This window comes from Allobosea sp. Root381 (assembly GCF_001429395.1).
GTDB lineage: Bacteria > Pseudomonadota > Alphaproteobacteria > Rhizobiales > Beijerinckiaceae > Allobosea.
Genome location: NZ_LMJT01000042.1, coordinates 1 through 57,056, shown reverse-complemented (window position 1 = coordinate 57,056; position 57,056 = coordinate 1). Strand labels below are relative to the sequence as shown.

Genomic DNA, 57,056 nt, shown 5'->3' with positions numbered 1-57,056 from the left:
AGGGCCTGTCTTGATGGTTCGAGATTGCCGGCCGGGCGACCTCTTCCCGTTCTTGATCCGGCGCTCCCCGCCGACTCAAGGGGCCGGCGCCGGCAGGGTTATCGGCCCATCCCCGTGCGCGGAACCCTACGGCTCCATAAGGCGCAACTATGGTAAATAATGCGTGAATCCGTGGCCGAGGGCCGCCGTGCGCCGGCAGCGCTTCAACCCCGCTGCTTTGTGTGCTTCTGTTCAGGCGCATGAGCGCACTTTCCGCCCCCTTTCCGCCTGGTGCCGACGATGTCGTCGCCGAGATCGAGCGGCCCTTCTCGCTGTACCAGCCGGCGCTCCAGCTCGTGCCGGTGGTGGTCGATGTGCCCCATGCCGGGCGGCGCTATCCCGCCGCCTTCGTCGGGCGCTCCAGGCTGCCCCTGCGCTCGCTGCGCCGCTCCGAGGACGCCTATGTCGACCGCCTCTTCGCGCGCTGCATAGCGCTCGGCGCGCCGCTCTTCGCAGCGGAGTTCCCGCGCGCCTATCTCGACGTCAACCGCGAGCCCTATGAGCTCGACCCGCGCATGTTCGAGGGCCGTCTGCCGCCTTTCGCGAATACCCGCTCGATGCGGGTCGCGGGCGGGCTCGGCACGATCCCGCGCATCGTCGGCGACGCGCATGAGATCTATTTCGGGCGGATTCCGGTGGAGGAGGGGCTGGCGCGAATCGATTCGCTGTACCGGCCCTATCACGCCGCGCTCCGCGATCTCGTGCAGCGCACGCAGCGCAGCTTCGGCACCTGCATCCTGGTCGATGCCCATTCGATGCCGTCGAGCGGGGTCGACCGTGACGGGCCGCCGAAGCCCGACATCATCCTGGGCGACCGCTTCGGCACCAGCGCCGCCGCCTACATCACCGACATCGCCGAGGCCGCCTTCGCCCGGCTGGGCCTCAGCGTGACTCGTAACCGCCCCTATGCCGGCGGCTTCATCACCGAGCATTACGGCGCGCCGAGCGCCGGCGTCCACACGCTGCAAATCGAGATCAATCGCGGGCTCTACATGGATGAGACGACGCTGATGCCGCATGCCGGTTTCGCGGCGCTGGAGCAGGCCATCGTATCGGCCATGGCGGATTGCTTCGCACGCTGGAGCGGCTGGCTCGACGAATTCCGGCAGGCGGCAGAATAGCCGGCGGCGCCTGCCCCGAACGGGTCTGGCCAAAAAAAAGGCCGCACACTTTCGTGGCGGCCAAGTCTAGGGAGGAAACGCCCAAGGAGGGCAACGAAGGCTTGAGGTGATCGCCCCTTCGCAAGTGCACAATAAGCCTGTGCGCTGCAAAAAAGCAAGTGGCCTGACCAGAATTTTGAACGAGTCTGCGTCGCATAGGGCATGCGTTGAGTGCATAACAAAACATGAAAGCGATGTTCGCCTTGTCTTGCGGGCGGCATCCCAGCATGAAGCAGCGGGCATGAGCGCGGCTGGCGGGAGCGCCACGCAACAGGAAACGAGGATTTGATGAGCGCGGTCGATTTCGGTGCCTTCGTTGCGCATCTCGCGACGCAGTCTGGTCAGGCGATCCTGCCGTTCTTCCGCGCGCATCACGCGCTGGAGGACAAGTCGGCCGGCGGCGTGTTCGATCCGGTGACCGAGGGCGACCGGGCCGGTGAGAGCGTGATGCGCCATCTGATCAAGCGCAGCTTTCCGGCCCATGGCGTGCTGGGCGAGGAGTTCGGCAACGAGAACATCGACGCCGAATATGTCTGGGTGCTCGATCCGATCGACGGCACCCGCGCCTTCATCTCCGGCATTCCGGTCTGGGGCACGCTGATCGGGCTGACGCGTAACGGCACGCCGGTCTACGGCATGATGCACCAGCCCTTCACCGGGGAGCGTTTTTCCGGCGACGGCCGCGAGGCGCGCTATGAGGGGCCGGGCGGCCCGCGCAAGCTGCGCACGCGCAACGTCTCGGACCTGGCGGCCTCGACGCTGATGACCACGAGCCCGGCGCTGTTCAAGGGTGAGGAGGCGCAGGCCTATACCCGCGTCGAGAGCCAGGTCCGGCTCGCCCGTTATGGCTGCGATTGCTACGCCTATTGCATGCTGGCCTCGGGCCATGTCGATCTCGTCGTCGAGAGCGGCCTCAAGCCCTACGACATCGTGGCGCTGATCCCGATCGTCGAGGGCGCCGGCGGCATCGTCACCTCATGGGACGGCGGCAGCGCCGCCGCGGGCGGTCGTATCGTCGCCGCCGCCAATCGGGAACTGCACGAGGCCGCTCTCGCCCTCCTCGCCGGCTGAGGCGCCGGAGGCTTCCGGCTCTGCCGCCTCTCCCGGAATGAAGGCGTCGAAGGCCGCCCAGAACTGGGCCCTGATCTCGTCGGTCTCCATCAGGATCTCGTGCCGCGCGCGCGGCAGCACCAGCGCCTGGCCGGTCTTGAGCCGGGCGGCGAAGCGTTCGATCGCCGGGGTGGACACCACCGGGTCGCTGCCGGCGGCGATGACCAGGGTGGGCACACGGACCTCGCGCGCCGCCTGCGGCGCGCCGAGCCGCGCCATCAGGGCGAAGGCGTTGCGGACCCAGGCGATGGTCGGGTCGCCGATGCTGAGATGGCGGGCGGCGGCGGAGAGCGCGCCGTTGCGGGCATAACGGCGCGGATCGCCGGTCAGCCGGTTGCCCTCGAAGGGCTTGGTCGCGATCGCGGTCTCGCCGCCGCCGGGGACGAAGCCGCTGCCGAGGCCGAGCCAGAACAGCAGGCTGGCCAGCCGGCTCGCGCGCCGCGGATTCTCGATGATGGTCAACTCCAGCATCGGCGCGATCGCCACCAGCCGCGAGACCGGCAGCAGGTCGTGGCGCGCCGCATCGAGGCAGAGCGCCGCGCCCATCGAATGTGCGAGGACGAAATAGGGACCGGGGAGCTTCTCGCGCATCTGCGCCATGGCGAGGGCAAGGTCGTTCTCGTAATGTCGCAGCCAGCCGACATGGCCCTTGCGCGGGCGCTGCAGGAAGCGCTGCGAGCCGCCCTGGCCGCGCCAGTCGAAGGCCAGCACATGGAAGCCGCGGCGACGTAGTTCGGCGATGGTTTCGCTGTAACGCTCGATGAATTCGGCGCGCCCCTGCATCACGACGACCGTGCCACGCACCGTCCGCACCGTCGGGCGCCAACTGGCGAAGCGAAGCTGCGCTTCGTCGCGCGTCGACGCGAACCAGACCCTGGCGTGGCCCGGAAGCGGGTAGTCGGGATGGGCGAAGAGTTCGGCGTCCGCCATTCCTCGGCTTTCGTTGGGGGGCGGGCCCGCTGCTAGCCGCCCTTGCGAATCGAGGGGCTGCCGGCCGGTCGCCTGGACCTTGTTATGCCCGTCGCATCGGCCTCTTGAAAAGCCGAAATCACCTTCCCAGATCAGTGCGGCGCAGGCCGGAACCGGCTGCGCGGAACTGAACCGGGCCCGTGCTCATGGCGAGGCGGGCTGACTGAACGTCGCTTCTTTGGAGGACATCATGCGTCATTTCGATCTTTCACCGCTCTATCGCTCGACCGTCGGCTTCGATCGCCTGTTCTCGCTGCTCGACCAGGCCGGCAGCGCCGATGCCGCCCCGACCTATCCGCCCTATAACATCGAGCGCACCGCCGAGAACGCCTACCGCATCACCATCGCGGTCGCAGGCTTCGGCGAGGCTGACCTTGCCATCGAGAGCAAGGAGAACGCGCTCACTGTTCGCGGCGACAAGCAGGTTGGCGACCACGCCGAGAAACGCGAGGTCCTGCATCAGGGCATCGCCGCGCGCGCCTTCGAGCGCCGCTTCCAGCTCGCCGACTATGTCCAGGTGACCGGCGCGAGCCTCGAGAACGGGCTGCTCCACATCGATCTCGTCCGCGAGATCCCCGAGGCCAAGAAGCCGCGCCAGATCGCGATCGGCGGCGCCAAGGCCAAGGTGCTGGAGGCCAAGGCCGCGTAATCGCGAGCGGGCTTAGTCCCAACAGAGAGGGCGCTTCCGGGAGACCGGAAGCGCCCTTTTTCATGCGCGCATCGCAAGGCGCTTGCGTCTTATTCCGGCTTGGGGATTGGGATGACGCGGACGTCGTTGCCGTTCCTGTCCTCGGCCGTCGGCTCCTTGGCGGGCCCTTCCGTCGTCGGGGCGGGCTTCGCGGCCTCGTCCTTGGCAGGGCCGGCGGCGCCGCGCGCCAGCGGCGGCTGCGGGTCGGCCGGATCGATGTTGCGGACATCCTCCGGGTTGATGACACGGGGCTTGTCGCGGTCGGAGGAGCCCGGCGCCGGCGCTGCCGGCGAGGGCGGCATCTCCGTTGCGGGCGCCGTCGCCGCGGCGGGCGGTTTCTCGGTCGGGGGCACCGGTTCGGGACGCGGCGGTGCGGCGGGCGAGGACGGGATCTCGGTTGCGGGTGCCGTTGCCGCGGCAGGCGGCTTCTCGACCGGGGCGGGTTCGGGGTGCGGCGGTGCGGCAGGCGAGGGCGGAACGGCGGTCGCCGGTGCGTTGGCCTGTCCAGGCGGCCTCAGTGCGGGCGGGCGCTCGGGCGGGAGGGGCAGGATGCGGGGCTGCGAGGGGCGCAGATTGTCCTGCGGGTCGATTCGGGCCACGCGCGGCGCATTGCGGGCCGGCCCCTGCAGTACGATCTCGTCCAGCAGCGCGCCGCTGAACGGGTCGAGAATCAGGCGCAGGCGCGCTCCGTCCTGCGTCCTGCCGTCGACGACATAGCTCGCGCCGGTGCGCAGCACGCGCTCGATGCTGGCGAGGCCGTATTCGCGCGCGGCGATGCGGCTGATCGAGCGGGGCTGCAGCGCGGGCGGGCGCGGCTCGAGATAGCGGTCACGATAGCCGTAGCCATAGCGCGGCTCGAGATAGCGCGGGGCATCCTCGTAGAGGTAGTATTGTGCCGATGCGCCGCCGACCGTGCCCGCAAGGGCGCTGGCGACGGCCAGGCCCATCATCAGGCAGCGTTTCGGCGCAGGCGAGCGGAATGCCATAGGCTGATCCCTTCCAGAAGGACTGAAATCCGGTTTCAGTCTTCTTTAGGGAATGCGGCATGCATGGGGCTGGAATCGGGAGGGAATTCAGCGTTCTCCGGCTTCGATCAAGGCGATCAGCCGGTCGACTTCCACCTCGGGCGTCGCGAAGGACATCACGAAACGGCCGACGATCTCGCCTTCCGCCAGCGCTTCGCCGGGCGGCAGGGCGCGGTCGGACCAGGCATGATAGGAGACGCCCGCCGCCTTCAGCCGCGCGTGCAGCGCAGCCGACAAGATCGGGAACACGGTATTGGCCTGGCAGGGCCAGGCGAGGCGGGCCTCGCCGCTCTTCTCGATCGCCGCGGCGAGGCGGGTCGCGAGGCCGTTGGCCCGGCGCGCGAGGTCGAGCCAGTGGCCATCGGCCAGCAGCCCCTCGAACTGCGCGCCGATGAGACGGCCCTTCGACAGGGTCTGGCCGGCGCGCTTGCGGCGCCATTTCATCTCGTCCGCCATGGCGGGGTCGAAGAAGATCACGGCCTCGGCCGCCCAGGCGCCGTTCTTGGTGCCGCCGAAGGAGAGCACGTCGATGCCCGCCTTCCAGGTCATCTCGGCCGGGCTGCAGCCCAGCGTCACCAGCGCATTGGCGAAGCGGGCTCCGTCCATATGCAGCTTGAGGCGGCGCGGCGCCGCGGCCTCCTTCAGCGCGCGGATCTCGTCAACGCTGTAGATGGTGCCGCACTCCGTCGCCTGGGTGATGGCGAGCACCTGCGGCTGGACCTGATGCAGCGCGCCTTCGCGGAATCGCGCGAGGGTCTGCGTGACGCATTCGGGCGAGAGCTTGTTGCCTGCGCCGGGCAGGCCGATCAACTTGGCGCCGTCGCTGAAGAACTCTGGCGCGCCGCATTCGTCGTCGGCGACATGGCTTTCTTCATGTGTCACCACCGCCCCCCAGGGCCGGGTGATGCTGGCGAGTGCGAGCGCGTTCGCCGCCGTCCCGCTGGTGACAAGGAAGACGGCGACCTCGTGCTCGAAGATCTCGGCGAAGCGCCGCTCGACGCCTTGCGTCCAGAGATCTGTTCCGTATGCGGAGGAGGTCCCGTCATTGGCGGCGGCGATGGCGGCCATGACCTTGGGACTGGCGCCGGCGGTGTTGTCGCTGATGAAGTTCATGCCGCAGCGATACTGGCGAGGCGCCAGCCTGCCAAGGCCATGCGGGCGGGGGCGGTCTGCGTGCTATGCCGGTCAAGTGCGGCATGCCGCCGGGGCGTGGGCAGAACAAGAACAATGCGGGCAGAGTCGGGCTTTCATGCTGTATATGTCGATCGACTCCGCGATATGGCAATAAAATGTCGTCGCGATGCAAAATCGGCTCTTGTGTCGAGATTAGAATTCTGGCAAATTCACTCAATAGGACAGCAATGCTGTCCCATTTTTCGCCGCGTTGACCGCAACCTCCGGGTCCAGGTCGCGCCATTGCAACGGAGCGGATCGATGACGTGGGGCACGGCTAAAACTGCCAAAGCCATCCGTACGCGAGCCGTCCGTAAAGCGACGGCCTAAGGCAGGCGAAGCCGGGCGAGAGCCCGGGTGCCTGCGGAGGACGCGGGCGCCGACCAGAACAGCGCAAGCAAGCCTCCAACAGACGACGGTCCGGCCCGATTGCCGCCTCGCTGCCGCCCTTCCGGGCCGGCATGGTCGGGGCCGGCAGGGGTGACGCGAGGGCCATGTGGACTCAAAGATGCCCCTGGCGGAAGCTGGGACGGCATTGGCAAGCGGGGTTTGACGATGAGCGCTACCAGCCAGTCGAGCGGTGCCGTCCTGAACGGCACGACGCCTTCCGAGCGTTTCCCTGAGGTCCGCGATCCGGCGATGCCGGTGGCCCAGGGACTCTATGACCCCGCGATGGAGAAGGATTCCTGCGGTGTCGGCTTCGTCGCCGACATGAAGAACCGCAAGAGCCACGCCATCGTCGCGCAGGGGCTGCAGATCCTGCACAACATCGATCATCGCGGTGCGGTCGGCGCCGATCCGAAGCTCGGCGATGGTTGCGGCATCCTCACCCAGATCCCGCACGAATTCTTCGTGGCGAAGTGCGCCGAGATCGGCATCGCCCTGCCCGAGCCCGGCTTCTACGCGATCGGCCAGTTCTTTATGCCGCGGAATGCCGAGAGCCGCGCGATCTGCGAGGAGATCATCGCCCAGACCGTCGAGGAGGAGGGGATGATCCTGCTCGGCTGGCGCGACGTGCCGGTCGACAATGCCGATCTCGGCCAGGCCGTCCTGGAGACCGAGCCGGTCCATCGCCAGCTCTTCATCGGCCGCCCGGAGGAGTTCGCGACCGAGGACGAGTTCGAGCGGCAGATCTACGTGCTGCGCAAGTCGGTCTCGAACAAGCTCTATCGCGGGCAGGACCGCGACATGTCCGAATATTATGCGGTGTCGGTGTCGTGCCGCACCATCGTCTACAAGGGCATGGTGCTGGTCACCCAGCTCGGCTCCTATTTCAAGGACCTGACCGACGAGCGCTACATCAGCGCGCTCGCGCTCGTGCACCAACGCTTCGCCACCAACACCTTCCCGTCCTGGCGGCTCGCCCACCCCTACCGGATGGTCGCGCATAACGGCGAGATCAACACGCTGCGCGGCAACGTCAACTGGATGGCGGCGCGGCAGGCATCGGTCGATTCCGACCTGTTCGGCGCCGACATCTCGAAGCTCTGGCCGATCTCCTATGAGGGCCAGTCGGACACCGCCTGCTTCGACAACGCGCTCGAATTCCTGGTGCAGGGCGGCTATTCGCTCGCCCATGCGATGATGATGCTGGTGCCCGAGGCCTGGAACGGCAACCCGCTGATGGGCGAGGACCGGCGCGCCTTCTACGAATACCATGCCGCGCTGATGGAGCCCTGGGACGGGCCGGCGGCGATCGCCTTCACCGACGGCAGGCAGATCGGAGCTACGCTCGACCGCAACGGCCTCAGGCCAGCCCGCTATCTCGTGACCGATGACGGGCTCGTCGTGCTCGCCTCCGAATTCGGCGTGCTGCCGATTCCGGAGGAGAAGATCGTCGAGAAGTGGCGCCTCCAGCCCGGCAAGATGCTGCTGATCGACCTCGAACAGGGCCGCATCATCGGCGACGACGAGATCAAGACGTCGCTGTGCATGGCCAACCCTTACAAGGACTGGCTGAAGCGCACCCAGATCGTGCTGGAGGAGCTGCCGCCGGTCGAGGCGCGGGCCTCGCGCACCGACGTGCCGCTGCTCGATCGCCAGCAGGCCTTCGGCTACACGCAGGAGGATGTCCGCCTGCTGATGGCGCCGATGGCCGTGACCGGGCAGGAAGCCGTCGGCTCGATGGGCACCGACACGCCGATCTCGGCGCTCTCGCTCAAGTCGAAGCTGCTCTATACCTATTTCAAGCAGAACTTCGCGCAGGTGACGAACCCGCCGATCGATCCGATCCGCGAGGAGCTGGTGATGAGCCTGCTCTCCTTCATCGGGCCGCGGCCGAACATCCTGGACCTGGAAGGCACCTCGCGCCGCAAGCGCCTCGAAGTGCGCACGCCGATCCTGACCAATGAGGATCTCGAGAAGATCCGCTGCATCGGCCATTACGAGGACCGCTTCGACACCAAGACGATCGATTTCACCTATCCGGCGCGCGACGGCGCGACCGGCATGGAAGGCGCGCTGGCGCGGCTCTGCGAGCGCGCGGAGGCTGCCGTCCATGGCGGCTACAACATCATCATCCTGTCCGACCGGCAGGTTGGTGCCGACCGCATCCCGATCCCGGCGCTGCTGGCGACGGCTGCGGTGCATCATCACCTGATCCGCAAGGGCCTGCGCACTTCGGTCGGCCTCGTCGTCGAATCCGGCGAGCCGCGCGAGATCCATCATTTCTGCTGCCTGGCGGGTTATGGCGCGGAGGCGATCAACCCCTATCTCGCCTTCGACACGCTGCTCGACCAACATGAGCAGGGCGCCTTCCCGACCGAGGTCGACGCCTATGAGGTGGTGAAGCGCTACATCAAGTCGGTCGGCAAGGGTGTGCTGAAGGTGATGTCCAAGATGGGCATCTCGACCTACCAGTCCTATTGCGGCGCGCAGATCTTCGACGCGGTGGGCCTGCGGACCGCCTTCGTCGACCGCTATTTCTTCGGCACCAAGACCGCGATCGAGGGCGTAGGCCTCGACGAGATCGCCGAGGAGAGCGTGCGACGCCACCGCGACGCCTTCGGCGATGCGCCGGTCTATCGCGACAGCCTCGATATCGGCGGCGAGTACATGTACCGCATCCGCGGCGAGGACCATGTCTGGCAGCCCGACGTCGTCGCCTCGCTGCAGCACGCCGTGCGCCTGAACGCGCAGGACCGCTACGAGGAGTTCGCCCGGCAGGTCAATGACGAGGCGCAGCGGCTGACCACGATCCGCGGCCTGTTCAAGCTGAAGAACGCCGTCGATGACGGGCGCCAGCCGGTGCCGCTGGAGAGCGTCGAGCCCGCGGCCGACATCGTCAAGCGCTTCGCCACCGGAGCGATGTCCTTCGGCTCGATCTCGCGCGAGGCGCATGAGACGCTGGCCATCGCGATGAACCAGATCGGCGCCAAGTCGAACACCGGCGAGGGCGGCGAGGAAGCGATCCGCTTCAAGCCGATGCCGGACGGCCGTTCCAAGCGCTCGGCGATCAAGCAGATCGCATCGGGCCGCTTCGGCGTGACGACCGAATATCTGGTCAATGCCGACGTGATGCAGATCAAGGTCGCTCAAGGCGCCAAGCCCGGCGAGGGTGGCCAGCTGCCCGGCCACAAGGTCGACGCCAAGATCGCCAAGACCCGGCATTCGACGCCGGGCGTCGGCCTGATCTCGCCGCCGCCGCATCACGACATCTACTCGATCGAGGATCTGGCGCAGCTGATCTTCGACCTGAAGAACGTCAATCCGGCAGCCGACGTCTCGGTCAAGCTCGTCTCCGAGATCGGCGTCGGCACGGTCGCCGCCGGCGTCGCCAAGTCGCGGGCGGACCACATCACCATCTCCGGCTTCGAGGGCGGCACGGGCGCGAGCCCGCTGACCTCGCTGAAGCATGCGGGCTCGCCCTGGGAGATCGGCCTGGCCGAGACCCAGCAGACGCTGGTGCTGAACCGGCTGCGCGGGCGCATCGCGCTGCAGGTCGATGGCGGCCTGCGCACCGGCCGCGACGTCGTCATCGGCGCGCTGCTGGGCGCCGACGAGTTCGGCTTCTCGACCGCGCCGCTGATCGCGGCCGGCTGCATCATGATGCGCAAGTGCCATCTCAACACCTGCCCGGTCGGCGTCGCGACGCAGGATCCGGTGCTGCGCAAGCGCTTCAAGGGCCTGCCCGAGCATGTCGTGAACTACTTCTTCTTCGTGGCCGAGGATGTGCGGCGGATCATGGCCGAGCTCGGCTTCACCAAGCTGGAGCAGATCGTCGGCCGCTCTGACCTGCTCGACAAGCGGGAGGCGATCGACCACTGGAAGGCGAAGGGGCTCGATTTCTCGCGGCTCTTCCACAAGGTCGACCTGCCCGAGGTCGCGATCCGCCATGTCGAGCTGCAGAAGCACCCGATCGACGACGTGCTCGACCGGACGCTGATCGCGAAGGCGCAGGATGCGGTCGAGACCGGCACCCCGGTCGTGATCGAGCATGCGATCTGCAATGTCGACCGCAGCGCCGGTGCGATGCTGTCGGGCGTGGTCGCGAAGAAGTACGGCCATGCCGGCCTGCCGGACGACACCATCACGGTGAAGCTGAAGGGCACCTCCGGCCAGAGCTTCGCGGCTTTCCTCGCCGCGGGCGTCACGGTCGAGCTGACGGGCCAGGCCAACGACTATGTCGGCAAGGGGCTCTCGGGCGGCAAGCTGATCGTCAGGCCGGATCCGGCCTCGAAGGCGGTGCCGGAACGCTCGATCATCGTCGGCAACACCGTGCTCTACGGCGCGATCGCGGGCGAGGCCTATTTCCGCGGCGTCGCCGGCGAGCGCTTCGCCGTCCGCAATTCGGGCGCGATCGCGGTCGTCGAGGGAACGGGCGACCATGGCTGCGAGTACATGACGGGCGGCGTCGTCGCGGTGATCGGCCCGACGGGCCGCAACTTCGCGGCCGGCATGTCAGGTGGCATCGCCTATGTCCTGGACGAGTCCGGCGACTTCAAGCAGCGCTGCAACCTCTCCATGGTCGATCTCGAGCCGGTCGAGGAGGAGGAGGACCTGATGGAGCGGCTGCACCATCATGGCGGCGACCTCGAGCACAAGGGCCGGATCGACATGATCAACATGTCCGGCCATGACGAGGAGCGGCTGATGCAGATGCTGACGAACCATGCCGACTACACCGGTTCGGAGACGGCGCGTCGCATCCTCGACAACTGGGCCGAGTATCGGACCAAATTCGTCAAGGTGATGCCGGTCGAATACCGCCGGGCACTGCGCGAGATGGAGCAGGCGCGCTCACTCCAGGCGGCCGAATAGGACGACTCGTCAGTCCCGGGCGGCGCATCCGGCCCGGGACATCATCAGGACAGGCGCCCCGGCCTTCGGGGATGCCCGGGCCGGCCCGGGCAGGACGACGAGAGAAACAGATTGATGGGCAAGGTCACGGGCTTTCTGGAATACGACCGGCAGGAGCAGAAGTATCAGCTCGCCGGCGACCGCATCCGCCACTTCCGGGAGTTCACGCTCCCGCTGGAGGAGCGCGACGTCAAGAAGCAGGCGGCGCGCTGCATGGATTGCGGCATCCCCTTCTGCCACGGCCCGACCGGCTGCCCGGTGCACAACCAGATCCCGGACTGGAACGAGCTGGTCTATTCCGGCAACTGGGGCGACGCGCTGCGCAACCTCCATTCCACCAACAACTTCCCGGAGTTCACCGGCCGCATCTGCCCCGCGCCCTGCGAGGAAGCCTGCACGCTGAACCTCGAGAACATGCCGGTGACGATCAAGACGATCGAGCAGGCGATCGCCGACAAGGGCTGGCAGGAGGGCTGGATCGTCCCCGAGCCGGCTTCGGTGAAGACCGGCAAGCGCATCGCCGTGGTGGGCTCCGGCCCGGCCGGGCTCGCGGCCGCCCAGCAGCTCGCCCGCGTCGGCCATGACGTGCATGTCTATGAGCGGGAGGCGCGGGCCGGCGGCCTGCTGCGCTACGGCATCCCCGACTTCAAGATGGAGAAGAAGCATATCGACCGGCGCGTCGCCCAGATGGAGGCCGAGGGCGTCGTCTTCCACTACAACGCCAATGTCGGCGTGACGCTGCCTTTCGAGAAGCTCGTCGACGAGCATGACGCCGTGCTGATGACCGGCGGAGCGGAAGCGCCGCGCGATCCCGGCCTGCCGGACACCAACCTCTCCGGCGTGCATTATGCGATGCCGTACCTGACCCAGCAGAACAAGCGCAGCGGCGGCGAGGACGTCTCGAAGATCACGCCGATCCTGGCGGCCGGCAAGCATGTCGTGGTCGTCGGCGGCGGCGACACCGCGTCCGACTGCGTCGGCACGGCATTCCGCCAGGGCGCGCTCTCGGTGACGCAGCTCGACATCCGGCCGATCGCGCCGCAGATCGAGGACAAGCTCACCGTCTGGCCTTATTGGCCGACGAAGTTTCGCACCTCCTCCTCGCAGGCGGAAGGCGCCGAGCGCGAGTTCCAGGCGGCGACGCTCGGGCTCGAAGGCCGCAACGGCCGACTGACCGGCGTGAAATGCGCGCGCGTCGACGAGAAGCGCAAGCCGATTCCCGGCACCGAGTTCGTGCTCCAGGCCGATCTCTGCTTCCTCGCCATCGGCTTCGCCGGCTCGATCATCGAGGGCATGATCGCGCAGTCCGGCGTCGCGGTCGACAGGCGCGCCAATGTCGTCGCCAATGAGCGCGACTACCGCACCAGCGTCGACAAGGTCTATGTCGCCGGCGACATGCGCCGCGGCCAGTCGCTCGTGGTGTGGGCGATCCGTGAGGGCCGCCAGGCCGCGCATGCGATCGACAAGGAGCTGATGGGCGAGACCATCCTGCCGGTGTGACAGGCGAGCGGGGGCTGATCGTTCAGGATTCCGGTCCGAGGATCAGCCCTTCGACGGCTCGGCCTTGTGGAGTTGGACCGGCGAGCCAGGCGCGCGCTTGATCGCGCCCTTGGCTTCGAGGTCGAGTTGCACGGCCTTGAGCCACCATCCGGCCGTCTTTCCCTGGGGAAACAGCTCGTCGGGCAGATGCCGCATCAAGGCCGCCTTGGCGTCGGCGACCTTCAGTCCCGGCGCGGCCTCCGGCAGAACGGTCAACAGCGCCTTGCGCATCGCGAGATATTTGGCCCGGTCGACCCGTTCGGTCCTGCCGGGTGCGTTGACGTTCTCGATTTCGATCTTGTCGTCGGCCATCGATGTTCCTCGCTGTTTCCTCGAGATTTCGGCGTTTCCGCCAGCTGAAGTTGGCTCTCCAGCGTCCCTATAGTCCAGTTGGTCCACTTGCGTCATGACCGAGCTCCGCTGTTGCCTCGCGCCCGTCATGCCGGCGAAGCTCTGTTCATCCGCGCTGCCATTGCTATGATCATCGCCATGAAAACGAGCCAGAAGGGGAAGCAGGCGCCGCGCCGCCGCTTCCATTGCCGCACCCGCGGACCTGTCTGCGCCCCGCGCTTCTCGTCGCGGGGCTGACAGGGAGCGCATCGCCGTCTCATCGTCAGCCTTTTTTGGCGCGCTCCCGCGCGCACGTCTGACCCAATGAGATTTCGATGTCCCTGATCACCCTGAAAGACCTCTCGCTCGCCCGCAGCGCACCGCTCTTCGCCGGCCTCGACCTCGCCATCGCCAAGGGCGACCGCCTCGGCCTCGTCGCCGCCAACGGGCGCGGGAAATCCTCGCTCCTGCGCATCATGGCCGGTACCGAGGAGGCGACGGGCGGAACCGTGACCCGGTCGCGCGGCCTCGTCACCGCCTTCGCCCCACAGGACCCGCCGGAGCACCTGCTGCAACTCAGCCTCTACGATGCCGTGCGCGATGCGCTCGATCCTGAAGCCGCGGAAGCAGATAGCTGGCGCGTCGATGTGCTGCTGGACGACCTCATGGTCGAGGAGAGCCTGCGCAGCCGCCCGGTCCGCAGCCTGTCCGGTGGTTGGCAGCGGACGATGCTGCTGGCGCGGGCGGCCGTGACCGAGCCTGACCTGCTGCTGCTCGACGAGCCGACCAACCATCTCGACCTCGAACGGATCGGCCTGCTGGAGCGCTTCCTCGCCGCCCTGCCGCGCGACTGCGCCGTGGTCGCGGCGAGCCATGACCGCGCCTTCCTCGACGATATCAGTACGCGCACCTTGTTCCTGCGTCCGGCCGAGAGCGCCGATTTCGCCTTGCCCTATTCGCGCGCCCTGCAGGCGCTGGAGGAGCGCGATGCGGCGCGGGGCCGGCAATTCGAGAACGAGATGCGCAAGGTCAAGGCGCTGCGACAGCAGGCGGCCAAGCTCAAGAACATCGGCATCAACTCCGGCTCGGACCTGCTGGTGGTCAAGACCAGGCAATTGTCGGAGCGGGCGGACAAGCTGGAGGAGCAGGCGCGGCCCGGCCACAAGGAGCGTTCGGCCGGCACCATTCGGCTCGCCGGCAGCGGAACCCATGCCAAGGCGCTGGTCGCGATCAAGGAAACCGCGATTGCCACGCCGGACGGGCGTATGCTGTTCCGGATCGGGCCGCTCTGGATCGAGAAGGGCGACCGGATCGCGTTGCTCGGCGCCAATGGCAGCGGCAAGACACGTTTCGTCATGCGGCTGCGCGCGGCGCTCGGCGCCTCCGACCCGGACATCCGCGGCGCGGCGAGTCTCGAGCTGGGCTATTCTGACCAGGCGCTCTCGCAGCTCGACGACTGGCGCACGCCCTGGGACGCCGTGAAGCACGCGAGCGATCTCGGCGACCAGACGGCCCGTACCGTACTCGCCGGAGCCGGCATCGCGAGCGAGGCCCAGACCGCGCCGACAGCCCGCCTCTCGGGCGGGCAGCGCGCGCGGCTGGCGATGCTGTTGCTGCGCTTGGCCGAGCCCAATTTCTTCCTGCTCGACGAGCCGACCAACCATCTCGACATCGAGGGGCAGGACATGTTGGAGGCCGAGCTGATCAGGCAGGAATCGGCCTGCCTGCTGGTCAGCCATGACCGCGCCTTCGTGCGGGCGGTGGCGACGCGGGTCTGGGTCATCACGGGCAAGCGCCTGGTCGAGGTCGACGATCCTGACCCGGTCTTCGACAGGCTGATGGCGGGGTGATCGATGCCTGTCAGTCAGCGCGGCCAGCGATGGTCGTCCATGCGGCCGGGCTTGGGCTCGGGCAGGATGCCCTCGTCGAAGATGCGGTTGAGTTGGGCCGCGATCTCGCCGCGGCCGCGCGCCTCCGGGATCGAGACCAGTAGCGCCTGCTCGCCTTGCGGTGCCAATCCGGTCAGCGGCAGGATAGGCCCGGCCAGCGGCTTGGCCTGAAGCGCAGTCGGCAAGCTGATGGCGGGCAGGCCGCTGACCATCTGGTCGATCAGCCGCTCGACGTCGGGCGGAGTCGCCTGGCCTGAAGCGGCGCCCGCATCGGGCTGGACCGGCAGGGCGATGACGTTGCCCAGGGCGCCGGGCTGGAACATACGGCGGATCAGCACATCGACGAAATGCGCGGCCTTGCGCGAGCCGGCTTCGGTGAAGTGGATGCCGTCGCCGAGGCGCAGCCGCGTGGTTTGCCCGGAAACGTCAGGGCCCATCGCGGCATAGCGATTCTCGGCGTCGACGAAGGCGCCCCAGAGATCGACATATTCGCCGCCTGCGCGCTCGACTTCCTGACGATACTGCTCGTTGAAGGTGACGAAATCGGCCGAGAGCCGCGGATTCTGGACCGGCGGGGCGCCGACCCAGATCAGCGGGATGCGCTTGCCTGCGAAGATCTGGGCCATGGCCGTGATGCGCTCGCGATAGAGCTCGAGCCAGCGTGGGCTCAGCGGCTCGTGGACGATGTCGCCCTCGCGGATGGCCTGCCTGTCGTTCAGGCCGATCATCATCACGCCGAGACTGATCTTCTGGTCTGCGGCGAGCAACTCGGTCGCGACCTTCGGCCAGTCGTAGAAGTCGCTCCGGACGAGGCCCGAATCCGGCTTGGCCTTCTGAACCACGGCGAGGTCGGGCCGGTCTTCCAGCGCTTCTTCCAGCCCGTCGGCGAGGAGGTGCCCGAGCGAATCCCCGATCACCAGCAGGTGATGGGCGACATCGACCTTGGGAATGACCGGGTCGTCCCGCACCACGACGGGGGCGGCCGGCCGGCGCCGTGCAGGCGCCGCCGGCGCAACGCGCTGGCGCCGCGGCTGGGCGACCGGCGGTGCTGCCGGCTGCTGCCAGAACAGTTGGAAGAGGCTGCGCTGTTGCGCCGGCTGGCGCTGCATCTGGGCGAGCGAGGAGGGGCCGCCGGTCAGGAGCAACAATCCGGCAGCTGCCAGGAGCATCAGAAGCGAACGCAAACGCATCGGGCTTTCCGTCCCGCGCCGGTGGCCGGCATTCCTGCAGTATAGCGCGCGATGGCGCGAAGGTCAGCGCCCGGCGCGCATCCGCGCCAGCAGGGCCGGAGTCGGCCAGCCATCGGCGATCTCGCCATTGCGCAGCTGATACTGCCGCACGGCCTCGCGCGTGCCGGTGCCGATGCGGCCATCGGCGTCGTGGTTGTAGAGGCCGAGCGTTTTCAGCCGGCGCTGGAGGTCCTTGGTGGCCGCCATGTCGAGGCGGGGCGCCTTGACCGGCCAGTCGGCCTGGATCGCGGGGCGGCCCATGATGCGGTCGCCGAGATGGCCGACCGCCAGCGCGTAGGCGTCGGAGGAATTGTATTTCTTGATGACGTCGAAATTCTCGGTCAGCAGCATCACCGGGCCGCGATGGCCTGCCGGATAGAACAGGCGCGCCTCGCCGGAAGAGGGCAGGCGGCCGCCATCGGCGCGGCGCACGCCGGCCGAGGCGAAGGCCGAGAAATTCGCCTTGATCAGCCGGTGGTCGAAGCCATCAGGCAGGGTGACCTCGAGGCCCCAGGGCAGGCCTTGCACCCAGCCATGGCCCTTGAGGTAGTTGGCGGTGGAAGCGAGCGCGTCGGCGGTCGAGTTCCAGATGTCCGAATGGCCGTCGCCCGTGAAATCGACGGCATATTTCCGGTAGCTAGACGGCATGAACTGGGTGTGGCCCATGGCGCCGGCCCAGGAGCCGCTGAGCTCCCGCCGCTCGACATGGCCTTCCTCGATGAGCTCCAGCGCGATCAGAAGCTCGTCGCGGAAGAAGTCGCCGCGATAGCGTATGTTGGCCAGTGTCGCGAGCGAGCGGATAGTGTCCTTGTTGCCCTTGAACGAGCCGTAATTGGTTTCCATGCCCCAGACGCCGAGGATGATCTCGCGGGGAACGCCGTAGCGCGCCTCGACCTGCGCCAGTACGCCGGCATGCTGCGTCGCCGCGTCGCGGCCGCGCGGGATGCGCGTGCCTCCGACGGCGCTGTTGAGATAGCCCCAGATCGGCGCGGTGAATTCCGACTGCTTGCGGGTCAGCGCCACGATCGAGGGGTCAGGCGTCACGCCGCGAAAGGCGGCGTCGAAATTGGCGCGGGAGACGCCGCGGGCCTGGGCGAGCGGCCAGAGCCGCTCCAGGAAAACCTCGAAAGAGGTGTTCGTAGGGCGCGCTGCCGGCGTGGGGTGGCTGTCCCGCGCGCGGGCGGAGGTGCTGATCGAGCCGGTGGTCTGGGCGAGGGCCGGCGCGAGGCTGATCAGGGCCGTGGCGGCGATGACGTACAGGCGCATGGAACTCTCTGGGCAGGCTGGAGGACGGACGGTCGCTTCAGAGCGCCTGAACAAGCTTAACCAAAGGTTAAGGCGGGCTGCAATGCCGCCGCTCTCGCGACCGGCCCGGGCTTTTCCTGGCGCCGATGTGATTTGACAATAACGGCAGCTTGGCCGATTTTCGGCATATGGGTAACCAGTTTCAGTTCTGCCGCGGTCTCCACCGCTCGGGCATTCTCATCGCGGGCCATTAGCCCCGCGCCCGCGGCTGCGCACGCTCCGGGCTCGGGGCGGCACTCGATCCTGCAACGCTTCCAAAAACCACCACTTCCAACGTCCAGCACGTCCATCTTCGGACAGTCGCGAGATGGCGCGCCCGCCCGGCGCTGCCGCCGGCTGCCGATCCGTTTTTCAGGAGACTGACATGACCAGTTCCAGCAAGGGCCCGCGTCCCGCCATCGTTCTCACCAGCGAAGATCACCTCCTGCTCAGCCGCACGGTTGCCGGCGCAGGCGAGGGCATGGCCGATCTCGCAGCCGAGCTCGGCCGCGAGCTCGACCGCGCCCGTATCCTGCCGGAGGGCCGCAGCTCGGCCGATCACGTCCGCATCGGCAGCGTTGTCAGCTACCGCGACGAGGCGACCGGCAAGGAATCGACGATCACCCTCGTCCGGCCGCAGGAAGCCGATGTCGATGCGGGCAAGATCTCGGTGATGACGCCGATCGGCGTGGCGCTGATCGGCATGGCCGCACAGAAGTCGATCAACTGGGTTACGCGCTCGGGCGAGACCCGCCGCCTGACGGTGACGCAGGTGACCGATCCCGCCGATCTCGCCGAGGCGAGCTAGGCCGACGATCGGGCTGGATCGGCCCGTTTCCGTCATTGCAAGCGCAAGCGAAACAATCCAGGGGGCGTAGAGCACTGCCGCATCTGGATTGCTTCGCCGCTCGCGCTCCTCGCTATGACGCGATCAGCGTCTCGACGCGATTGAAAACGTCTCCAAAGCAGCCGATCAGGCCGTGTTGCGCGTCCGGAGCTTGTCCTCCCAAGCCAAGGCCTGGCCGACGATCTCGTCGAGGTCGTCATGCTCGGGCCGCCAGCCTAGCTCGTCGCGGATGCGATCGGCCTTGGCGACCAGCGAGGCCGGATCGCCGGGGCGGCGCTCCGCATAGGTCACCGGGAAATCGACGCCCGAGACGCGCTTGACCACGTCGACGACCTCCTTGACCGAATAGCCCCTGCCATAGCCGCAGTTCAGCGTCAGGCTCTTGCCGCCGGCGCGGAGATGGTCGAGCGCCGAGAGATGGGCGCGGGCGAGGTCCGTGACATGGATATAGTCGCGGATGCAGGTGCCGTCCGGCGTCGGGTAGTCGGTGCCGAAGACCTGCAGCCCGGCACGCTGGCCGAGCGCCGCCTGTCCCGCGACCTTGATCAGATGCGTGGCGTTCGGCGAGGACTGACCGGAACGGCCCTTCGGATCGGCGCCTGCGACGTTGAAATAGCGCAGGGCGACATAGGACAGGCCGTGGGCGCGGGCGACGTCGCCCAGCATCCATTCGCTCATCAGCTTCGAGCGGCCGTAAGGGTTGATCGGGTTGAGCGCGATCTCCTCCGGCACCGGGCTGACCGCAGGCTCGCCATAGACCGCCGCGGTCGAGGAGAAGATGATTCGCTGGACGCCGCCGCGCACCGCGCTCTCAAGCAGGGCCCGCGTCTTCACCGTGTTGTTGAAATAATAGCCTAGCGGATCGGTCACCGATTCAGGGACGACGATCTTGGCCGCGAAATGGGCGATCTCCGTAATTCCGTGCTCGGCGATGATGCGCTCGAGCAGCGCTTCGTCGCCGATATCGCCCTGGACCAGGACGGCCTCCTTCGGCACCGCCCACCAGAAGCCCGTCGAGAGATTGTCGAGCACGACCACGTTCTCGCCACGGTCGAGCAGTTCAAGGACCATATGGCTGCCGATATAACCGGCGCCCCCCGAAACAAGTACAGCCATACCGGATGTTCGCTCCTCGCTTCATCGAGCCGCCCTGAACACAATGCGCATTCACGGGTTCTCAAGCTCACCTGGTTATTAGTACGTTGTGGCCGGTTCGCGACAAGCCGTGTTCCGACCGCCAGATCCACCTCCGCACGCCACAGGCATGCAAGGCCGAGGCGCCAATTGGACCTTCAATGACGAAACGTATCCGCAAGGCCGTCCTCCCCGTCGCCGGTCTCGGCACCCGCTTCCTGCCCGCGACCAAGGCTATTCCGAAGGAGATGCTGACGGTCGTCGATCGTCCCGTCGTCCAGCACGTCGTCGACGAGGCCCGGGCCGCGGGCATCGAGCATTTCGTGTTCATCACCGGCCGCAACAAGGCGGTGATCGAGGATCATTTCGACCTCGCCTATGAGCTCGACGACACGCTGCGCAAGCGCAAGAAGACGAAGGAGCTCGAAGGACTCCTGGCGGACCTGCCGGCCGCCGGCGCCACCAGCTTCACGCGCCAGCAGGCGCCGCTCGGCCTCGGCCACGCCGTCTGGTGCGCCCGCGACATCATCGGCGACGACGAGCCTTTTGCGCTGCTGCTGCCTGACATGCTGCATCACAGCCACGGCAAGGGCTGCCTCGCCGAGATGATCGACGCCTATAACCGTCATGGCGGCAACCTCATCGCGGTTGCTCCGGTGCCCGACGACCAGACCCACCAATACGGCATCGTCGGGGTCCAGGACGTGAAGGCGAAGGTCTCGAAGGTGACCAAGATGGTCGAGAAGCCCGCCAAGGGCACGGCGCCGTCCAACCTGCACATCACCGGCCGCTACATTCTGCAGCCGACGATCTTCAACCTCCTGGCCAATCAGGAGCCGGGGGCCGGCGGCGAGATCCAGCTGACCGATTCGATGATCGCGCTGTCGCGTCTCGAGACGTTCCATGCGGTGCGCTTCGACGGCGACATCTACGATACGGGGTCGAAGATCGGCTTCCTGACGGCGAACCTCGCCTATGCGCTCGATCGCGGCGATCTCGGCCCGCAGCTGCGCGAGGAGATCGAGCGGCTGCTCGAGCGCTGACGGTGCCTGCAAGGTCGCACAGATGAGCGAACCGAGCATCGTCTTCGACCGGGCACTCGGCCGCGCGCGGCTCAGCCGCGCGCTCGCCGGCGGTTATCCCGACTTCCTGCTGGCGCGTGCGGCGTACGATCTGGAGGAGCGGCTTTCTGCCGTGCTTCGGCGCTTTGCAGTTGCGGCCGACCTCGGCACGCCGCTGCCGCTGGCTGCGCCGGTGCTGCGCGCGAAAGCCGATGCGCTTCTGCGCATGGCGGAGGCGGCGGGCGGGGCGGCCGATCTCGTCGGTGATCTCGAACATCTCCCGCTGGCGCCGGAATCGCTCGACCTCGCCGTGTCGCTGTTGGCGTTGCAGGGCGTCAACGATTTGCCGGGGACGCTGATCCAGATTCGACGGGCCTTACGTCCCGACGGGCTGTTCATCGGCTGCCTGGTCGGCGGTCGCTCGTTGCAGGAGCTGCGCCAGACGCTTCTGGAAGCGGAGGCCGAGACCTCGGGCGGGGCCAGCCCGCGGATCGCGCCCTTCGCCGATCTGCGCGATGTCGGCAGCCTGCTGCAGCGAGCCGGCTTCGCGCTGCCCGTCGTCGACAGCGAGGTCGTGACCGTGCGCTACCGTGACATGTTCGGGCTGCTGCGCGACCTGCGGGCGATGGGCTGGGGCAATGCGCTTATCGCCCGCCGCAGCTCCGGCCTGCGCCGCGATACGCTGATGCGGGCGGCGGCGCTCTACGCCGAGCGCTACGCCGATCCGGACGGGCGGCTCAGGGCGACCTTCGAGATCGTCTGGCTCTCGGGCTGGGCGCCGCATGAGAGCCAACAGAAGCCACTGCGGCCGGGCTCCGCCAAGGCGCGGCTGGCGGATGCGCTCGGCGTGCCCGAGATCAAGACGGGCGAGAAGCCGGGACAGTGAGACGGGGAACGGCGTGAGCGAGAAACGAGAGCGGCTCGGGCGCGCCGCCTTCCGCCTGTTTCGCGCCATCCCGACGCGCTGGGCGGACAACGATGCCTATGGCCATGTCAACAATGTCGTCTACTACGCCTGGTTCGACACGGCCGTGAATGCCTGGCTGGTCGAGGGCGGCTTCCTCGATATCGCCGGGAGCGCGGTCGTCGGCCTCGTGGTCGAGACGAGTTGCAGCTATTTCGAGAGCGTGGCCTTTCCCGAGACGGTCGAGGTCGGGCTCGGGATCGAGCGCCTGGGCAACAGCTCGGTGACCTATCGGATCGGGATTTTCCGCGAAGGCGGCGAGCGGGCGGCGGCGCAGGGCCATTTCACGCATGTCTATGTCGACCGCGCCACGCAGCGCCCGGTGCCGATCCCTGCCGATCTGCGTGACGCGCTCCGGAACCTTGCGGGGTCGAACAGACCTGCTTGAACGCGCTGGTCGGCCGGGGCGCCCTCCGAGCGCGATCGTCGCTGACGCGGCCCGCTAAGGGCGTTGTGGTGCCGGAATGCGTTGTCTCGCGGCGTGAGGCAGGCTATGCCCCTGCCAACCCTTTGCCGGACCGCCAGGAACCCTGAACCCGTGATTTCGAACGACATCAAGATCACCCCGCAGCTCGTCGCCGAGCATGGCTTGAAGCCGGACGAGTATCAGCGCTTCCTGCACCTGATCGGGCGCGAGCCGACCATCACCGAGCTCGGCATCGTCTCGGCGATGTGGAACGAGCACTGCTCGTACAAATCCTCGAAGATCCATCTGAAGACGCTGCCGACCAAGGCGCCCTGGGTGATCCAGGGCCCGGGCGAGAATGCCGGCGTCATCGATATCGGCGATGGGCTCGCCATCGTCTTCAAGATGGAAAGCCACAACCATCCGTCCTTCATCGAGCCCTATCAGGGCGCGACGACGGGTGTCGGCGGCATCCTGCGCGACGTCTTCACCATGGGCGCGCGGCCGATCGCGGTGCTCGACGCGCTGCGCTTCGGCTCGCCCGATCATCCGAAGACCCGCCACCTCGTCTCCGGCGTCGTCGCCGGCATCGGCGGCTACGGCAATTCCTTCGGCGTGCCGAATGTCGGCGGCGCTACCGGCTTCCACAGCCGCTATGACGGCAACATCCTGGTCAACGCCATGGCGGTCGGCATCGCCCGGGCGGACGAGATCTTCTACGCCAAGGCGTCCGGCGTCGGGAAGGCGATCGTCTACCTGGGATCCAAGACCGGCCGCGACGGCATCCATGGCGCGACCATGGCCTCGGCCGCCTTCGGCGAGGGCGCCGAGGAGAAGCGCCCGACCGTGCAGGTCGGCGATCCCTTCGCCGAGAAGCTCCTGCTGGAAGCCTGCCTCGAGATCATGGCCGCCGGCCATGTCGACGCGATCCAGGACATGGGCGCGGCCGGCCTGACCTGCTCGGCCGTCGAGATGGGCGCCAAGGGCGATCTCGGCGTCGAGCTCAACCTCGATGCCGTGCCCTGCCGCGAGGCCGGCATGAGCGCCTATGAGATGATGCTCTCGGAGAGCCAGGAGCGCATGCTCATGGTGATCAAGCCGGGTCATGAGGAGCCGGCCGAGGCGATCTTCAAGAAGTGGGGGCTGGATTTCGCCGTCGTCGGCCATACCACCGACAATCTGCGCTTCGTCGTGAAGCACAAGGGCGAGACCATGGCCGACCTGCCGATCAAGGAGCTCGGCGACGAGGCTCCGGAATATGACCGGCCCTGGATCGAGACGCCGCCGCAGCAGCGCATCGCGCCGGAGAGCGTCGAGGCGTCGCTGACCAGCACGCAGGCGCTGCTGAAGCTGATCGGCTCGCCCGATCTCTCGTCGAAGCGCTGGATCTGGGAGCAGTACGACACGCTGATCCTCGGCAACTCGGTGGTGACGCCGGGCGGCGACGCCGGGCTGATCCGGATCGAGGATGGTCCGAAGGGGCTGGCGATGACCGCCGACGTGACGCCGCGCTATTGCGAGGCCGACCCGTTCGAAGGTGGCAAGCAGGCGGTGGCGGAAGCCTGGCGCAACCTGACCGCGACCGGGGCTACGCCGCTCGCGATCACCGACAACCTCAACTTCGGCAATCCGGAGCGGCCCGAGGTGATGGGCCAGCTGGTCGGCTGCGTGCGCGGCATCGGCGAAGCCTGCAAGGCGCTCGACTTCCCGGTCGTCTCCGGCAACGTCTCGCTCTACAACGAGACCAACGGCGTCTCGATCCTGCCGACACCGACCATCGGCGGCGTCGGCGTGCTGGCGGACGTGACGAAGCATGCGACCATCGCCTTCAAGGCCGAGGGCGAGAGCATCGTCCTGATCGGCGCCACGGAAGGCTGGCTCGGCCAGTCGGCCTATCTCGCTACCATCTGTGGCCGCGAGGAGGGCGCTCCGCCGCCGGTCGATCTTTCGGTCGAGCGCCGCAATGGCGATTTCGTGCGGGGGCTGATCACGGCTCAGCGGGTCACGGCCTGCCACGACCTGTCGGATGGTGGGCTCGGCGTCGCATTGGCCGAAATGGCGATGGCGGGCGGCGTCGGAGCGGTGATCGAGCACCTGCCGGCCGGCCCGGCCCATGCCGCGCTCTTCGGCGAGGATCAGGCGCGTTATCTGGTGACGGCTCCTGCGGCCGTGGCCGAGGCCATCCTGTCCGAGGCGAAGGCAGCCGGCGTGCCGGCCCTGCTGCTCGGCAGCACGGCGCCCGGTTCCCTGACGTTGCCGGGCGAGGCCGCGATCCCGCTCGCCGATCTGCGCCAGGCCCATGACAGCTGGCTGCCCGCCTATATGGCCGGCAAGGCCGCCTGAGGAGATTTGCCATGGCGATGGACGCGCATGAGATCGAGCGCATGATCAAGGCGGCGCTGCCGGATGCGGCGGTCGAGATCAAGGATCTGGCCGGCGACGGCGATCATTATGCCGCGACGGTGGTCTCGGCCGCCTTCAAGGGCAAGAACCGGGTGCAGCAGCACCAGATGGTCTATGCTGCGCTGAAAGGTAACATGGGCGGCGTCCTGCATGCCCTTGCGCTGACGACGTCGGTTCCCCAAGATTAGAACGAAACCATCCGGTGGGCCTTGAACCCGCTCCAGGAGACAGATGATGTCCGATGTCAATGCCCGCATCGAAGCGGAAGTGAAGGCCCATGACGTCGTGCTCTTCATGAAGGGCACGCCGCAATTCCCGATGTGCGGCTTCTCCGGCCAGGTCGTGCAGATCCTCTCCTATGTCGGGGTGCCCTTCACGGGCGTCAACGTGCTGGAGGATCAGGAGATCCGCGAGGGCATCAAGGCGTATTCCAACTGGCCGACGATCCCGCAGCTTTACGTCAAGGGAGAGTTCGTCGGCGGCTGCGACATCGCTCGCGAGATGTTCCAGGCCGGCGAGCTGCAGGCGCTCTTCGAGGAGAAGGGCATCGCGGTCAAGCAGGCAAGCTGAGCGGCTCATTCCGGTCGATTTCACGAAAGGCCCGCGTCACCGATGGTGGCGCGGGCCTTTCGCATGGTGCATTGGCTCGAACCCGTGCGATCCGGCGCTACTTCCCCCTGAATGCGATCGAGCCGGCGACACGGTCGATCGCCGGCTTCAGCGTGTCGAAAGCGGCGCTCGGCGAGATCGCGATCAACCGCACGAAGCGCCCGTCCGGGCCGAGGGCGAGATGCTGCTCGAAGCGCTTGCCTTCGCCATCCTCGCCGGCCAGCAGATAGCCGTCGGTGGCGGCGAAGCGGGTTGCTTCCCGCCGGGCGATCTTCGCGGTGGAGAAACCGCGGGTCTGCTTGAGCAACGTCTCCGACAGTGCATCGAGCTTGGCGCCGCTGGCGCCGGAAAGCTGGGACGCGACGATGATCAGCGGCTGGGTGCCGGAGGGGTCGGCATTGAGCGGGCCGGAGGTCATCAGCACGCCGGCACCGCCGATCGTGTCGACGATCCGGAACGGTTCGGCGGTGGCGATGGCGAAGGGCAGGGCGCCGAGCTTCTCCTCCAGACTCGGCTCGGCGCCGAGCGAGACCGAGCGCAGCATCGACTCGACGTCGGTCGCGGACAGCCCGGCATCCTGCGGTGACTGCACGGTGATCATCACGGTCTTGCCGCCCTTGAAGAGCGCGACCCATTTGGCGAAGCTCTGCCCGCCCGAGTTCTGCGTGCCGACCAGCAGCGGGATCTTGCCCGCGTTGGTATCGAGCTCCTTGCGCGAGGCGACGTCGACATTCTGCTTGGCGAAATTGACCTTGGCCGTCTCCAGCGAGGCGAAAAGCTGGGTTAGCGCCGGATGCGCCTCGGCCGGCAACTCGGCGACGAGGATCGACGCCTTGGTCTGCGGGTTCTGCAGGCCGGCGAAGCCGCTCGCCGTCGTGAAGCCCTTGGGCGGCACGAGCGAGACGGTGGTGCCCGGGATGGCGAGGCGCTCCTGCGCCAGCGCCGGCAGGGCCCAAGAGGCGAGAAGCGCTGCTCCGAGGACGTGGACGCTGCGGCGGGTCGGTCGGACGTTCGTCAAGCTCTCATCTCCTGCTCCGGCTCGGGCGGATAACGGCTGCGGAGGCGTTTGGTTCGCGGCCGCCGGTGCGCGCAGGCTAGGCAGGGCCATTGGCTGGAATGTGACGTTGGATCAGCGCGCCTCCGATCCGACGCCGGTGATCTCTGTCTTGTCGCCGCATCGGATCAATCAGAGGCAGTCGGTCACTTCACCAGAAGCCAGTCCTCGACCACGAGCGCATCGAGCCCGCTGGTGTAGAACATCAGGATCGCGTCCTCGGCCGTGTGCAGGATCGGCTTGCCCATGATGTTGAAGGAGGTGTTGAGGACGACCGGGACGCCCGTCAGCGCGTGAAAGGCGGAAATCAGCTCGTGATAGCGCGGGTTGCGCTCGGCCGTGACGCTCTGGAGCCGGCCGGTGCCGTCCTCGTGGACGACGGCGGGGACATGGCGGCGCACCGCCTCCTTCCAGACCAGGGTGCGCTCCATATAGGGGGCATCCTGATAATCCTCGAACCAGGCGGGGCCGTGCTCGGCCAGGATCGACGGCGCGAAGGGGCGGAAGGCTTCGCGATATTTCACCTTGGCATTGAGGATGTCCTTGGCGTCTGCCGGCCGGGGATCGGCGAGGATCGAGCGGTTGCCGAGTGCGCGCGGGCCGAATTCGGCGCGGCCGTGAACCCAGCCGATGAGCTTGCCCTCCGTCAGCAGGCGCGCCGCCGTCGCGGCGATCTCCTCGGGAGGCAGGCGGCGCAGGCGCGGTTCCCATGCCTGCATGCGCTCGAAGGCTTCTGTCGATACGCTCGAGCCGAGATAGGGCGACAGTGGTCCCTTCGGTGCGCGCCAGCCGGGATTGGCCTCGGCATGGCTGAGCCAGGCGGCGCCGATGGCGTTGCCGTCATCAGCCGGGGCCGAGGGCACGAAGACCTCGCGGAAGCCGTGGCGGCCGACGATCCTGCCGTTGAAGGACGAGTTCAGCGCGCAGCCACCGGCGAGAACGAGGTTTTCGGACGGGACGAGGGCGGCGGTCTCTGACAGCAGCGCCTCCATCATCTCCGCGAAGACATCCTGCCCGCAGCGGGCGAGATCGGCCCAGCCCTGGTCCAGCGCTTTTGCCGGGCGCAGCGCCAGGATCTCGGCGGCGACCTCGCGCACCGTCTCGACCGCGGCGAAGCTCAGCTTGTGGCCTTCGATCCGGTAGAGCCGGCGCAGCAGCGCCAGCAGCCGCGCGTCGGCATGGCCGTAGGGCGCGAGCCCCATGATCTTCCATTCCTCGCCCTTGGCCTGGTCGAAACCGGCGAGATCGGTGACCAGCCCGAAATAGAAGCCGATCGATTCGCGGCCGCGATGGCGCCTGACCTCGCGGAGGCGGCCATCCTCCAGCGCAAAGATCGCCGAGGCGCCGGTCTCGCCCATGCCGTCGACGACGAGGCAGGCGGCGTTGTCGAAGGGCGAGGACCAGCAGGCATAGGCTGCATGGCTGAGATGATGGCCATGGCGCTTCAGGCCGGTGACGTTCGCCCGGCCGAAGGCGCGGTCGAGGCCGAGCAGCGTGCCGATGCCGGCGCGCTGCTGGTTCTGGTGCAGGGAGGCGATCAGCGCGCGCTCGGTGCGCTCGGGAACGAGCGAGCGATTGAGCTCGGGCGAGAGCTTGCGCAGCGCGTCGAGCGTGAAAGAGCCGGCGCGGCCCATCTGGTCGAGGAAGCCGGTGAACTCTTCGCCCCAGCTTGTCGCGATTCGGACCTCGGCACCCGAGGGAATGTAGCGCCTGAACAGAGCCTCGACCCGCGGCGGCGGGTCCGGCTCGCAGTTCGGAGCGCGCTTGTACTGCAGGAACCGCTCGGTCGCCTCGGCGAACAGCACGGTGCCATCGGGATCGATGATGGCGAGGGCGGGGTCGTGGAAGGTGGTGGCAAGTCCTATCGTGTAGGTCATGCCGGGCAGCCTAGGACGAGATCGCGGCAAGCGCGAGGTCCGGTCCGAACAACCTGGCTGCCTGAACTCACCGCAGAGCGGCCAGAAGCCGACCCGGCTTGCGCCCCGGCGCTACTCCTCTACTGCTTGAACGTGCCATTCTCGGCGTTCCACCAGCGAGGTTTCGGGAGACATCAGCATGGCGCATCTGTCGAGACGCGGCTTCGTCGCGGCGCTGCCGGCCCTGGCCGCGGGGTTTGCATCATCCGTCCGCGCGCAGCCCAGCGGGGCGGCAGGGGGCGGCGCAACGCTGTTCCAGGACGTGCGCATCTTTGACGGCACCGGGAGCCCGCTCTCTGTGTCCTCGCAGGTGCTGGTCCGCGGCAATTTGATCGAGCGCATCTCGACGACGCCGATCGCCGCCGAGCCCGGCACAACCGTCATTGCGGGCGGCGGCCGGACCTTGATGCCGGGCCTGATGGACATGCACTGGCATGCGATGCTGGTGCGCTCGACGCCGGCCCAGTCGCTCTTCGGCAATCTCGGCTTCAACTATCTGACGGCCGGCGCCGAGGCGACCGACACCCTGATGCGCGGCTTCACCACGGTCCGCGACATGGGTGGCCCATCCTTCGGCCTCAAGCAGGCCATCGATGGCGGCGTGGTGCCCGGTCCCCGTATCTACCCGTCCGGCGCCGTCATCACGGTGACGAGCGGGCACGGCGATTTCCGCCAGCTGACGGATCTGCCCCGAAAGCCGGGCACGCTGTCGCGAATGGAGGAGGTCGGCGGAAGCATGGTCGCCGACAGCCCCGACGAGGTTCGCATGCGCGTCCGCGAGCAGCTGATGCAGGGTGCCTCCCAGATCAAGCTGACCGCGGGCGGCGGCGTCGCCTCGCCCTTCAGCCCGCTCGACGTCTCGACCTTCACTGCCGAGGAGCTGCGCGCCGCGGTCGAGGCCGCCGAGAATTGGGGCACCTATGTCACGGTCCACGCCTACACCTCGGCGGCGATCGCGCGCGCCATCGGCGTCGGCGTGAAATGTATCGAGCACGGCCATCTGATGGACGAGGCGACGGCGAAGCTGATGGCTGAAAAGGACGTCTGGCTCAGCACGCAGGCCTTCCCCGACGAGATGGCCGATGCCTTTCCGCGCGGCTCCTTCGAACGGGAGAAGGCCTATGCCGTCTTCGCCGGCACGGAGAAGACCTTCGAGTTGGCGAAGAAGCACAAGCTCAAGCTCGCCTTCGGGACTGACATCCTGTTTTCGCCGCAGCTCGCGACGCGGCACGGGGAGCTGCTGGCCAAGCTCGCTCGCTGGTTCACGCCGACCGAGGCGCTGACCATGGCGACGAGCAACAATGCCAAGCTGCTGGAGCTGTCGGGCCTGCGCAATCCCTATCCGGGGAAGCTCGGCGTCGTCGCGCCGAATGCGCTGGCCGACCTGCTGTTGGTCGACGGCAACCCGTTGGAGAACCTCGGCCTCGTCGCCGATCCGCGGAAAAATTTCGTGGTCATCATGAAGGACGGCCGGATCTACAAGAACACGCTGCCGGGCTGACTGGATAACGGCGTGTCATTCCGGGGCTCGCCCTGCGGGCGCCCCGGAGTGACGGCGCGGGGCCGGCGGGATTTTGGCGCTATCGCTTCAGCGCCGCGCCGATCAGCGCCTTGGCGTCGGCGCTCGCCCAGTCGGCCGGACCCTGCAGGATGGCGAGTTCGCAACCCTCGGCATCGACGATCAGGCTGACCGGCATGCCCTCGACCTTGCGGGCGGCGCGCAGGTCCTGGAATACCTTGGCTTGCGGATCGGCATAATAGGGCAGGGCTGTGATCTTGCGATCGGCGAGCCAGGCCTTCGGCTTGTCGAGGTTGCGGGTGTCGATGTTGATCGCGACGACCTGGAAATCGGCGCCGCCGAGCCCGGCCTGCAGCGCGTCGAGCGACGGCATCTCCTTCAGGCAGGGCGGGCACCAGGTCGCCCAGAGATTGACGAGCAGCGTGCGGCCCTTGAAGGCGGAGAGCGTGGTCGGCGCGCCGTCCGGCCCGTCGAAGGCGAGGTCCGGCGTAGGCATGGGCGTGGCGTTGACCTGGACGGCCGCGACCTCGCCGCGGGCCAGCGGCGCCATCCGCTTCGCGACCGCCTTGGCCGCACTGCAAGAAGCGGAATTGCCGGCATCGCCCGCTACGGAGTAGAAGGCCGCACCGCCGCCGAGCGCGACAAGCGCCAGCGCTCCGACAGCGGCCAGGATTTTCGTTCGTGACGTCATCGTACGTCCTAGAAGCAGGAAAGACCGTCGTGAGCAATCGTATGTGGGGTGGACGTTTCGCCGCGGGTCCCGACGCCATCATGGAGGAGATCAACGCCTCCATCGATTTCGACCAGCGCCTGTGGCGCCAGGACATCCGCGGCTCGCTTGCCCATGCAACGATGCTGGGCGAGACCGGCATCCTGACCAGGGACGATGTTGCCGCGATCAGCGCCGGGCTCAAGCAGGTCGAGGCCGATATCGAGGCCGGCACCTTCACGTTCTCGCGTGCGCTCGAGGACGTCCACATGAATGTCGAGAGCAGCCTGAAGGACCGGATCGGCGCCGCCGCCGGGCGCCTGCACACCGGCCGCTCGCGCAACGACCAGGTCGCGACCGACATGAAGCTGTGGGTGCGCGACACGCTCGACCAGCTCGACGCGCAGATGGCCGAGCTCCAGCTCGCGCTTGCCGAGAAGGCGCAGGCCCATGCCGGGGCCGTGATGCCGGGCTTCACGCATCTGCAGTCGGCCCAGCCCGTGACCTTCGGCCATCATCTCCTGGCCTATGTCGAGATGCTCGGCCGCGACCGCGGCCGCATCCGCGACGCCCGCGCCCGACTGAACGAGAGCCCGCTCGGCGCGGCCGCGCTCGCCGGCACCTCCTTCCCGATCGACCGCGAGATGACGGCGAAGGCGCTCGGCTTCGACCGGCCGACGGCGAATTCGCTCGATTCGGTCTCGGATCGCGACTTCGTGCTGGAGACGCTGGCCGCGGCCTCGATCTGCGCGATGCACCTCTCGCGCTTCGCCGAGGAGATCGTGCTCTGGGCGACGCCGCAATTCGGCTTCGTGCGCCTCTCCGACGCCTTCTCGACGGGATCCTCGATCATGCCGCAGAAGCGCAACCCCGATGCCGCCGAGCTGGTGCGCGGCAAGGCGGGGCGCGTTTTCGGCACGCTGCAGCAGATGCTGACGATGATGAAGGGCCTGCCTCTGACCTATTCCAAGGACATGCAGGAGGACAAGGAAGGCACCTTCGACGGCCTGCAGACGCTGTCGCTTTGCCTCGCCGCCACCACCGGCATGGTCCGCGACATGCAGCCCGACCTCAAGGTGATGAAGAAGGCCGCCGGCCTCGGCTACGCTACCGCGACCGATCTCGCCGACTGGCTGGTGCGGGTGCTGAAGATGCCGTTCCGCGACGCACACCACGTCACCGGCCGGCTCGTCGGCATCGCCTCCGAGAAGAAGGTCGGGCTGGAGAAGCTCTCGCTAGCCGAGATGCAGGAAGTCGAGCCGAAGATCACCGAAGCCGTCTTCGCCGTGCTCGGCGTCGAGCAGTCGGTGAAGAGCCGCGTCAGCTATGGCGGCACCGCGCCGGCCAATGTCCGTCGGCAGGCGGCGCGCTGGCTGAAGAAGCTCGCGAAGGAGCGCGGCTGATCCTGCCGCAATGCTCGCCCTTGTGGCGAGCATCCACGTCTTGAACACTGCCCTCGTCAGAGGAAGACGTGGATGGTCGGTACAAGCCCGACCATGACGAGAAGGGCTCGCATCCTCAGAATGATGAGGCAGGCCCTTCAAGCCTCGCCTCCGCCGCCTTCCTTCGCTACAGTCTCCGCCACGTTTCGCCCAATGTTTGCTTTGGCCCAAGGGTTCGCTTTCGTGCTGCACTCCCGCCTGAAAATCGGCCGCGCCGTCCTGGTCGCCGGCTTGCTCGCCGTCGCGCTCGGGGCCTGTGGCCGCAAGGGCCCTCTCGAAGCGCCGCCGAATGCCGCCAACGCGATCAACCTGCCCGATTCGCAGATCGGCGGGGTCGAGAATGATGCGACAGCGATGACCCAGGGCTCGATCCTGGCGCGGCCGCCGAAGGCCGGAGCGCAGGTCACCGTACCTGACAAGCCGTTCGTGCTGGACGCGATTCTCTGAGTTTCGTTACGAACGAGCCCTCGCCCTGAGGAGCAAGCCGAAGCCTTGCGTCCGAAGCATGCTCCAGATGGTTTCGAACCCTCCTGAAGCATCCTTCGAGACGTTGCTGGCGCGGCTCCTCGGGATGAGAACTCGAATATATCGGCCGGAACCCTGGAGGGCGAGGCTGTGGCACTGCACTTCTCGAGCTAACGGCGAGCACCGATGCATCATTTCAGCTATCGCGACGGCACCCTCTTCGCCGAGGAGGTCGACCTGCGCCGGGTCGCGGCCGAGGTCGGCACGCCGGTCTATGTCTATTCCTCGGCGACGATCGAGCGCCATTACCGCCTCTATGAGCAGGCGATGAAGTCTGCCGCTCCCGCCGGCAAGGCCCATGTCTTCTATGCGATGAAGGCCAACGGCAATCTCGGCGTGCTGAAGACGCTGGCCGCGCTGGGCGCCGGGGCCGACACGGTGTCGGAGGGCGAGGTGCGCAAAGCGCTCGCCGCCGGCTTCCCGCCGGAGCGCATCGTCTTCTCGGGCGTAGGCAAGAGCGAAGCCGAGCTGCGTTTCGCGGTCGAGGCCGGGATCTATCAGGTCAATGTCGAAACAGAGAGCGAGCTCGACCTGCTCTCGAAGGTCGCGGCGTCGCTCGGCAAGCGCCAGGAGGCGGTCTTCCGCGTCAATCCCGACATCGGGGCGGGCGGCCACGCCAAGATCACCACGGGCTCGTCCGAGAACAAGTTCGGCGTCTCCTTCGATGAGGTCGGCCGGCTCTATAGTCGCGCCGCCAATATGCCCGGCGTCAGGATGATGGGGCTTGCGCTGCATATCGGCAGCCAGATTCGCGAGACCGGCTCGTTCGAAGCGGCCTATTCCAAGATGGCGGCGCTGGTCGGCAGCCTGCGCGGTGAAGGCCATCGCGTCGATCGTCTCGATCTCGGCGGCGGCCTCGGCATCCCCTATGAGGTGCCGAAGGATTTCGACCAGGGACCGGAGCTGATCGAGGCCTATGCGGCGATGGTCGGCCGGATCACCAAGGGGCTCGACGTCGAGCTCGGCTTCGAGCCCGGGCGGCTGATCGTCGGCAATGCCGGCATCCTGCTGACGCGGGTGCTGCATCTCAATCCGCGCCCGACCAAGCAGTTCCTCGTCGTCGACGCGGCGATGAACGACCTGATGCGGCCGGCGATGTACGAGGCCTATCACGAGATCTGGCCGGTTTCGGAGCCCGCGCAGGGCGCGAGCGAGGTCGCCTATGACGTGGTCGGGCCGATCTGCGAATCGGGCGATACCTTCACCACCGGGCGGCGCCTGCCGGCGCTGAAGCCGGACGACCTGATCGCCTTCATGACCGCAGGCGCCTATGGCGCCAGCATGTCCTCGACCTACAACCAGCGCCTGCTGGTGGCGGAGGTGCTGGTGAAGGGCGGCGAATATGCGGTCACGCGGCCGCGCCAGAGCTTCGAGGAGCTGCTCGGCACGGATCGTGCACCGCCCTGGCTGGCCTGAGCTTGACGCCGAGAAGTGGGAACCGGTTTTCGGAGCACGTCATGCTCCGCCATCGGCAGCCCGTGTTCACGAAACGTCGAGCGGGCCGAAGCACGTAGCCTTCGCTCTGGCCTTGCCACATTCCCGTGCTAGCGTCCGGATCGTGGCAGATGTCCAGGCGGAGAATTCCAAGCGGCATTGGGGGCGGCTCGGAGCGACGGCATGAGTGAGGCGCAGCGCCGCAAGGCGCCGGATCGGGTCGAAGGCGTGCGGCAGCGGCTCGCCCGCCTTGCCATGGCGTCGCGGGTCTCGCTGGGCTGGGAGCGCCTTTGGCCGCGGCTCTGGCTGCCTGCGGCCGTGCTGCTCAGCTTCCTCGCCGTTTCCTGGTTCGGGCTCTGGACGCACCTGCCCTGGCAGGGCCGCGCCCTCGGGGTCTCCCTCTTCCTCGTTGCCCTCGCCGCGAGCTTCTGGCGGGTCGCGACCACCGCGCTGCCGACCCATCGCGATGCGCTGGCGCGGCTCGACCGCTCGTTTCAGGGCGGGCATCGCCCTGCCTCGGCGCTGGAGGACAGTCTCGCCGTCGGCGCGAAGGATCCCGTCTCTCAGGCGCTGTGGACGCTTCATGTCGAGCGCCAGAGCGCGCAGGTCGCCGGCCTTCGCGTCGCGCCGCCGCAACCGCGGATGGCCGGGCGGGACCGCTACGCGCTGCGTGCCGTGCCGCTTTTCGCCGCCGTCACCGCCTTCTTCGTCGCCGGCCATGAGGCGATCCCGCGCCTGGGCGCGGCCTTCGACTGGCGCGGGCCGCCGTCGCCGGCGGCCGCGATCCGCGTCGATGCCTGGATCGATCCGCCCGCCTATACGCGGCTGCCGCCGATGCTGATCGATTTCGCGAAGCTCGCGAGCCCGCAGATCAACGCGCCTGAGAAATCGACCATCGTGGTGCGCATCGCCGGCAAGACCGCGATGGATGTCGCGACCACCGGCCGGCTCGACGCCCTGCCTCTTCCCGACGCCAAGGCTCCGGGCGACAAGGCTGCTGGCGATCAGACTCAGGGCGGCAAGGCCTCTCCTACGGCGGCCAAGCCGGCTGTCGGCGAGGCGCAGGCCGTCGTCGAGAAGCGCTTTACCGTGGCGGGTAACGGCACGATCAGGCTGACCGGGAGCGGCGCGCCGGGAACGACGCTGTCGATCACCGCCGTCGCCGACCAGCCGCCGGCGATCGGCTTCGTCGAGCCGCCCAAGCCGGTCACGGGCGCGCAGAGCGGCGGGCTCTCGCTGACCTATCGCGTCACCGACGATTATGGCGTCGCCTCGGTCGAGGCGACGGTGGAGCGCAGCGGCCCGCCTTCGACCGGGCGCTCGCTGGTCGAGGCGCCGAAGCAGGCGCTCAGCGTGCCGTCCTCGCCCTCGGGCGAGGAAGAGATGAAGAGCACCGTAGATTTCTCGGCCCATCCCTGGGCCGGCGCCAAGGTCAGGATGACGCTGGTGGCGCGCGACGAGGCCGGGCAGGAGGGGCGCAGCGAGCCGGTCGAGGTCGTGCTGCCGCAGCGGACCTTCGCCAAGCCGCTGCCCAAGGCGTTGGTCGAGCAGCGCCGCAAGCTCGTGATGGATGTCGACGACCGCCGCAAAGTCCAGCTCGCGATGGATTCGCTGCTGATCGAGCCCGATCTCTTCATGAAGGAGACCGGCGTCTATCTCGGCATGCGCATGGTCACGGAGCGACTGCGCAAGAGTTCGAGCGACGATCAGCTGCGCGAGGTCGCCGATCTTATGTGGGCGCTGGCGCTCCAGCTCGAGGATGGCGACCTGTCGGATGCAGAGCGGGCGCTAAGGGCCGCGCAGGAGAACCTGCAGCAGGCGCTCGAGCGCGGCGCCTCCGAGGAGGAGATCAAGAAGCTCACCGAGGAAATGCGCCGGGCGATGGACCAGTTCATGCGCCAGCTCGCCGAGCAGATGCAGCGGCAGCAGCAGAATGCTGATCCCAACCAGATGTCGCAGCTCCCGGAAAACTTCAAGACGGTGACGCCGCGAGACCTGCAGAACATGCTCAACCGCATCGAGGAGCTGTCGAAGCGCGGCGACATGGCCGAGGCGCAGCGGCTGATGGAAGAGCTCAACCAGATGCTCAACAACCTGCAGATGGCTCGCCCGGGCCAGCAGGACCCGCGCCAGCGCGAGATGAACCAGGCGCTCGGCGATCTCGACCGGATGACGCGCGAGCAGCAGGATTTGCGGGACGAGACCTTCCAGCAGGAGCAGCGCCGCCAGAACCGCGCCCAGCAGGGCCGCCGGCCCGGCCAGCAGCAGGCGCGCCCCGGCCAGCAGGGTCAGCGTCAGCAGGGCCAGCGCAGCCAGCAGCCGGGGCAGCAACCCGGCGAGCAGGGCGAGGGGGAAGAGGGCGAGGAGGGCGAAGGCCAGATGGGCCAGAATGGCCAGGGCGGCCAGAGCCTGGCCCAGCGCCAGCAGCAGCTGCGCGAGCGGCTGCAGGACCTGCAGCGGCGGATGCGCGGCATGGGCGCGCCCCAGCAGGGCGAGCTCGGCGAGGCCGAGGATGCGATGGGCGAGGCCGGCGAACAGCTCGGCCAGGGCCAGGGCGAAGGTGCGCTCGATGCACAGGGGCGGGCGCTGGAGGCGCTGCGCAAGGGCGGCCAGAACCTTGCCCAGCAGATGCAGGGTCAGCCCGGCGAGGGCGGCGAGCCGGGCGACAACGCCTATGGCGAGCCCGACGGCCAGCCGGCCGGGCGCCCCTCTGCGCAGCAGCGCGGCCGTGAGGACCCGCTCGGGCGGCCGCAGCGCCAGCGCGACTGGGCCGATGGCCGCGTGCGCGTGCCGGGCGCCGACGAGAGCGCGACGCAGCGGGCCCGCCGCATCCTGGAAGAGCTGCGCCGCCGGCTCGGCGATCCGTCGCGGCCGATGGAGGAACTGGATTATCTGGAGCGCCTGCTCAGGCAAAACTGAGCGGCGGCGTCATTTCCCGACGCGTGGGGAGCCCTCTCCCTATAGGAGAGGGGTTCTCGGCGTCTTGCGCTATGCGCCGTGGCGCCCACTCGCCACCAGCGCCCCGGCCACGATCAGCACGCAGGAAGGAGCCGGCAGCGAACTCGGCTCGGCATAGCCCGCCAGCACGAGGATCAGTCGCTGCGTTGGACCCCGGATCGGCGCTGCTTCGCAGCGTGTCCGGGATGACGGCGCGGTTCGGAGCGAACACGGCGCCATTGCCGCATCGCAGCACGGCTCCCACGCCATGGATGCCATGACCTGCACGCCGTATGGGGGCATTGACCGTAATCGGCCGAAGGACCAAGCGTCAGGCATGACCACGCTCTCCCTGCCGGCGGCCGAGCGCCGCCCCCTGATCCCGATCCTCGTCGCGCTCAGCGTCGCGCATCTGCTGAACGACCTGCTTCAGTCGATGATCCCGGCGCTCTATCCGTTGATCAAGGAGCGCTACCAGCTCGATTTCGTCCAGATCGGGTTGATCACGCTCGCCTTCCAGGTCACGTCGTCGCTGCTGCAGCCGCTGCTCGGTTATCTCACCGACAGGCGGCCCTGGCCTTATGCGATGGTCGCCGGCATGGGGGCGACGCTGGCCGGGCTGCTGACGCTGTCCTTTGCGGCGAGCTACGGCATCGTGCTGGTGGGGGCGGCACTGGTCGGGCTGGGCTCGGCCGTGTTCCACCCCGAGGCAACGCGAATGGCGCGGCATGCCGCGGCTGGCCGGCAGGGGCTGGCCCAGGGACTGTTCCAGGTCGGCGGCCATGCCGGCTATGCCGTCGGTCCGCTGCTCGCAGCCATGGTCGTGGTGCCCAGGGGGCAGGCGAGCCTGGCCTGGTTCTCGATCGTCGTGCTGGTCGCGATGACGCTGATGGCCTGGACCGCGTCGCGCTACAGCGCCTTCCGGCGCAGCCAGGCGAAGGGGCATGGCGACGAGACGGCGGCGCACGGGCTTTCGCGCGGGCGCGTGCTCTTCGCGATGACGATCCTGATCCTGCTGCTGATCTCGAAGAACGGCTACACTGCCGCCTTCACCTCCTACTACACCTTCTACCTGATCACGCGCTTCGAGGTCTCGGTGCAGCTCTCGCAGATCATGCTGTTTCTCTATCTGCTGGTCAGCACCTTCGGCGTCATCATCGGCGGCATGGTCGGCGACAGGATCGGCCGCGACCGGGTGATCTGGCTGTCGATCGTCGGCTCGCTGCCCTTCGCGCTGATGCTGCCCCATGCCGATCTGTTCTGGACCGGCGTGCTGAGCGTTATCATCAGCTTCGTGATGGCGAGTGCGTTCTCGGCGATCCTGATCTACGCGATCGACCTTGTGCCGCATCGCGTCGGGCTGGTCGGCGGGCTGTTCTACGGGCTGTCCTTCGGGCTGGCCGGCGTCGCGGCGGCGCTGCTCGGTGCGCTGGCGGACCGCATCGGCATCGTCGAGGTGTTCAAGCTCTGCGCCTGGCTCCCGGCGCTCGGCCTCCTGACTTTCCTGCTGCCGCGCTCGTCGCGGGGCTGACGTAATAGCCTCGACTTCAGGCCGGGCGTCGATTTCCAGGCCGCTGACGCACTGAGCCCACATTTCGTCCCTAGCGATTCCGCCCGAGTCGGCCGAGAGGCGCCGGCCGGATGCGCAGGAGGGACGCCGTGCTGGTCCAGATCGGGACGCTTATTGCCGCCACCAGCCTGGTCCAGCTCGCCAATGGCTTCTTCAACACCTTCCTCTCCCTGCGCCTGACCTTCGAGAATTTCGGCGCGGGCCTGAACGGCATCGTGCTCTCGTCCTATTTCGTCGGGTTCACGCTCGGCGCGGTCGGCTGCGGCAACGTGATCCAGCGCATCGGCCATATCCGTGCCTATGCCGCCTTCGCCGGGCTGGTCGTAATCGGTGCTGCGGCGATGCCGCTCCTCATCTCGCCTGCATCCTGGATCGCCTGCCGGATCGCGATGGGCATCGGCTGCGTGGGCCTTTTCATCACCACCGAGAGCTGGCTCAACGCCAAGGCGCTGCCGGACCAGCGCGGGCGGGTGTTCTCGACCTACATGGTCGGCACCTTCATGGCGCTGGCCATCGGCCAGTTGGTGATCGCCTCGCTCGACATCCATTCGGCGGCGGCCTTCCACGCCGTCAGCGCAGTCTTCGCGCTCGCGCTCATCCTCGTCTGCACGACGCGAGCCGAGGCGCCGACGCTCGTATCCGAAGGCGGGAGCTTGCCCTATGGCGAGCTGACGCGGCAGGCGCCGGTCGCGGTCGCCGGTTGCCTCGTCAGCGGCATGATCAGCAGCGCCTTCTACGCGCTGGTGCCGGCCTGGATGCTGAGCACCGGCATCGCCCAGGGCACGATCGCGCTGTTCATGCTGGTCGCCGTGCTCGGAGGGCTGGCGCTGCAGGTGCCGGTCGGCCGCCTGTCCGACCGCAACGACCGCCGGCTGGTGCTGGTCGGGCTGGCGTTGGGCTATGCGGCGGCGGCAGTGCTGCTGGTGCTGCTGCCGCCGAGCCTGGCAACGGTGCTGCCGGTCGCGGCGCTTCTGGGCGGCTTCATGTCGACGCTCTATCCGGTCTGCGTCGCGCATGCGCTCGACCGGATGCCGTCCGACCGCGTCGTGGCGGTGAGCGGCCGGCTCATCCTGGTTTCGGGTATCGGCTCGGCGCTCGGCCCGATCATCGGTGCCGAGGTCATGGGGCGCTTCGACATCAACGGCCTGCTCTACTTCATGGCGACGATGACGCTGACGCTCGCGGTCGTCACGGTCTGGCGCATGCGGGTGCGCGAGGCGCCGGAGCATGTCGAGCGGCCCTTCGCGATCATCGATCCCATGACGGCGCCGATCTCGCAGGAGCCCGAGGCGACCGAGGCGGACGGGTCGCCTCGGCCGGCGGTGGCTGCGTGACGAGGCGGTGCGCCTACCCCGCCTTGTCCCTCGCCCTCATCCTGAGGAAATGACCGTCGTTCGGAGAAGCAGTTCGTTCTCAGGCCATGTACTGCCCGCCGTTGACGGCGAAGGTAGCGCCGGTGGCGAAGGCGCCCTGCTCGGAGGCGAGGAAGACCACCATGGCGGCGATCTCCTCGGGCTTGCCGAGGCGCCCCGCCGGAATGCCGGCGACGACGCGCTTGAGCGCTTCCTCGGGCATCGCCGCGACCATGTCGGTGCCGATATAGCCCGGCGTGATCGCGTTGACGGTGATGCCCTTGGCGGCGTTCTCCTGGGCCAGCGCCTTGACGAAGCCGATGTCGCCGGCCTTGGCGGCGGAGTAGTTGACCTGGCCCATCTGGCCTTTCTGGCCGTTGATCGAGGAGATCACCACGATCCGCCCGAAGCCGCGGGCCCGCATGCCCTCGATCACCGGCCGCGTCATGTTGAACAGCGAATCGAGATTGGTACGGATTACGTCCGACCAATGCTCCTTGGTCATCTTGTGAAAGAAGCCGTCGCGGGTGATGCCGGCATTGTTCACGAGGATGTCGACAGGGCCGTTCTCGGCCTCGACCCTGGCGACGCCGGCCGCGCAGGCGTCATAGTCGCCGACGTCCCATTTGTAGACGGGGATGCCGGTCTCGGCCTTGAACTTGGCGGCCGCCTCGTCATTGCCGGCATAGCTGGCGGCGACCTTGTGGCCGGCCTCCTGCAGGGCCCGGCTGATCGCCGCCCCGATGCCCCGTGTCCCGCCCGTAACCAACGCCAGCTTCGCCATTGCCCTTCTCCCCTTCTAAGGCGGCGTCGGCGCCGCGCTATTCTTCCGACAGCTTCATGCCGGGCGCATATGTCCCGTCGATGTCCTTGATGACGGCCTGGCCGCAAACGACGCGGCCCTGGACCGCGTCGAAGGTCAGGGTCGGGTTTCCGTACAGGACCCAGCCCTGGCTCAACGCCTCCGAGACCCGATGACAGAAGGATGCGTCATCGGGGCCCGTGAGATAGCGATAGAGCGTGGTCTGCTTCGGCATCGCCGGGGCTCAGCGTTCCAGTGCCATGGCGACGCCCATGCCGCCGCCGATGCAGAGCGTCGCGAGGCCCTTCTTGGCATCGCGCTTGGCCATCTCGTGCAGCAGCGTGACGAGGACGCGGGCGCCGGACGCGCCGATCGGATGGCCGATCGCGATCGCGCCGCCATTGACGTTGACGATGTCCGGGTTCCAGCCGAGGTCCTTGTTGACCGCGAGCGCCTGCGCCGCGAAGGCTTCGTTGGCCTCGACGAGGTCGAGGTCCGAGGCTTTCCAGCCTGCCTTCTCGAGCGCCTTGCGGGTCGCCGGGATGGGGCCCGAGCCCATGATCGCGGGATCGACGCCGGCGGTGGCCCAGGAAACGATCCTGGCGAGCGGCTTCAGCCCGCGCTTCTGCGCCTCCTTGGCGCTCATCAGCACCAGCGCCGCGGCGCCGTCATTGATGCCCGAGGCATTGCCGGCCGTCACCGTGCCCTCCTTCGAAAAGGCCGGCTTGAGCTTCGCCATGGCCTCGACGGTCGCACCGTGGCGCGGATATTCGTCGGCGTCGACGACGATGTCGCCCTTGCGGGTCGAGACGGTGAACGGGACGATCTCGTCCTTGAAGCGGCCGGCCTTCTGTGCGGCCTCGGCCTTGTTCTGGGACTTCGCGGCGAAGGCGTCCTGCTCCTCGCGGCTGATCTGCCACTTGGTCGCGACGTTCTCGGCGGTGGTGCCCATGTGGTAGCCGTGGAAGGCGTCCCAGAGCCCGTCCTTGATCATCGTGTCGACGAACTTGGTGTCGCCCATCTTGGTGCCGTTGCGCAGATGCGCGCCGTGCTGCGACATCGACATCGATTCCTGGCCGCCGGCCACGATGATGTCGGCGTCGCCATTGGCGATCTGCTGGAGGCCGAGCGCGACGGCGCGCAGGCCCGAGCCGCAGAGTTGGTTGATGCCCCAGGCGGAGGCCTCCTGCGGGATGCCGGCCTTCATCGCCGCCTGGCGCGCCGGGTTCTGACCCTGACCGGCGGTGAGGATCTGGCCCAGAATGACCTCGTCGACATCGGCGGGATCGACCTTGGCGCGGGCGAGCGCCTCCTTGATCGCGGCGGCGCCGAGTTCATGCGCCGGCGTGTTGGCGAAGGCGCCGTTGAAGGCGCCGACCGCGGTGCGGGCCGCGCCCACGATCACGATGTCCGTATCGGCCATGGAGAAATTCCTTGCTGTGCTATCGTCTTCGGCGCGACGACCGGCTATGCCGGGCGCCCGGTTCGAAGGATACCTTCGAAGCCCGCCGCGCTGCCGTCAAGTGAAGCAACTGCCATGGATACCATCCTTTGGCGGGTGCGAGAGCGTAGACGCCGTAAAGATGCGCGATTCCCGTCATGCTTTAGTCGTGATTATGCGCAGTGCGCTCAAATGACTTGCAGCGGCCTGCCGAGCGGCTACCATCATCGCGAGGAGACCGTGAGCCGGCCTGTCGCATTTCCTTGCGGCGGGCATTGGGCCAACGCGTTGCAAGGATCGTGATGACCAGCGACAAAGAACCGACCGTCATCAAGAAATACGCCAATCGCCGTCTCTACCACACGGGTACGAGTTCCTATGTGACGCTGGAGGATCTCGCCGGGCTCGTGCGCGCCGGCGAGGATTTCGTCGTCTACGATGCCAAGTCGGGCGAGGATATCACCCGTTCGGTGCTGGCGCAGATCATCTTCGACGAGGAATCCAAGGACGGGCAGAACCTGCTGCCGATCGCCTTCCTGCGCCAGCTCATCCGCTTCTATGGCGACAGCATGCAGGCGCTGGTGCCGCGCTATCTCGAATTCTCGATGGAGAATCTGACCAAGGAACAGAACCAGTTCCGCGAGCAGATGGGCAAGGCCTTCTCAGGCGGGGCTTTCGGCGGCGCCGGCGCTATGGATGCGATCCAGGCGCAGACGCGCGCCAACATGACGATGTTCACCGAGGCGTTCCGGCTGTTCAACCCGTTCGCCGCGACTGCGGCGGCAAAGGCGCAGGAGGAGAACGTCGCGGCCGGCGCCAAGAGCGACGATCTCGGCGATCTCAAGCGCGAGCTGAACGAGATGCGCGAACGGCTGGACAAGCTCGCCAAGACGAAGTGAGGGCGTGGGCCTCCCCTGTCCTTCCGGGGCTTCGCGAAGCGAAGAGCCCGGAACCCGGAACCGATGTTATTCCGAGGGAAGGCCGATTCCATCTCCGCCCAGTCGATGCAGCGCATCGGTTCTGGGTTTCCGGGCTCAGGCCTGCGGCCTGCCCCGGAATGACGGTGTGGCTCCGAGAATGACCGGCGCGGTCTAACGCGCCGCGAACTTGCCCTGTCGGTCTTGAGCAGGGCGCTGCAGTTCGGCCTTCCCGATCAGGTGGCCCTGCAGATAGGTCACGCCCCAATCGGCGAGCATGGATGCCTGCATCTCGTCGTCGACCCATTCGGCGACAGTCTCGACATCGAGATGGCGGGCGAGGTCGATCAGCGTGCGGACATAGAAGCGGTCATCGGTCGAGCGACGCAGGTTCTGCGTGAAGGTGCCGTCGATCTTCAGCACGTCGATGGGGAAGGCGCGCAGGTGCCTGAGCGAGGTGTGGCCGGCGCCGAAATCGTCGATGGCGATGCGCGCGCCCCGGCTCTTGACCTGCCCGAGCAGCTTAGCGACCCGCGCGGGATTGTCGATCGTCGCGGTCTCGGTGATCTCGACGATCAGCCGCTCGGCGACGCTGGGCGCTCCGCAGGTGCAGGCGAGAAAGGCATCGAGCCATTCCGGATCGGCAAGCGAGCGCGGCGAGACGTTGATCGACAGCGTCATCGCGGGCTCGCGGGCGAGCAGATCCAGGGCGAGCTCGAGGACGCGGTGGTCGAACAGCCGCACGAGGCCGCGCCGTTCCAGCATCGGGATCAGCTCGGCCGTCGCGAAGAAGGCGCCGTCCTTGCCGATCGCCACTCGCAGCAGCGCCTCATGGAACGCGACCTCGCGCGTCCTGGCCTTCACGATGGGCTGCAGCGCGAGTTCGACACGCCGCTCGTTCAGGGCAGCGAGGGCACGCACGTCGAAGCCGGCGCGGCTGTCTCCCGGCTCCCGGCTCTCCTGGCGGCGGGCGATCACGGCTTCGTCGCAGGCGCTTGCCCTGGCGCCGGACAGCGCGTTTTCGGCGGCCGAGAGCAGCGTGCCGGCATGGGTCGAGAGGGCAGGCGCGCAGGCCGCGCCGACGCGCAGGCGCACCAGCGCGATGCCGCGCGTGGTCTCGATGGCGGTCTGAGCCACGGCCCGGGTGAAGCGCCGCGCCGCGGCCTCGACCTGGTCCGGCGGACAGCCGGTGAGAAGGATAGCGAAGCGGTTGCCGGAATAGCGCACGAGATGGTCGCGCCGGCGCGTCACCGAGCGCAACCGCTCCTGGACCGCGCCGATGATCTCATCGGTCGCCTCATGGCCGAAATCGTCGTTCAGCCGGGCGAGCTCGTCGATCGCCGCGACCAGCACGACCAGCGGGCGCTCGGCCGGCAGATGCTCCGAAAGGGACGAGGCGAGGCGCTCCAGCAGCACCGAGCGGTCGCCGAGCTCGCCGGTCTGCACCATGAGCTCTTCCGGACGGACCTGCCGCTCCAGCCTGAGCACGCCGCGTGCACAGGCGGGGCGGCCGTCGGTTCCCGCGAACCAGCGGCCGGCATCCTCGATCCACATGCTGCGGCCGCCGAGTTCCGCGGCGTAGCGCGTGCGGTAGATCACGCCTTCGCCTTCGTCATGGCCGCCGGAGGAGAAGATCGCGTCGTAGCGGCTGCGCCCGCTGCCGGGCTCGACCAGGCCGGCGAATCCGAGGCCGCGGGTCATCGCCGCTTCCGGAAGCGTTCCCAGCACGTCGGCGGCGTTCGGGCCCCAGCTCAGGGCGTCGCTCTGGATGTCCCAGCTATAGACGACCTCCCCGATGGAGGAGAGCAGGTTGCGCGGATCCACGCGGCTGTCGTCATGCGAGTTGAAGATCGACGGCACGGGCATCGCGAGGCGGCCTCGAGGCGACCGGGTGCCCGGCAACGGGACCGTGCCGAATCGCCCGGTCCGGACGGAAACTGTCCCGAAACGATGCGGCAAACAGGGTTAATGCAGCGTTAAACCCTGGCAAGCCACGTGCAGCTTGCCCTCCGGCGCCCGTCCTGGCGTCGCGGAGTGGCACATGGTCAGGTCGGAGCAGCGGGAGGGGGCAGGCGAGCGGGCCGCGGCGGCCAGCGCGATGCTGCTCCTGCAGCTTGCCGCGAGCCAGGCCGAGATCGGACCCTTCGCCCGGCGCGGACGTGAAACGCCGGAGATGGCGGCGCGGCTCTATCGCGCAGCGGCATTGCGGGCACGGGCCGGCCGTTCGCGGGTGCTGGTTCGGGGCAAGCCCTAGGCCTGAACCGGGAAACGAGAGTCGGCGGCGATCCCGTTCCGGGCAGATGTCGATTCTACGTGGAAACGCCCGATCATCGCGGACACGCTGCGAAGCAGCGTCGATCCGGGGTCTATCGTAAAGCTCCGGCTCACCACAAAGAAAAAGCCGGCCTCGCGGCCGGCTCCGGAACGCTGCGGGGCAGCGCGAGGCCTTACGGCCTCGATTTTCAGGCCTCGGTCTTGGCCTTCAGCACCTGGCGACCGCGATACATGCCCGACTTCAGGTCGACATGGTGCGGGCGGCGCAGTTCGCCGGAGTTCTTGTCTTCGATATAGGTGGGCTGCTTCAGCGCGTCGGCCGAGCGGCGCATGCCACGCTTCGACGGCGACGTCTTTCTCTTCGGAACGGCCATGATACTCTCCATCGTGCCGCCGCCCGGAAGCGCTGCCCTACGGCCACGCCACCGCCACGACGACGGATCAATCTCGTGATGGGGTTGCCCATACACGCTCGGACAGCGGAAGGCTAGTGCTGAATCGAACTCTCGCTCCGTCGAGGTGCTGAACGCGTCATTGCGAGGAGTGCAAGCGACGAAGCAATCCAGGAACTGCAGCGCACTACGCCACCTGGATTGCTCCGCTTGCGCTCTTGATGACGGCAGGCGACTGCGGCGCGGGCCGCGACTCAACCCGGTACGGCGCAGTTCCCGAGGGGGCCGAGCTGCCCGACGCGGCGCTGGATGCGGCCGGAGGCCGATTGCAGGGCGCGGCTTGGCTTCGCCGCATTGCGGGCGATCGGGTTGGGCAGGGCTCCGGCCAGCCGTGCCGCTTCCGCCGTGGTCAGCCTCGCGGCGGGCTTCCCGAAATAACGTTGGGCGGCGGCCTCCGCTCCGAACAGCCCGTCGCCCCATTCGGCCACGTTGAGATAGACCTCGATCACCCGCTGTTTCGGCCAGGCGAGATCGATGGCCATGGCGAGCGGGATCTCCAGCGCCTTGCGCAGATAGGAGCGGCCGGGCCAGAGGAAGACGTTCTTGGCGGTCTGCATCGTCAGGGTCGAGGCGCCGCGCGAGGGACCGTCCTCATCATCCAGTACGGCGTTGAGCTCGACCCAGTCGATGCCGCGATGGCTGCAGAAACGCTGGTCCTCGGCCGCGATCACGGCGCGGATCAATGCCGGCGAGATCTGCTCGATCGGCACCCACTCGCGCTCGACCGGGCGCAGCGTCAGCCAGCGGCCGAACATCAGTGTCGAGGGCACCGGCACGAAGCGGTACAGCGCCAAGGCGAGAATCAGCAGCGCCAGCAGGCTCAGCACGACGCGCGGCAGCCAGCCCAGGGCGATGGCGAGGAAACCTCGCCGCCTGCTCGCCCGCTCTGCCGCCATTTCTGTCATCCCCATGGCTTGACGGTTCGAGCCGGCTCCGGCAAGTCCCGCCCGCTCCGACAAGTCGTCCTTCCCGCCTGCCGGGCCAGCCGCCGGTCAGCCAACGCAAGGCCCGTTCATGAGTTCCGCCAAGTCCAGCGACTCCAAGTCCGGCGGCTCCAAGTCCGGCGACGCCGATTCACACCATGGCGATGATGGCCTCGCTTCACGGCTGGCGCAAACCGCCGCCGAGATCGAGCTGGTTCTGGCGAGCCTTCTCGCCGAGGATGTGCGCGAGGGCGAGATCTTGCGTCCGGACCGGCTGCTCGCGGCGATGCGCCACGGCGCGCTCGGCGGCGGCAAGCGGCTGCGCCCCTTCCTGACGGTGGAGACGGCCCGGCTATTCGGTGTCGCACCGGCACAGGCTCTCAGGGCCGGGGCCGCGGTCGAGCTCGTGCATTGCTACTCGCTGGTGCATGACGACCTGCCGGCCATGGATGACGACGATACTCGTCGCGGCCAGCCGACCGTGCACAAGGCCTATGACGAGGGGACCGCGATCCTTGCCGGCGACACGCTGCTGACGCTCGCCTTCGAGGTCCTGGCCGATCCGACGACCCATCCCTCGGGCGATGTCCGCTCGGCGCTGGTGGTCGCGCTCGCCCGGGCTTCGGGCGTCGGCGGCATGGCGGGCGGTCAGATGCTCGACCTCGCGGCGGAGGGACGTTTCGCAGATGGTGCCGCCATTCCCCTGTCGGAGGCGGAGATACGCCGCCTGCAGGCGATGAAGACCGGCGCGCTGCTGGCCGGAAGCATCGAGATCGGGGCGCTGCTGGGCGGCGCCTCGGCGGCCCAGCGCGCGGCGCTGATGCGTTACGGCAAGGCGCTGGGTGCCGCCTTCCAGGTCGCGGACGACATCCTCGATGTCGAGGCAAGCCCCGAGCAGCTCGGCAAGGCGACGGCGAAGGACCAGGGGCGCGGCAAGGCGACGCTGGTCTCGGCGCTGGGATTGGAGGCGGCCAAGCGCGAACGCGATCGCCTCAGCGCGGAGGCGGCGGCGGCACTGGAGGGCTTTGGCGCCGAGGCGGACACGCTGCGCGCAGCGGCGCGCTTCGCGGCCGAACGCGCGAACTGAGAGAGCGAACGGCCGGCGCCGGCCGAGGCAGGCAGGTCCGGCCTGTTTCGTGGAAGTTCATCCTTCGCCGTCCGCTGGAAGATTGCTGGTGGCTACATGGTCGAATCGGTCTCATGATCCGGAGCGTGCAGTCCAGCGTTCCCGCGAGGTCGTCCCATGCGGCTTGTCGTGACAGCGGCCGTTTCCCTGCTTCTGGGAGCGATTCCAGGCTACGCCGATGATCGCAGCGATTGTGTCTCCGGAATCGGCCGCCACCGAGCCGCTGCTGCCGGCGCCGCGCCGGCGCAGCGGGGCTACCTCCAGCGCAGGATCGGCCGCGCCGAGCGTGAGCTTGGCGAGGGCCAGTTCCGCGAATGCGTGAGCATTCTCAAGACCGGCGCCGGACCGGCCGACCAGAGCCGCGGCGAGGATGACGACGCCGAGCAAGGCCCCGAGACGGAGGACATGTTCGGCTTCACGCAGGGCACCAGCGTTCTCGGCAAGGGCCGGTTCGAGATTTCCGGCACCGGGGAGGGCGCCTTCGGCCGACGGATCGGCCGCTATCGGGCCGGAGCGCTGGGCGGCACCTTTGCGTTCGCGCCGTTGGAGGGTCTCAGCATCGAATTCGGTGCGACGGGCGACGCCTTTTCGATCCGCCACGTGCCGGGCCTGGACAATCGGAGCGGTGGCGGTTTCGGCGGCTTCTCGACCGAACTCAAATGGCAGGCCATCAAACGCGGCCCAGCCTCGCCATTTGGCCTGACATTCGTCCTAGAGCCCGAGGTGAGCTTCCGGGATGGAGATAGCGGCGAGCGTGGCCGAGGCGTGGGGCTCGGCGCCCGGATCGCGCTGGATGCCGAACTTGTGCCCAAGACGTTGTTCGGCGCATTGAACCTGGTCTACGAGATCGAGCGCTTCCGCCCGCGCGGGCTTTCACTGGTCAATGGCGATGGCGAGCCGCTGGAAGGCGTCCCGTCCGGGCCCTGCCTCGCTGATGCGGATCAGGATGCGCTGGAGACCTGCGTCGCCGCGGCGGGCCGCAGGCCGGCGGAACGTTCGTCGCGGCTGGGTGTGTCCGGGGCGCTCGCCTTCCAGGTCAACCCGCAGATGTTCGTCGGCGGCGAAGTGCGGTATCTGCGCTCCTATGCCGGCTTCGGGCTGAACCGCTTCGAGGGGCACGCGCTCTTCGCCGGCCCGACCTTCTACGCGCAGCTCAGCGAGAACGTGTCGCTCTCCGCTGCCTTCTCGACCCAGATCGCGGGAAAGTCGAAAGCCACACCGGGGCGGACGTTCGATCTCGACAACTTCCCCCGCCATCAGGCCAAGCTGAAGCTCTCCTACGAATTCTGACGGAAACGACGTTCGGCCGATGGGTGCGAAGGCGCTTTGAACGGGCTATCGCCGAAAGGTGTCCGGCGCCGTGTCAAGGCGCCCGTGCCCGCTATTCCGACTGATTCGATTATCCGAAATCGGACTCGTCAAGCGTAAATTTGGCCGCTAGCGTAGAGGCTTGGATCCGCAGCGGGGAGGTGGCTATGCCGAACGCCGATGCCGTGATGATCTTCTCGAGCGAGGAACGCAAGGCGGCGATCTCGCGCGCTGCCCAACTGCTGCAATGCTCCAGAGGCACTGCCGAAGAGCGCGAATTCGAGATGCTGACCCAGGCCATCCTCGAATACGACCTCATTCAGAATGCACAGCCGATCGAGATTCCGCCCGGATTTACCCATTACATTCACGGGCCTGGCCGGCATCCGGTTTCCATGATGGGTCGGTGAGAGCGCCGCCGGCGTGCAGCGGTCAGCGACCGCGCATCGCCGTGCGTCGGTCTAGCGCCAGCGGCCGAAGGCGTCGGCCAGCGTCTGGTTGCCGGGGGCGCCCTTTTCGAAGGTGATGATGCCGCGGCGGCCAGAGGCGAAGCGGACCGGCACGTCGATCCAGCTGCGGCTCAGGATCAGGTCGATGTTGCGCTCGACCTCGACTGGCACATTCGAGAGCGCGGCGACGAAGAGGTTCTCGCCCAGCGCCGAGTTGATGGCGGAGAGCGGCGCGCCGCGCTCGCCTTCCTCGGTCTTGAACTGCGGCACGCCGACCTCGCGCACGGCCTCCGTCGCCTGGTCGCCGGTGCTGGAGAAGCGCATGCCGATGATGTGCGAGGCCGGGAAGGCCGTATCCGTGTTGCGGCGGATGGTGAAGTCGAGCGACAGCCCGTTCTCGGGGATCTCGACGGTCGCGCGCACGATCGTTTCGACCGGCCGTCCCTGGCCGACGCTCTCGCTGTCGAGACGCCAGAAGACGCGGCCCGTCAGCGAGCGGGGCGCCTGCGGGCTGTTGGGATCCTCGGTGTAGAGCACGGCGCGCTGCGCCACCGCGACGTTCTGCGACGGTGCGGTCGTGGCGTTGCCGGGACGCTGCTGATTGCTGGCCGGGGCCGAACCGGCATCGCCGACGCGGTCGCTGATCTTGCCGGCATTGTCCTGCTGCGCAGGCTGGGCCGGCGTCTCGACCGGCGGGCGCTGTGCCGTGTCGGGCGCCTGCACCTTGTTGACGTAATAGGCGGTGGCCGCGATGGCGGCGACGGCGATGGCGACGCCGGTCGCGACGACCGCGGTGCGCAGATGGCCGGGCTTGACGCGCTTCTCGCGCGGCGGTGCGACGCGGGGCCGCATCGCCTGGGGCTCGGACGGCTCGGGAAGGGCGTCGTCGAAGCGCTCCTCGTCCCGCAGCGCCTCGGCGCGGGGCTGCTGGGGCGCCGCGGGGCGAATCGAGGCCGCTTCGCGTGTCGGGTCCTCGGCAGGCGGCGGTTCCGGTTCCGGCTCAGCCGGGCTCAGCAGCGGCGCGAGGTCCGGCTCGGGCGTGTCGTCGTAATCGGCCTCGATTCGCGCCACGGCCTCGTCGAGTGCGAGGCGCTCGCGCATGATCTCGGCCTCGCCCAATGGCGGGTCGAGGCTGCGGAGCTGCGTCATGAGGGCAGCCCTGGCGCGGTCGTAGATGGCGTTGCGCGCCGCCGGCGATGTGTCGGGCAGCCCGGCGACGGCCCGTGCCAGGATGGGATAGAAGTCGGCCATTGGCCTCACTTGTCGCTGTTGAGGCGCTGCGTCAACCCTCGAAGGGGTTATGGACCAGGATCGTATCGTCGCGCTCGGGGCTGGTGGAGAGCACCGCGACGGTCGCGCCGATCAGTTCCTCGATGCGCCGGACATACTTGATCGCCTGCGCCGGCAGCTCGGCCCAGGAGCGGGCGTTGGCGGTCGAGCCTTCCCAACCCTGAATGGTCTCGTAGACCGGCTCGACGCGAGCCTGATCGCTCTGGCCGGCGGGCAGATGCTCGAGCAGCTGGCCGTCCAGCCTGTAGCCGGTGCAGACCTTGATCTCTTCGAAGCCGTCGAGGATGTCGAGCTTGGTGAGGGCGATGCCGTCGATGCCCGAGGTCTTGACGGTCTGGCGCACGAGGCAGGCGTCGAACCAGCCGCAGCGGCGCTTGCGGCCGGTGACGACGCCGAATTCCTTGCCCTTCTGGCCGATCAGCTCGCCGGTCTCGTCGAAGAGTTCGGTCGGGAAGGGGCCCTCGCCGACGCGGGTGGTGTAGGCCTTGGCGATGCCGAGCACGTAGCCGACCGCCGAGGGACCCATTCCGGAGCCGGTCGCGGCCTGGCCGGCGACGATGTTCGACGAGGTCACGAAGGGATAGGTGCCGTGGTCGACGTCGAGCAGCGCGCCCTGCGCGCCCTCGAACAGGATGCGCCTGCCGGCGCGGCGCTCGGAATCGAGCAGCGCCCAGACGGTATCGGCATAGGGCAGGACCTTGGCCGCGATCTCCTTGAGCTGGCCGAGCAGCTCGCCGCCATTCACCTCGGCGATGCCGAGGCCGCGGCGCAAGGCATTGTGATGCGCGAGCAGGCGCTCGATCTTGGCCTCGAGGATCGCCGGATCCTTCAGGTCGATGACGCGGATGGCGCGGCGGCCGACCTTGTCCTCATAGGCCGGGCCAATGCCGCGCTTGGTCGTGCCGATCTTGAGGCCGGCATTCGAGGTCTCGCGGAAATGGTCGAGTTCGCGGTGCAGCGGCAGGATCAGCGTCGCATTGTCGGCAACGCGCAGGTTCTCAGGGCTGATCGCGACGCCCTGGGCGCGCAGGCGGTCGATCTCCTCGACGAGATGCCAGGGATCGACGACGACGCCGTTGCCGATGACCGAGAGCTTGCCGGGGCGCACGATGCCCGAGGGCAGCAGCGAAAGCTTGTAGACGACGCCGTCGATGACGAGGGTATGGCCCGCATTGTGGCCGCCCTGGAAGCGCACCACGACGTCGGCCTGGCTCGACAGCCAGTCGACGATCTTGCCTTTGCCCTCGTCGCCCCACTGGGCGCCGACCACCACCACATTTGTCATGGTTCAGGTGTTCCTGCTTGTTCGCCTTGTCAGCGCAAGCGTGCCCGCGCAAACGCAAAACCCCGGCGCAAGACCGGGGTTCCGAGGCAGGTTCTTGCAAGCCCTCATGAGCCAACCGCGCGCCGAGGTCAAGCTTGGCGCGCATGGCCGTGGCGAGCGCGAGCGTGTAGAAAAGGGGCCTGCGGCCGTCAGAGCGCCGCACCCACAGGCTTCGAGCCCGCCTCGCGGGCGCGGCCTGCAGAGCGAGTCTAAGGATGCGCCCAAGGCGCGAAGGGGACAGATGATGACGATGACGAAGCTCGACACCTGGCTGGATCGGCACCATGCCGCGTTCACGGCGATTCGCCGCGACATCCACGCCCATCCGGAGCTCGGGCTTGAAGAGCACCGCACGGCGGCGCTCGTCGCGAAGAACATGCGCGAATGGGGCATCGAGGTCACCGAGGGCATCGGCGGCACCGGCGTCGTCGGGGTCATCCGCGGCAAGCGGCCGGGCCAGCGGGCCGTCGGCCTGCGCGCCGACATGGACTGCCTGGCGCTGGAGGAGCTGACCGGCCTGCCGCATGCCTCGACCTATCCCGGCAAGATGCATGCCTGCGGCCATGACGGCCACACCACGATGCTGCTCGGCGCCGCGCGCTACCTCGCCGAGAACCCGGATTTCGCGGGCACGGCGATCATGATCTTCCAGCCGGCGGAGGAGGGACGCGGCGGCGCCGAGGCCATGCTGGCCGACGGGCTGTTCGAACGCTTCCCCTGCGACGCGATCTACGGGCTGCACAACACGCCGGGCCTGCCGGCCTCGCATTTCGGCACCACGGTCGGGCCGTTCCTGGCCTCGGCCGACAGCTGGCAGGTCACCTTCCGCGGCGTCGGCGGGCATGGCGGCTCGCAGCCGCATCTCTCGACCGACATCACCTACGCCCAGGCGCAGTTCGTCCTCGGCCTGCAGGGCATCGTCGGCCGCAACGTGCCGCCGCTCGACACGGCGGTGATCAGCGTCGGTTACATCCATGCCGGCTCGACCGAGGCCGCCAACGTGATCCCGTCCGAGCTCGTGCTCGGCGGCACGGCGCGGACCTACTCGGCCGAGATCCGCGACACGATCGAGCGGCGCATCGCCGAGCTTGCCGCTGCGACGGCGCAGGCCTGGGGCTGCAGGGCGGAGGCGCATTACCATCGCGGCACGAGCCCGCTGATCAACAAGGCCGAGCAGGTCGAGGTCGCGGTGGCCGCGGCGTCGGCTGCGGTCGGCGCTGATCATGTCGATTCCAAGCTCAGGCCCGGTACGGGCGGCGAGGATTTCGCCGAGATGATGCTGATCAAGCCCGGCGCCTTCACGCGGATCGGCAATGGTGTCGAGGCCGACGGCTCGTTCAAGGGCCTGCACACGCCGCTCTACGACTTCAACGACGCGATCATCCCGGACGGCATCCGCTTCTGGGTGAACATCGTCGACGAGGAGCTGGGCATGCAGCAGCAGGCCGTCGCGGCGTAAGCGGCGCTTCCTCACGACAACGAGGCGCCCCGCATCGCACGATGCGGGGCAGCCCACCATTCCTGTCGGTTGCCCGCGGCGAAGCCGGCACTGTAAGCGATGCCGTCCCGAAACCGCCGGTCCTTGCCATGCAATCACTTGCCATCTCGACCCTGACGATCTGTGGCATCGAGGAACTGCCGTCGCACAGCGTTCGCCGCGTCACCCATGTGCTCTCGGTGCTCGATCCCGACCTGCCGGAGATCGACACCTTCGGCACCTATGGCGAGCATCACCGCGTGACGCTACGCTTCCACGACATCATCGATCCGGCCGAGGGCAAGGTTCATCCGGTGGCCGAGCATGTCGGGCAGATCCTGCAATTCGGCGAGAGCCTGCGCGAAGGCTTGAGCGAGCGCGTCGAGGGCCACCTCCTCGTGCACTGCCATATGGGCATCTCGCGCTCGACCGCGGCGATGCTCGCGCTGATGGCGCAGAACGATGCCGATGCCGGGGAGGACGAGCCGTTCGAGCGGCTGCGCAGCGTGCGCCCGCAGGCCTGGCCGAATTCGGTGATGATCGGCTTCGCCGACGAGCAGCTCGGCTGCAAGGGCCGGCTGATCGAGGCGCTGCGCCGCCATTATCGCCATCAGCTCAAGGCCCAGCCCCAGTTCAACGACTGGATGACCACGCTCGGCCGCGGGCGCGAGCTGGAGATGGCGGTTTGACGCTGACCGACGTCATGCTCGGGCTTGACCCGAGCATCTCATGACAATGAGGTCCGAGCTCGCTCGCTGAAAGAGATTCTCGGGTCTGCGCTACGCTTCGCCCGAGAACGACGCGGAGGCCCGGTCCGCGCCTCAATTCGCCGAGCGCGGCAGCGGCTGCTGGGCGTAGGTGACCTCGCGATCGCCCGGCCATTTGATGCGGTAGGCGACCTTGATCTCCTTCTCCGCGCCCGGCGCGAGGTCGAAGGTCCAGGCCGAGACGCCGCGCTTGTCGCCGACCTGCTTCTCCGTCGGCGGCGTGGTCTGGGCAGCGATGGTCTCGATCGTGATCGCGGTGCTCTCCGAGAAGGGGATGCGCTCGCTCACCGTCACCTTCACCGGCTGGGCGTGCAGGCTCTTCACGACGGTGCGGAACTCGCGCAGGTCTGTGCGGGTCTGGCCGAGCCAGGTCGGCTCGTTCTCGCGGCGCCGGACCGGGGCGCGGGAGATCTTGAGCTTGTCGTCGGCACCGAAGCCGAGCTCGACCTTGTCGCCCGCCGCGACGAGCCCGACCCGGCCGCGCCCGATATAGCTGCCGTCGCGGTGCAGCGCGACCGTGCCGGGCAAGAGCGGAACCGCCTCCTCATGGGTGAAGGCGGCCTCGAGATAGGCGGTCTCCTCGAGTTCCGGCGTGATGCGGGCGAGCAAAGTCGGCTCGACCTTGCCCCGGCTCAGCACCACCGTCCTCGACGAGCCGTCCTGCGGGACGCTGCTGCGGCCGGGCACCTGGAAGCTCGCCTGATAGGCGCCGGCCTCGACCTGCGCCGTCTGGACATCGGCTGCGACCGGGGCCGCCGTCGACCGCTGCGACTTCTCGGCCTGTATCTCGGCCTCGGCCCTGGCGCGGGCCGCAGCCATGGGGGCAGGGGCTGCACCGACGCGCGGGCGGCTCTCGTAGACCACCGGCGGCTCGAAGAACATCACCTGGATCGGCTGCAGCTCCGGCGCGCGCGTGCCGCCGGCGGAGCGTGTGGTCGACAGGGTAAGCGCGACATCCGTCCAGTCCTCGCCGCTGCGCTGGCGCAATTCGGCACGGCGAACGAGATCGAGCGAGGGCTGCGCAGCGCCGCTGCCGGTGGTCAGCCGCGCCTCGTATTGCGGCGTCCAGCCGGCACCGCCGACGCGGTAGCTCACGGCGAATTCGGCCGCGACCGGGGCCGGCGACTCGACCGCGATGGCGATGTCGCGGCGTGGGGCTCCGGGCTTGGCCGCCTGCGGCCGGGCGCGTTCCAGGGCGGCGATCTCGCCATCGACCTCCACGGCGCGGGCACGGATGCCGCGCAACTCGTCATGGACCTTGACCAGCGAGATCCCTATCGCCTCGAAGACGGCCGGCCAGTCCGAGACGGGAAGGGCCTTGCCGTCGGGGCCGAGCTTGTCGGGGCCGGTCTGGGCGAAGCGCTCGATGGTGGTCCGTTTGGCCTCGGTCGCCTCGATCCTGCCGGCGAGCGCGTCCTTCTCCTCGCGCAGCGTCCTGAGCTTGCCTTCGATCACCGTGTCGAGCACCGGGCGTGCCTCGCCTGGGGCGAGGCGGACATCGACCGCGCCGACGGAGAATGCGCCATTCCCCTTGCCCTCGACCCGAATCGAGGCCGGGTCGATCGAGGCGGGCAGGCCGCGCAGCACGACCTGCGAGACGCCCTGAAGCAATTCGGCCTTGCCCAGGCGCGTGACGACCGCGCCGTCGGGATAGACCGTGACCCGCTCGATGCGCGAGGCGAGCTCGATTTCGGCGGCACTGGCCAGCCCCGGCGCGAAGAACAGGGCGGCGGCAAGTCTCGTCTTCATGATGTGCTATCCCCACAGGCGATCTCGGGTCGCGATAGGCGTTCCCGAATTCGGCACGGCCAAGGCGGAATTGGGCCGGATCGCAGACGGTGTAGGGCGCGGCCGGCGAAGCGACGTCCTGCATTCGGGGGAGGGGGCGGCCATCCGCCCATGACGCCAATGGAAAACCCTGCCCGGAGAGGGCAGGGTCAGGGTGTCCGTTCAGGGAGAGCGGTGCTTGCGCTCAGAACTCTTCCCATCCGGCATCGCTGGCACGGCCGTTGGCCACCTTGAGCGCCGGCTGGCGGGCGGGCTGGCGCGGTGCAGCCGCGGGCGCCGACTGCCTGCCCTGCACGAAGGCGGCCTCGGCGAGCTTGCGCAGGCGGTCGGGCTCGGAGTTCGCCGCGCCCTGCTCCTGTCCGGTCCTGAAGGCGGCGACGAGGTCGTTGAGCTGGCCGATGCGGGAGGAGAGCGAGGCGGCCGACGCCGCGCTCTCTTCGGACAGCGCCGCGTTCTGCTGCGTCATCTCGTCGAGATGCGCCACCGCCTGGCTCATCTCGTCGATGCCGTTGGCCTGTTCGCCGGCCGCCGCCGAGATGTCGGCAATGGTCGCCGCGACCTTGCGCGAGTGAGACAGGATCTGGTCGAGCTGCTCGCCGGCCTGGCGCACCAGCTTGACGCCCTCGCCGACCTCCATGTTCGAGGACGAGATCAGGCCGGAGATGTCCTTGGCGGCGGCGCTGGAGCGCTGCGCCAGCGTGCGCACCTCGGAGGCCACGACCGCGNCCGACCTCCATGTTCGAGGACGAGATCAGGCCGGAGATGTCCTTGGCGGCGGCGCTGGAGCGCTGCGCCAGCGTGCGCACCTCGGAGGCCACGACCGCAAAGCCCTTGCCGGCATCGCCAGCGCGGGCCGCCTCGACGGCTGCGTTCAGCGCCAGCAGGTTGGTCTGGAAGGCGATGTCGTCGATCACCCGGATGATGTCGGAGATCTTGGTCGAGGCACTCTCGATGCGCGCCATCGCCTCGACCGCCTGGCCGGCGATCTGCCCGCCAGACTGGGCCGCCTGCATCGCATCGTCGGCGATGGCGGCGGCCTCCTTCGAGGCCTGGGCCGAGGCCTTGACCGAGGCCGCGAGCTCCTCGGTGGTGGCGGCGGTCTC

At 68.1% G+C, this 57,056-nt stretch carries 46 protein-coding genes; 27 read left to right on the top strand and 19 right to left on the bottom strand.

The window, feature by feature from the left end:
* Positions 1-239: 239 nt before the first annotated feature.
* Positions 240-1,160: an N-formylglutamate amidohydrolase gene (locus tag ASE63_RS23655; protein ID WP_082610234.1), complete on the top strand. Its 921-nt coding sequence runs from the start codon at positions 240-242 to the stop codon at positions 1,158-1,160.
* A gap of 327 nt (positions 1,161-1,487) precedes the next feature.
* Complete coding sequence (gene hisN / locus ASE63_RS23650; protein ID WP_056807625.1) at positions 1,488-2,270, top strand: histidinol-phosphatase; 783 nt, start codon at positions 1,488-1,490, stop codon at positions 2,268-2,270.
* On the opposite strand, the gene ASE63_RS23645 is transcribed toward hisN, so the two are convergent.
* Positions 2,175-3,239 (bottom strand): alpha/beta hydrolase, encoded by a 1,065-nt coding sequence (locus ASE63_RS23645; RefSeq protein WP_082610233.1) that lies wholly within the window; start codon positions 3,237-3,239, stop codon positions 2,175-2,177. The genes hisN and ASE63_RS23645 overlap by 96 nt on opposite strands.
* A 229-nt stretch (positions 3,240-3,468) precedes the next feature.
* On the opposite strand from ASE63_RS23645, the gene ASE63_RS23640 reads away from it, so the two are divergent.
* Positions 3,469-3,927: an Hsp20 family protein gene (locus ASE63_RS23640; RefSeq protein WP_056807829.1), complete on the top strand. Its 459-nt coding sequence runs from the start codon at positions 3,469-3,471 to the stop codon at positions 3,925-3,927.
* A gap of 89 nt (positions 3,928-4,016) precedes the next feature.
* On the opposite strand, the gene ASE63_RS23635 is transcribed toward ASE63_RS23640, so the two are convergent.
* Positions 4,017-4,952, bottom strand: coding sequence for a hypothetical protein (locus tag ASE63_RS23635; RefSeq protein WP_056807623.1), 936 nt, complete (start codon positions 4,950-4,952; stop codon positions 4,017-4,019).
* Positions 4,953-5,039: 87 nt separating this feature from the next.
* On the bottom strand, positions 5,040-6,104 hold the full coding sequence (locus ASE63_RS23630; RefSeq protein ID WP_056807621.1) for a low specificity L-threonine aldolase: 1,065 nt from the start codon (positions 6,102-6,104) through the stop codon (positions 5,040-5,042).
* Positions 6,105-6,803: 699 nt separating this feature from the next.
* Between ASE63_RS23630 and gltB the strand changes: the two genes are divergently transcribed.
* Both gltB and ASE63_RS23620 read left to right on the top strand, forming a co-directional pair.
* Complete coding sequence (gene gltB, locus ASE63_RS23625; protein WP_244491580.1) at positions 6,804-11,423, top strand: glutamate synthase large subunit; 4,620 nt, start codon at positions 6,804-6,806, stop codon at positions 11,421-11,423.
* A 114-nt stretch (positions 11,424-11,537) separates the two neighbouring features.
* Positions 11,538-12,962, top strand: coding sequence for a glutamate synthase subunit beta (locus ASE63_RS23620; RefSeq protein ID WP_056807827.1), 1,425 nt, complete (start codon positions 11,538-11,540; stop codon positions 12,960-12,962).
* 42 nt (positions 12,963-13,004) lie between these two features.
* On the opposite strand, the gene ASE63_RS23615 is transcribed toward ASE63_RS23620, so the two are convergent.
* Entirely contained in the window at positions 13,005-13,313 is a 309-nt protein-coding gene (locus ASE63_RS23615) for a hypothetical protein (RefSeq protein WP_056807617.1), read from the bottom strand.
* A gap of 353 nt (positions 13,314-13,666) precedes the next feature.
* Between ASE63_RS23615 and ASE63_RS23610 the strand changes: the two genes are divergently transcribed.
* Positions 13,667-15,181 carry an ABC-F family ATP-binding cassette domain-containing protein gene (locus ASE63_RS23610; RefSeq protein WP_056807614.1) on the top strand — a complete coding sequence of 505 codons (1,515 nt, stop codon included), beginning with the start codon at positions 13,667-13,669 and terminating at the stop codon, positions 15,179-15,181.
* Positions 15,182-15,195: 14 nt separating this feature from the next.
* On the opposite strand, the gene ASE63_RS23605 is transcribed toward ASE63_RS23610, so the two are convergent.
* Together ASE63_RS23605 and ASE63_RS23600 are read right to left on the bottom strand one after the other, a co-directional pair.
* Entirely contained in the window at positions 15,196-16,410 is a 1,215-nt protein-coding gene (locus ASE63_RS23605; protein WP_056807613.1) for an SGNH family hydrolase, read from the bottom strand.
* 63 nt (positions 16,411-16,473) lie between these two features.
* Entirely contained in the window at positions 16,474-17,715 is a 1,242-nt protein-coding gene (locus tag ASE63_RS23600) for a lytic murein transglycosylase (protein ID WP_082610232.1), read from the bottom strand.
* Positions 17,716-18,118: 403 nt separating this feature from the next.
* Here ASE63_RS23600 and rnk point away from each other — a divergent pair, with 403 nt between their 5' ends.
* Positions 18,119-18,541 (top strand): nucleoside diphosphate kinase regulator, encoded by a 423-nt coding sequence (gene rnk / locus ASE63_RS23595; RefSeq protein WP_056807824.1) that lies wholly within the window; start codon positions 18,119-18,121, stop codon positions 18,539-18,541.
* A 165-nt stretch (positions 18,542-18,706) separates the two neighbouring features.
* Here the strand turns inward: rnk and galE are convergent, their stop codons facing one another.
* Positions 18,707-19,696 carry a UDP-glucose 4-epimerase GalE gene (galE, locus tag ASE63_RS23590; RefSeq protein WP_056807611.1) on the bottom strand — a complete coding sequence of 330 codons (990 nt, stop codon included), beginning with the start codon at positions 19,694-19,696 and terminating at the stop codon, positions 18,707-18,709.
* Between the two features lie 179 nt (positions 19,697-19,875).
* Here galE and ASE63_RS23585 point away from each other — a divergent pair, with 179 nt between their 5' ends.
* From ASE63_RS23585 to grxD, 6 genes are all read left to right on the top strand, one after another.
* Complete coding sequence (locus tag ASE63_RS23585; RefSeq protein ID WP_056807610.1) at positions 19,876-20,757, top strand: UTP--glucose-1-phosphate uridylyltransferase; 882 nt, start codon at positions 19,876-19,878, stop codon at positions 20,755-20,757.
* 22 nt (positions 20,758-20,779) lie between these two features.
* A complete protein-coding gene (locus ASE63_RS23580; protein ID WP_056807822.1) occupies positions 20,780-21,661 on the top strand; it encodes a methyltransferase domain-containing protein in 882 nt (293 codons plus the stop codon).
* Between the two features lie 13 nt (positions 21,662-21,674).
* Entirely contained in the window at positions 21,675-22,127 is a 453-nt protein-coding gene (locus ASE63_RS23575) for a thioesterase family protein (protein WP_056807608.1), read from the top strand.
* A 150-nt stretch (positions 22,128-22,277) separates the two neighbouring features.
* Entirely contained in the window at positions 22,278-24,488 is a 2,211-nt protein-coding gene (gene purL / locus ASE63_RS23570; RefSeq protein ID WP_156410573.1) for a phosphoribosylformylglycinamidine synthase subunit PurL, read from the top strand.
* 11 nt (positions 24,489-24,499) lie between these two features.
* Positions 24,500-24,736 (top strand): BolA family transcriptional regulator, encoded by a 237-nt coding sequence (locus ASE63_RS23565; protein WP_056807604.1) that lies wholly within the window; start codon positions 24,500-24,502, stop codon positions 24,734-24,736.
* 46 nt (positions 24,737-24,782) lie between these two features.
* Positions 24,783-25,118 carry a Grx4 family monothiol glutaredoxin gene (gene grxD, locus ASE63_RS23560; protein ID WP_056807820.1) on the top strand — a complete coding sequence of 112 codons (336 nt, stop codon included), beginning with the start codon at positions 24,783-24,785 and terminating at the stop codon, positions 25,116-25,118.
* Between the two features lie 97 nt (positions 25,119-25,215).
* On the opposite strand, the gene ASE63_RS23555 is transcribed toward grxD, so the two are convergent.
* Together ASE63_RS23555 and ASE63_RS23550 are read right to left on the bottom strand one after the other, a co-directional pair.
* Positions 25,216-26,175: a hypothetical protein gene (locus tag ASE63_RS23555; RefSeq protein WP_056807602.1), complete on the bottom strand. Its 960-nt coding sequence runs from the start codon at positions 26,173-26,175 to the stop codon at positions 25,216-25,218.
* A 182-nt stretch (positions 26,176-26,357) separates the two neighbouring features.
* The gene (locus tag ASE63_RS23550) at positions 26,358-28,088 is read right to left on the bottom strand and encodes a carbamoyltransferase C-terminal domain-containing protein (RefSeq protein WP_056807600.1); all 1,731 of its coding nucleotides are present in this window, start codon (positions 28,086-28,088) and stop codon (positions 26,358-26,360) included.
* A gap of 178 nt (positions 28,089-28,266) precedes the next feature.
* On the opposite strand from ASE63_RS23550, the gene ASE63_RS23545 reads away from it, so the two are divergent.
* Complete coding sequence (locus ASE63_RS23545) at positions 28,267-29,628, top strand: amidohydrolase family protein (protein ID WP_056807598.1); 1,362 nt, start codon at positions 28,267-28,269, stop codon at positions 29,626-29,628.
* A 79-nt stretch (positions 29,629-29,707) separates the two neighbouring features.
* On the opposite strand, the gene ASE63_RS23540 is transcribed toward ASE63_RS23545, so the two are convergent.
* Complete coding sequence (locus ASE63_RS23540; protein ID WP_056807596.1) at positions 29,708-30,337, bottom strand: TlpA disulfide reductase family protein; 630 nt, start codon at positions 30,335-30,337, stop codon at positions 29,708-29,710.
* 29 nt (positions 30,338-30,366) lie between these two features.
* Here ASE63_RS23540 and argH point away from each other — a divergent pair, with 29 nt between their 5' ends.
* The 6 genes from argH to ASE63_RS23510 all read left to right on the top strand — a co-directional run bounded on the left by argH (position 30,367) and on the right by ASE63_RS23510 (position 39,597).
* A complete protein-coding gene (gene argH, locus ASE63_RS23535; RefSeq protein ID WP_056807594.1) occupies positions 30,367-31,758 on the top strand; it encodes an argininosuccinate lyase in 1,392 nt (463 codons plus the stop codon).
* Positions 31,759-31,980: 222 nt separating this feature from the next.
* On the top strand, positions 31,981-32,244 hold the full coding sequence (locus tag ASE63_RS23530; protein ID WP_156410572.1) for a lipoprotein: 264 nt from the start codon (positions 31,981-31,983) through the stop codon (positions 32,242-32,244).
* Positions 32,245-32,448: 204 nt separating this feature from the next.
* Complete coding sequence (gene lysA / locus ASE63_RS23525) at positions 32,449-33,738, top strand: diaminopimelate decarboxylase (protein ID WP_056807589.1); 1,290 nt, start codon at positions 32,449-32,451, stop codon at positions 33,736-33,738.
* Between the two features lie 201 nt (positions 33,739-33,939).
* Positions 33,940-36,675, top strand: coding sequence for a TIGR02302 family protein (locus ASE63_RS23520; RefSeq protein ID WP_056807587.1), 2,736 nt, complete (start codon positions 33,940-33,942; stop codon positions 36,673-36,675).
* 355 nt (positions 36,676-37,030) lie between these two features.
* Positions 37,031-38,224 (top strand): MFS transporter, encoded by a 1,194-nt coding sequence (locus ASE63_RS23515; protein ID WP_056807585.1) that lies wholly within the window; start codon positions 37,031-37,033, stop codon positions 38,222-38,224.
* A gap of 128 nt (positions 38,225-38,352) precedes the next feature.
* A complete protein-coding gene (locus ASE63_RS23510) occupies positions 38,353-39,597 on the top strand; it encodes an MFS transporter (RefSeq protein ID WP_056807818.1) in 1,245 nt (414 codons plus the stop codon).
* 79 nt (positions 39,598-39,676) lie between these two features.
* On the opposite strand, the gene phbB is transcribed toward ASE63_RS23510, so the two are convergent.
* From phbB to ASE63_RS23495, 3 genes are read right to left on the bottom strand one after another with little or no spacing between them, the layout of a single operon-like run.
* Positions 39,677-40,399, bottom strand: coding sequence for an acetoacetyl-CoA reductase (phbB, locus tag ASE63_RS23505; protein ID WP_056807583.1), 723 nt, complete (start codon positions 40,397-40,399; stop codon positions 39,677-39,679).
* Positions 40,400-40,436: 37 nt separating this feature from the next.
* Positions 40,437-40,652, bottom strand: a complete 216-nt coding sequence (locus ASE63_RS23500; RefSeq protein ID WP_056807581.1) for a DUF1737 domain-containing protein — start codon at positions 40,650-40,652, stop codon at positions 40,437-40,439.
* A gap of 9 nt (positions 40,653-40,661) precedes the next feature.
* Entirely contained in the window at positions 40,662-41,840 is a 1,179-nt protein-coding gene (locus ASE63_RS23495) for an acetyl-CoA C-acetyltransferase (protein WP_056807579.1), read from the bottom strand.
* 320 nt (positions 41,841-42,160) lie between these two features.
* On the opposite strand from ASE63_RS23495, the gene phaR reads away from it, so the two are divergent.
* Positions 42,161-42,757 carry a polyhydroxyalkanoate synthesis repressor PhaR gene (gene phaR / locus ASE63_RS23490; RefSeq protein WP_056807577.1) on the top strand — a complete coding sequence of 199 codons (597 nt, stop codon included), beginning with the start codon at positions 42,161-42,163 and terminating at the stop codon, positions 42,755-42,757.
* Positions 42,758-42,949: 192 nt separating this feature from the next.
* Here the strand turns inward: phaR and ASE63_RS23485 are convergent, their stop codons facing one another.
* The gene (locus tag ASE63_RS23485) at positions 42,950-44,641 is read right to left on the bottom strand and encodes a bifunctional diguanylate cyclase/phosphodiesterase (RefSeq protein ID WP_056807576.1); all 1,692 of its coding nucleotides are present in this window, start codon (positions 44,639-44,641) and stop codon (positions 42,950-42,952) included.
* A gap of 175 nt (positions 44,642-44,816) precedes the next feature.
* Here ASE63_RS23485 and ASE63_RS23480 point away from each other — a divergent pair, with 175 nt between their 5' ends.
* A complete protein-coding gene (locus tag ASE63_RS23480; protein ID WP_056807574.1) occupies positions 44,817-45,029 on the top strand; it encodes a hypothetical protein in 213 nt (70 codons plus the stop codon).
* A gap of 208 nt (positions 45,030-45,237) precedes the next feature.
* On the opposite strand, the gene rpmF is transcribed toward ASE63_RS23480, so the two are convergent.
* The gene (rpmF, locus tag ASE63_RS23475; RefSeq protein ID WP_043233137.1) at positions 45,238-45,423 is read right to left on the bottom strand and encodes a 50S ribosomal protein L32; all 186 of its coding nucleotides are present in this window, start codon (positions 45,421-45,423) and stop codon (positions 45,238-45,240) included.
* A 272-nt stretch (positions 45,424-45,695) separates the two neighbouring features.
* Positions 45,696-46,412, bottom strand: a complete 717-nt coding sequence (mtgA, locus tag ASE63_RS23470) for a monofunctional biosynthetic peptidoglycan transglycosylase (protein WP_082610230.1) — start codon at positions 46,410-46,412, stop codon at positions 45,696-45,698.
* A 103-nt stretch (positions 46,413-46,515) separates the two neighbouring features.
* On the opposite strand from mtgA, the gene ASE63_RS23465 reads away from it, so the two are divergent.
* The 3 genes from ASE63_RS23465 to ASE63_RS23455 all read left to right on the top strand — a co-directional run bounded on the left by ASE63_RS23465 (position 46,516) and on the right by ASE63_RS23455 (position 49,268).
* On the top strand, positions 46,516-47,511 hold the full coding sequence (locus ASE63_RS23465; protein WP_056807570.1) for a polyprenyl synthetase family protein: 996 nt from the start codon (positions 46,516-46,518) through the stop codon (positions 47,509-47,511).
* Between the two features lie 156 nt (positions 47,512-47,667).
* On the top strand, positions 47,668-48,840 hold the full coding sequence (locus tag ASE63_RS23460; protein WP_056807568.1) for a hypothetical protein: 1,173 nt from the start codon (positions 47,668-47,670) through the stop codon (positions 48,838-48,840).
* A gap of 185 nt (positions 48,841-49,025) precedes the next feature.
* Positions 49,026-49,268 (top strand): hypothetical protein, encoded by a 243-nt coding sequence (locus ASE63_RS23455; protein ID WP_056807564.1) that lies wholly within the window; start codon positions 49,026-49,028, stop codon positions 49,266-49,268.
* Positions 49,269-49,319: 51 nt separating this feature from the next.
* Here the strand turns inward: ASE63_RS23455 and ASE63_RS23450 are convergent, their stop codons facing one another.
* On the bottom strand, positions 49,320-50,558 hold the full coding sequence (locus ASE63_RS23450) for a hypothetical protein (RefSeq protein WP_056807560.1): 1,239 nt from the start codon (positions 50,556-50,558) through the stop codon (positions 49,320-49,322).
* A 31-nt stretch (positions 50,559-50,589) separates the two neighbouring features.
* Entirely contained in the window at positions 50,590-51,882 is a 1,293-nt protein-coding gene (locus tag ASE63_RS23445) for an adenylosuccinate synthase (protein ID WP_056807557.1), read from the bottom strand.
* 283 nt (positions 51,883-52,165) lie between these two features.
* On the opposite strand from ASE63_RS23445, the gene ASE63_RS23440 reads away from it, so the two are divergent.
* A complete protein-coding gene (locus ASE63_RS23440; protein WP_056807816.1) occupies positions 52,166-53,380 on the top strand; it encodes an amidohydrolase in 1,215 nt (404 codons plus the stop codon).
* Positions 53,381-53,508: 128 nt separating this feature from the next.
* On the top strand, positions 53,509-54,087 hold the full coding sequence (locus ASE63_RS23435; RefSeq protein ID WP_056807554.1) for a dual specificity protein phosphatase family protein: 579 nt from the start codon (positions 53,509-53,511) through the stop codon (positions 54,085-54,087).
* A 132-nt stretch (positions 54,088-54,219) separates the two neighbouring features.
* Here the strand turns inward: ASE63_RS23435 and ASE63_RS23430 are convergent, their stop codons facing one another.
* Positions 54,220-55,914: a mucoidy inhibitor MuiA family protein gene (locus tag ASE63_RS23430; RefSeq protein WP_056807549.1), complete on the bottom strand. Its 1,695-nt coding sequence runs from the start codon at positions 55,912-55,914 to the stop codon at positions 54,220-54,222.
* Between the last annotated feature and the right edge of the window lie 1,142 nt (positions 55,915-57,056).

Bases quoted from the DNA above. Each gene is read 5' to 3' on its own strand.
- ASE63_RS23460 (WP_056807568.1), top strand. From the start codon at position 47,668: ATGCGGCTTGTCGTGACAGCGGCCGTTTCCCTGCTTCTGGGAGCGATT.
- ASE63_RS23540 (WP_056807596.1), bottom strand. From the start codon at position 30,337: ATGACGTCACGAACGAAAATCCTGGCCGCTGTCGGAGCGCTGGCGCTT.
- galE (WP_056807611.1), bottom strand. From the start codon at position 19,696: ATGGCTGTACTTGTTTCGGGGGGCGCCGGTTATATCGGCAGCCATATG.
- ASE63_RS23450 (WP_056807560.1), bottom strand. From the start codon at position 50,558: ATGGCCGACTTCTATCCCATCCTGGCACGGGCCGTCGCCGGGCTGCCC.
- ASE63_RS23465 (WP_056807570.1), top strand. From the start codon at position 46,516: ATGAGTTCCGCCAAGTCCAGCGACTCCAAGTCCGGCGGCTCCAAGTCC.
- ASE63_RS23615 (WP_056807617.1), bottom strand. From the start codon at position 13,313: ATGGCCGACGACAAGATCGAAATCGAGAACGTCAACGCACCCGGCAGG.
- ASE63_RS23620 (WP_056807827.1), top strand. From the start codon at position 11,538: ATGGGCAAGGTCACGGGCTTTCTGGAATACGACCGGCAGGAGCAGAAG.
- ASE63_RS23630 (WP_056807621.1), bottom strand. From the start codon at position 6,104: ATGAACTTCATCAGCGACAACACCGCCGGCGCCAGTCCCAAGGTCATG.
- ASE63_RS23550 (WP_056807600.1), bottom strand. From the start codon at position 28,088: ATGACCTACACGATAGGACTTGCCACCACCTTCCACGACCCCGCCCTC.
- ASE63_RS23565 (WP_056807604.1), top strand. From the start codon at position 24,500: ATGGCGATGGACGCGCATGAGATCGAGCGCATGATCAAGGCGGCGCTG.
- phaR (WP_056807577.1), top strand. From the start codon at position 42,161: ATGACCAGCGACAAAGAACCGACCGTCATCAAGAAATACGCCAATCGC.
- ASE63_RS23495 (WP_056807579.1), bottom strand. From the start codon at position 41,840: ATGGCCGATACGGACATCGTGATCGTGGGCGCGGCCCGCACCGCGGTC.
- ASE63_RS23430 (WP_056807549.1), bottom strand. From the start codon at position 55,914: ATGAAGACGAGACTTGCCGCCGCCCTGTTCTTCGCGCCGGGGCTGGCC.
- grxD (WP_056807820.1), top strand. From the start codon at position 24,783: ATGTCCGATGTCAATGCCCGCATCGAAGCGGAAGTGAAGGCCCATGAC.
- ASE63_RS23640 (WP_056807829.1), top strand. From the start codon at position 3,469: ATGCGTCATTTCGATCTTTCACCGCTCTATCGCTCGACCGTCGGCTTC.
- ASE63_RS23500 (WP_056807581.1), bottom strand. From the start codon at position 40,652: ATGCCGAAGCAGACCACGCTCTATCGCTATCTCACGGGCCCCGATGAC.
- ASE63_RS23515 (WP_056807585.1), top strand. From the start codon at position 37,031: ATGACCACGCTCTCCCTGCCGGCGGCCGAGCGCCGCCCCCTGATCCCG.
- ASE63_RS23545 (WP_056807598.1), top strand. From the start codon at position 28,267: ATGGCGCATCTGTCGAGACGCGGCTTCGTCGCGGCGCTGCCGGCCCTG.
- phbB (WP_056807583.1), bottom strand. From the start codon at position 40,399: ATGGCGAAGCTGGCGTTGGTTACGGGCGGGACACGGGGCATCGGGGCG.
- gltB (WP_244491580.1), top strand. From the start codon at position 6,804: ATGCCGGTGGCCCAGGGACTCTATGACCCCGCGATGGAGAAGGATTCC.
- ASE63_RS23645 (WP_082610233.1), bottom strand. From the start codon at position 3,239: ATGGCGGACGCCGAACTCTTCGCCCATCCCGACTACCCGCTTCCGGGC.
- ASE63_RS23445 (WP_056807557.1), bottom strand. From the start codon at position 51,882: ATGACAAATGTGGTGGTGGTCGGCGCCCAGTGGGGCGACGAGGGCAAA.
- ASE63_RS23600 (WP_082610232.1), bottom strand. From the start codon at position 17,715: ATGCGCCTGTACGTCATCGCCGCCACGGCCCTGATCAGCCTCGCGCCG.
- ASE63_RS23635 (WP_056807623.1), bottom strand. From the start codon at position 4,952: ATGGCATTCCGCTCGCCTGCGCCGAAACGCTGCCTGATGATGGGCCTG.
- mtgA (WP_082610230.1), bottom strand. From the start codon at position 46,412: ATGGGGATGACAGAAATGGCGGCAGAGCGGGCGAGCAGGCGGCGAGGT.
- ASE63_RS23655 (WP_082610234.1), top strand. From the start codon at position 240: ATGAGCGCACTTTCCGCCCCCTTTCCGCCTGGTGCCGACGATGTCGTC.
- lysA (WP_056807589.1), top strand. From the start codon at position 32,449: ATGCATCATTTCAGCTATCGCGACGGCACCCTCTTCGCCGAGGAGGTC.
- ASE63_RS23610 (WP_056807614.1), top strand. From the start codon at position 13,667: ATGTCCCTGATCACCCTGAAAGACCTCTCGCTCGCCCGCAGCGCACCG.
- rnk (WP_056807824.1), top strand. From the start codon at position 18,119: ATGACCAGTTCCAGCAAGGGCCCGCGTCCCGCCATCGTTCTCACCAGC.
- ASE63_RS23585 (WP_056807610.1), top strand. From the start codon at position 19,876: ATGACGAAACGTATCCGCAAGGCCGTCCTCCCCGTCGCCGGTCTCGGC.
- ASE63_RS23440 (WP_056807816.1), top strand. From the start codon at position 52,166: ATGACGATGACGAAGCTCGACACCTGGCTGGATCGGCACCATGCCGCG.
- rpmF (WP_043233137.1), bottom strand. From the start codon at position 45,423: ATGGCCGTTCCGAAGAGAAAGACGTCGCCGTCGAAGCGTGGCATGCGC.
- ASE63_RS23455 (WP_056807564.1), top strand. From the start codon at position 49,026: ATGCCGAACGCCGATGCCGTGATGATCTTCTCGAGCGAGGAACGCAAG.
- ASE63_RS23480 (WP_056807574.1), top strand. From the start codon at position 44,817: ATGGTCAGGTCGGAGCAGCGGGAGGGGGCAGGCGAGCGGGCCGCGGCG.
- ASE63_RS23605 (WP_056807613.1), bottom strand. From the start codon at position 16,410: ATGCGTTTGCGTTCGCTTCTGATGCTCCTGGCAGCTGCCGGATTGTTG.
- ASE63_RS23580 (WP_056807822.1), top strand. From the start codon at position 20,780: ATGAGCGAACCGAGCATCGTCTTCGACCGGGCACTCGGCCGCGCGCGG.
- ASE63_RS23520 (WP_056807587.1), top strand. From the start codon at position 33,940: ATGAGTGAGGCGCAGCGCCGCAAGGCGCCGGATCGGGTCGAAGGCGTG.
- ASE63_RS23435 (WP_056807554.1), top strand. From the start codon at position 53,509: ATGCAATCACTTGCCATCTCGACCCTGACGATCTGTGGCATCGAGGAA.
- hisN (WP_056807625.1), top strand. From the start codon at position 1,488: ATGAGCGCGGTCGATTTCGGTGCCTTCGTTGCGCATCTCGCGACGCAG.
- ASE63_RS23485 (WP_056807576.1), bottom strand. From the start codon at position 44,641: ATGCCCGTGCCGTCGATCTTCAACTCGCATGACGACAGCCGCGTGGAT.